The following is a 55,809-nucleotide window of genomic DNA, read 5'->3' as shown; positions in this document are numbered from 1 at the left end:
GGCGTCCTCGGCGGTGCCGATCACCTCGAGCGGCGGCCGGAGCGCCGACGGGTAGTGGTGGGTCAGCCCCGTCAGCAGCGCGTCGGCGTCGCCGGTCTCGACCATCGCGCTCCCGAGGTAGTTGGTGTCACGTCGGACGAGTTCGGTCGCCTCGCTCCGGGTGACGCCCTTGCGCTGGCGGAGCTCGTACAGTCGCTCGGCGTACGCCTCGGTGTCGTCGACGCGCGGGTCGACGATCTCCGGGGTGAAGTCGAGGCCGAGGTCGGCGGCGATCCCCTCGATCTCGTCGCTGTTACCCAGCAGCACGGGGTCGCCGATCCCCTGCTCCTGGATCTGGGCGGCGGCGCGGACCATCTTCTCGTCGGTCCCCTCCGCCAGTGCGATGCGCTGGTCGGTGTTCTTCGCCTTGTTGAGCACGACCCGCATCATCTCGCGGGACTTGCCCAGCCGCGCCTCGAGCTTCTCGGAGTAGGCGTCGATGTCGATCTCGGTGCGGGCGACGCCCTCCTCCATCGCCGCCTCGGCGACGGCCGGCGCGACCTCGAACAGCACGCGCGGGTCGACCGGCTTCGGGATGACGTACTCCGGCCCGTACTGGAGCGGCTGGTCGCCGTAGGCTTTCACGACGGCGTCGGGCACGTCCTTCCGGGCGAGCTCCGCCAGCGCCTCCGCGGCGGCCATCTTCATGTTCTCGGTGATGCTCGTCGCGCGCACGTCGAGCGCGCCGCGGAACAGGAACGGGAACCCGAGCACGTTGTTCACCTGGTTCGGGTAGTCCGAGCGCCCGGTGGCCATGATCACCGTGTCGTCGCGGGCCGCGCGGGCCGCCTCGTAGCCGATCTCGGGCTCGGGGTTGGCCATCGCGAAGACGATGGGGTCCTCGGCCATCGACGCCACCATGTCGGGGGAGACGATGCCGCCGACGGAGAGCCCGACGAACATGTCGGCGCCGTCCATCGCGTCCGCCAGGTCGCCCTCCGGCAGGTCGCGGGCGAACTCCTTCTTGTACTCGTTCACGTCGCCGTTCGCGGCACGCTGCTCGGTGATGATCCCCGAGGAGTCACACATCGTGATGTTGTCGGGGTCGGCGCCGAGCTCGACGTAGAACTTCGCGGTCGCGATCGCCGACGCGCCGGCGCCGGAGAACGTGATCTCCATCTCGGAGATGTCCTTGTCGAGCACGTCGACCGCGTTGAGCAGGCCCGCGCCGCTGATGATCGCGGTGCCGTGCTGGTCGTCGTGGAACACGGGGATGTCCATCGACTCCCGGAGGCGCTGCTCGATCTCGAAGCACTCGGGGCCGGCGATGTCCTCGAGGTTGATCCCGCCGAACGTCGGCTCCATCGCCTCGACCGACTGGCAGAACGCGTCCACGTCGGTCTCGTCGAGCTCGATGTCGAACACGTCGATGTCGGCGAAGCGCTTGAACAGCACCCCCTTCCCCTCCATCACTGGTTTCGAGGCCTGGGCGCCGATGTCGCCGAGGCCGAGCACGGCCGTCCCGTTGGAGACGACGCCCACCATGTTCCCCTTCGCGGTGTACTCGTAGGCGCGCTCCTCGTCGGCGTCGATGTCGCGACACGGCGCCGCGACGCCGGGCGAGTACGCCAGCGAGAGGTCGCGCTGGGTGTTCGTCGGCTTCGTCGTCGATATCTCGATCTTGCCGGGCGGATCGGACCGGTGATACTCCCGGGCGTCGTCGTCGAGTCCCATACGCTCGGGGTCAATCGGGGGCGCCAAAAATCTATCCACCCGCGTCGTAACCTCGTTCGACACCTGTCGAACAACTCGCAGGTTCCTCGCAGACGGCGTCGGTGCGGTCGTCGCCGACTCGCGCGCCGGATCGCCGCGGCGACGAGCCCCCGACTCAGGGTGCGTACGGCGCGTGTCGCTCCAGCGTCAGGTCGTACCCCACGGCGTCCGCGTCGAACGTCGGCCAGTTCGGCGTCGCGGTCAGACACTCGAACCCCGCCCCGTCGGCCTCGAGGAGGTACGTGTCCTCGCTGCGCGCGCCGCCGACGACGGGGTTGTACGCGTACCCCATCGGCGCCGGCACGTCCGCGGTCGCGTCCGGCGCCGCCAGCCACTCCCGCCGGGCGAACCCCGCGGCGCCGCCCTGCTCGCCAGCCTCGGCCGCGTCCGGGAAGCCGACCTCCTCGTACGCCGTCCGGATCGCCTCGAACACGTCGCTCGCGTCGCCGCCGGCGTCGGCGGCCTCGCGGGTCGCCGCCAGCGCGGTGGCTTCGACCCGGGCCGCGGCGCGGAACTCGGCCTCGAAGCGCTCGGGCGGGTCGAACGCGACGGTCCGGGTGAGCGAGGCGTGCAGCCCGCGGCGCTCCGTGGTGACGGTGATCACCGCGTACTCGCCGAGCTCGTCGGCGCCCGCCGGGGGCGAGCGGTACGCCTCGGCGCGCTCGCTGCCGGCGACGCGGACGACCGGCGCCGACATTTCGCCGGAGGAGAGTGCGATGCGCAGCGCCGACGCAGCCTCGTACTCGGCGTCGTCGGCCTCGAGCTCGCGGCAGACGCGCTCGACGGCCGCGGCCGTCTCCTCGGCCAGCGCGCGGTAGCGTTCCACGTCGTCCCCGGCGAGCGGCTGCCGGAGCGGGCCGGCGTCGACGCGCTCCAGCCCGGGCGCGTCGAAGTCCGCGAGCCCGGCGCCGTCCGTCTCGGCGGCGACGGCCCCGCCCAGCGACTCGTGCCACGGGATCGTCTCGACGGCGAACGCGTCGGGGAGCTCCTCGGCGGCGATGCGGTCGGCCTCGCCCGCGAGCGCGACGGCGCGGAACGAGGGCGAGCGGTCGGGGGCGTAGCCCGCGGCGGCGACGCCGGGGTCGTCGGTCGCGCTCCCGGCGTTGTCGCCGCCGGTGAGCCACGCGAACGCGTTCGGGCGAGCGAACCAGACGGCGTCGGCGTCAGTCCCCGCCAGATACGCGTCGAGGCGATCGGCGCGGGCGTCGAGATCGACCATACCCGCGCTGGCGTCGCCGCCGACTTCAACGCGCCGCTCCGTGCCTCGCGCGCGAGCGCGCCTGTAACGGAACGTCCAAGTGGACTCGTGCCCGAGTTCCGGCCAATGAAGCGCCCCAGCTACCGACGGTTCGCCCTGTTCACCACGGCCCTGACCGGGGTCCTCGTCGCGCTCGGCGTGTACACCGCGGCGACGGGCGCGGGGCTCGCCTGCTCCCAGCAGTGGCCGCTGTGTGACGGCGGCGTGCTGCCGCAGACGATCCCGAGCTTCATCGAGTGGTTCCACCGCCTCGTGGCGATGATCACCGGGTTCGTGATCGTCGGCGTCGTCGCCGCCGCCTGGCGCGGCGATCAGGACCGGCAGACCGCGCTGTTCGCGACGGCGGCGCTCGTCCTGCTGCCGTTCCAGATCTCCATCGGCGCGATCACGGTGACGCTCAACGGCGCGATCCCGTGGGGGTACTCGGTGCCGACCCACGCCGCCCACCTGCTGTTCGCGCTGTCGATCTTCACCGCGCTGACGCTGACGACGATCTCGGCGATGCGCGGCCACTACCGTCGCTCGGCCCACGAGCGGAGCCGCCTCGCCGTCGGCGCGGCGCTCACCCTGATCGTCGCGAACTTCCTCGTCAGCCGCGTGAGCCCGGTGTTCGACTACGGCCCGGCCGCCCAGGGCGCGTTCGCGCTGACCGCGCTCGCGGCGTTCGCCGCGCTGGTCGCCGCCGCGGTGTGGCTGCCCGGCACCGACCTGGCGCGCTACCGCCCCGGCGTCGTCGTCGCCGGCGCCGCCGTGTTCCTCGTGACGCTGCTCGGCCGGGATCTGGTGGTGTACACCGACGAGGCCCGGCTCGTCAACGGGCTGCTCTACCTCGTCGGCTTCGCCGCCGCGGCCGTCGTCGCCTACGCGGCCCGCGGCGGGGCGAACGAGGAGCGCCCCTCCCCGGCGTAGCGAGCTGTCAATCGGTCCAAACGTTCTTCCCCCCGCCCCCGTAGCTACCGGCCATGCGCCGGTCCCGCCGCGCCGTGCTCGCCAGCCTCCCGGTCGCCCTGGCCGGCTGTGGGCAGGCGTTCCGCGAGAACAGCGTCCCGGGCGGACTCTCGCTCCGGAACCGTCGGGGCGACGCCGTCACCGTCTCGGTCCGGGCAGCGAAGGTGCCCGATCCGGACGCCGAGGGCCCGATCGCCACGCCCGCGACGCCGACGGACGAGTCGCTTACCGATCCGGACGTGACCGGGGAGTACCGCGTTTCGCCCGGCGACGACCGCGCCGTCGCGAAGTTCTTCCCCTCGCCCGGCCGGTGGGCGTTCGAGGCGGTCGTCGACGCCGACGGCGACCGGAGCCGGATCGAACTCCACGCCGCGTTCCCGGGCCCGACGGGTGCGGACACGATGCTGGTCACCGTCCGTGATTGGGGCGTGACCGCGCGGGCGACGACCGTCGACGACTGAGAAGGGTTAGACGAAGTCCGAGAGCCCGGCCTGGGAGTCGTCCGCCTCCTCCTCCTCCTCGGGCGCTGCCCCTTCGGCGGCCTCAGCGTCGGCGCCCGCTTCCGCGTCCGTCGCGTCGGCGTCGGCGTCGCCCGCCGGCGCGTCGTCGTCGCGCTCGGGGAGGTCGCCGGCGAAGGCGCCGCCGGCGTGCTCCTCGAGTTCCGCCTCCCGGAGCTCCTGAGCGTCCTCGACGATCCCCTGCACCTTGTTGGTCGACTCGCCGCTGCCCGAGACGGCCGCGAGCTCCTCCTCGTCGAACTCGAAGTACGCCGTCACGGCGACGGTGAGCTCGCGGGGCTTGCAGTGGTGGATCATCGCCGAGAGGAACGGGAGCACCTCCCGGCGGGCGGTCTCGATGCTCAGCCCGCCCGAGACGGCGATCTTCCGGCAGATCTCGTCGATCGTGGCGTCCGAGGATGGCCACATCTGCGGGCGGCCGCCGTACTGGGTCCAGCCGCCGGAGGTGCCGTCGCGGGAGGCGGCGACGCCAGCGGCGACGTTGTCGGTGACGTAGCGCCAGTAGGAGTACTCCTGTGTCGCCTGCACGCGGCCGAGCCAGCGGTCGGCGTTGGCGATGAACTCGTAGGCCCGGACGGTCTCCTGGGGGTCGTACACCTTCATCACCTTGTCCTCGACCCACGCCGTGAGGTCGTCCGGCGTCTCGTCGGCGTCGTAGGCGACGTGCAGCGCGTCCTGCGCGCTCTCCTCCTCCTTCAGGATCGCGTCGAGGACGGTGAAGATGTCCGCCGTCGTGTCGCGGTCGCCGGTGACCACGTCCTCGACGGTGAGGTGCTCCTTCCCCTCGGCGGTCGCCTGCAGGTCCTTCACCGCGCCCCGGAGGTCGCCGGAGTTGGCGTCGGCGATGCGCTGGAGCGCGTCGGAATCGAACTCGATCTCCTCCTTCCGGCAGATGTCCCTGAGGACGGGGACGATCGAGCGCGCGGACACGTCCCGGAACTCGATCTCCTGGCAGGCGTTCCGGAGCCCGCGGCTCATCTCGTAGAACTCGTTGGCGATGAGGACGATCGGCTGGTTCGCCTCCTTCACCAGCTCCGTGATCGCTCCCGCGCCGCCGCGGTCGTAGTTGCCGTGGATGTTGTCGGCCTCGTCGACGATGACGAGCTGGCGCCCGCCCTCGTCGGTCGCGTCGCCGCCGAGGGTCTCGTTGCGCGCCGCGCGACCGGCGAAGCGCTCGATCTTGTCGGCGGTGCGCTGGTCGGACGCGTTGAGCTCGACCGTCTCCCAGCCCATGTCGGCGGCGAGCGCGTGGGCCGCCGAGGTCTTGCCGACGCCGGGGCTGCCGTGGAGGATCACCGCCTCCCGGTGGTCGCCCCACGTCCGCCCCCACTCCTCGAAGGCGTCGCGGGCCTTGTCGTTCCCCCGGACCGCCGAGAGCGTGTCGGGCCGGTAGGACTCGGTCCAGTCAGCCATTACCGACACCAGGGCGCTGTGGCGTTTAGTGGTTCCGGAGCGTGGGTGTTCGGAGTCGGTCGGAGTGGGTGATAGCTTCCGCGACGACCACTGCCTGCACGGCGGTAACAGCGGCGGCATCTCGTTCGTAGACCACTTGCGACCGCACCGCCACGCACAGCCCACACCCTCCCCAGCCGATTCGCTCCTTCACTCCGTTCAGTCGCTCATCCCTCGCGCTGCGCGGCGTCACGAGGACGCCACGGATTCGCGCCGCTACCAACCAGGGTTACGGCTCGTCCACGTTCCGCGTCAGCGCGTACAGCACGAACGAGGAGAGCCAGTGCGATCCGGCATAGTCGTCGGTGAACGCACCGTCGAGGCCGGCGTCGAGGTGGCGTTCGGCGCTCGCGTTGAGCAGGTCCGCAGTCTCCCCGTCGACGGCCGCTGCTACCTCGTCCAGCCCCCACGCCTTCGCCAGGTTCAGCCCGACGAGGTGGAGCGCGACGCCGCCGTCGCCGTCGGCGCCCGCGTCGACGGGATCGAGGAACGCCTCGTTCCGCGAGTCGGTCAGGTCCGGGAGGAATCCGTCGAGCCACTCCGCGTACTCTCCCTCGGCCAGCACGCGCTGCATCAGGTTCGCCTCGGCCAGCGTCGGCGAGAGGAAGTCCCAGCCCAGCGGCTCGTACGCGACCGGCGCGTCAACGTCGTCCACGTAGAACCGCCTCGCAGTCCCGGCGGCCTCCTCGCGGAGGTCCTCGTCGCCGACCGTACTCGCGTACTCCAGCACCGCCGAGAGCGCGAACGCGCTGTTGCCGTGGGTGCCGACCCGGAACGGACGAGACTGAGTGAGGAACGCCTCGCTCGTGCGGTCGCGGATCCACTGCTCCAGCGGCGCGAGCACCTCGGCCCAGCGGTCGGCGCGCGGGTCGTCCCAGCGGTGGAGTTCGGCGGCGAGGCGCAGCAGCCACGCCCAGCCGTAGGGCTGCTCGAAGCCCGGGTTGTCCACGAAGTACGTCACCTCCCCGTCGACGTTCTCCGGCGTCAGTCGGGCGTCGACGCTGTCGACGATCGCTGCCTCGTCGGGGTGGTCGTCGAACAGTCGGAGCTGGCGGATCAGCGCCCAGTGGCTGTGGACCGCGGAGTGCCAGTCGTAGCAGCCGAAGAAGACTGGATGGTTCTCCCGGGGTCGGACGGTGTCGTCGGGGCCGTCCACGGCGCCGCCGTGGTGGGGGTACGCCTGCTCGATGGCCTCGAGTGGGTGGTGGGCGAGCCTGCGGAGGGCGTCGTCGTCGAGGCTGGTGACCGTGCCGGCCAGGGCCCGGTCGGCGTCGATCGCGAGTGCGTCGGGCGTCTCCATCGTCGGCCGGTTCGGCGGCTGGCGGATGAATCGTTCGGTGGTCCGGCGTGTGCGAGCGCCCACCACAGCCGAGGTAAGCTTTTTCAGATCGCTCACATCCGTTCGGGTATGTTCCCCGCGATCATCGAGACCGACCGGCTCCGACTCGAGCCCCGGACGCCCGAGTACGTCGACGCCCTCGAGGTGTACGAGCACTGCAGGCAGGGCGCGCCCCACATCGACGAGGTAACCGAGTACCTGCCCTGGGAGCCCCACGCGACGCCGGACGAGACCGCCGAGTTCCTCGAACGCGGTGCCGAGGGCCGCGAGGAACGCGAGGGTATCGACTACGTGATCCGCCCGCGCGAGGGCGAGGAAGGAGCGGGCGAGATCGCCGGCTTCGGCGGCCTCACCCTGGACTGGGACACCGACAGCGCTGAGCTCGGCACGTGGCTGCGCAAGCCGTTCTGGGGGCGCGGCTACTCCGGCGAGCGCGCGCTGGCGCTGGCCGAACTCGCGTTCGAACACCTCGATCTCGAGGTGGTGACGGTGACCCACGACGCCGGTAACGAGAACTCCGAACGCGCCATCGAGAGGTACATCGAGCGCATGGGCGGTCGCCGCGAGGGCACGCTGCGGAACTTTCACGCTGGCGATCCGCCCGTCGACGCCGTCCGCTACAGCGTCACGCAGTCTGAGTACCGCGACGCCGACCCCGACCACGAGGTGGCGTTCCGGGGCGAGGACGGAGAGGCGTGGCCGTGAGCGCGAGCCTGTTCCCGGACGCCATCGAGACCGATCGCCTGCAGTTCTCGCGAGTCGGCGCCGAGGGCGTCGACGCCGGCCCACTCGACCTCTACGAGCACTGGGGCGAGCGAGCCCCGGACATCGAAGCGACGACCGAACACGTCTCGTGGGACCCTCACCCGCATCCGGCGAGCGTCGCCGAGACGCTGGATCGAGGGGTCGAGCGCGCCGAGGACGGTGGCGGCGCGATGTTCCTGATACGGCCACGCGAGGGGGAGCCGAAGGCCGGTGAGATCGCCGGGACGACCGGCCTGTTCCTCGACTGGGACCGACGGATCGCCGTATTCGGGATGTGGCTCCGCAAGCCGTTCTGGGGGCGGGGCTACTCCGGCGAACGGGCGGACGCGATGTTCGAACTAGCGTTCAGGCGGCTGGACCTCGACGCCGTCCGGGTCTCACACGTCCCCGAGAACGGGAACTCCGAGCGCGCGATCACGAAGTACGTCGAGCGACACGGCGGCCGCCGGGAGGGGCTGTTCCGAAACCGGATCGCCTTCGAGGACGGCTCGGTCCACGACACCGTCGAGTACTCGTTGGGCCAGTCGGAGTGGCGCGACGCCGACGCCGCCGGAACCGCGGTGCAGCTCCGGGACTGACTCAGACCTCCCGGGCGACCATCTCGCCCCAGTGGTCGAACCCGTGGCGGTCGTAGAACGCCTTCGCGCGGTCGTTCTCGCGGTCCACGTCGAGCACGAGCCGGTCGAGCGGCAGGTCCTGGTCGCGCGCGAGCTCGACGGCCGCGGCCATCAGGTCGTCGGCGACGCCCGTTCCGCGGTGTTCGGGCGCGAGGTAGAGCTCGTTCAGGACGGCCGCGTCCCAGATGAATCGGTGGCTCTCGGGGAGGACGAACACGTAGCCGACGACCTCGCCCCCTGCGTCGGCGTCGTCCGGATCGGCGTCGGCGCCGCCGTCGTCGCCCGCGTCGTCGACGGCGACGGTCACGCAGCGCGGGTCGGCGTCGACGCAGCGCTCGACCCACTCGAACCACGCCTCGCGGTAGTCGCGGTCGAGTTTCCCCTCGTACTTGTCCCGCTTCTCGTCGCCGCCGGTGCCGCTGCCGAGGCCGAGCTCGAACGCGCGCTTGCAGTGCCACAGCCCCTCCTCGTCGCCGGGTTCGTACGGACGGATCTCCATGGGTCGAGTGAACCCCGGGCGGTGTTGAGACTGTCGCTGGGGGCGGCGGCTCAGTGCTCCCAGCTCTGCCAGGAGCGCACGCTCACCGTCGCCGCCGAGAGGCCGACGAGCATGAGCTGCCAGCCCGCGGTCACGACCGGGAACACGCGCTCGACAGGGGCGTCGTCCTCCTTCCAGGGGGTCGGGTTCGCGCCGGTGCTGTACCGCGTGTTGTCGGTCGTCGACGCCCGCGAGGTCGCCTCCGGCGAGAGATCGACGAACGTCTGGACGAGCCCCTCCGTCGTCGAGAGTTTGAGCTCGCCGTCGACGGTGTAGAACTGGTCGTGCAGCGGCCAGAGCGCGTTCACGCCGTTGGTGACCATGTCCGGGAGCACCCCGCCCGCGAGCAGCGCCGCGACCGCGACGCCCGCGACGTACGGCGCGCCCGGGCCCCAGCGCTCGCGGAGCCGCGAGCGGTCGAGCACGCGCGCGTCCACGTACACCAGCGCGCCGAGCAGCGCCGGCAGGAGCAGCGTGTGCAGCGCCGAGCGGTGCGCGCCGGCGATCGCCGGCGCGAGGAAGGAGTCCAGATCCGGGATGGCGGCGACGACGAGCACGACCGCGATCGCTCTGGGCGTGAATCGATCGCCCAGCAGCGCGGCGCCGACGAGGCCGCCGACCGCGACGTGGACCAGCGTCGAGGGCACGCGTGGGGGTGAGACACACACGGCTATAGCGCTTGTGCCGGCCGTCGCGGACGCCGCGGTCGAGAGCGGAGGGCAGCGTTGAAGGGTCGCTCGCTCCCCACGCCCGGTATGGACGAACTCGACACGCCGGTGCTGGACAACCACCTCCACCTCGACCCCGAACACGGGCGCGGGATGGACGCCGTCAGGGACTTCGTGCGGCTCGGCGGCACCCACCTGCTCGTCGTGAACAAGCCGTCGTGGCACCTCGGCCCGGTGCCGAGCGAGCGGGCCGACTTCCGGACCGCGTTCGAGGCGACCGTCGACGCCGTCGCCGACGCGAACGAGATCTTGCCGGGGGAGGCGTGGCCCGTGCTGGGCGTGCATCCGGGGCTGATCAGCCACCTCGTCGACGAGGGGCACGAGCCAGAGGCGGCGCGGGAGCTGATGCAGTCCGGGCTGGATCTCGCCGCCGAGTACCTCGCGGACGGGCGCGCGCTGGCGCTCAAAACCGGGCGCCCGCACTACGAGGTGAGCGACGCGGTCTGGGACGCCTCGAACGCCGTGCTCAAACATGGGCTCGCGCTCGGTGCCGAGCACGACTGCGCGGTCCAGCTCCACACGGAGGGCACCGACGATCTGACCGAGGTCGCAGAGTGGGCGGAGGACCGCGGGCTGGCGGCCGAGAAGGTGGTCAAGCACTACGCCGGCGGCGAGCTCGCGGGGCCGACGCCGAGCGTGATGAGCGAGAAGGACCGCCTGCGCGTCGCGGCCGACGCGGGCGAGCCGTTCCTGATGGAGACGGACTTCGTCGACGACCCCGACCGGCCGGGCGCGGTGCTGGGGCCGAAAACCGTCCCGCGGCGCGTGCGGTGGCTCCTGGACGCCGGCCACGACGACGCCGTGGCGAACGCCCACGTCGAGACGCCCGAGCGCGTGTACGGGATCGACACCGTGGGAACCCTCGATTCCGGCGAATAGCCCGCCTGCACGCGTTCTCGCCGGAATCGCCCGCGGGGACGGATAGGAAAACCCTTTGCGTCGTCGGGGTGGACATGGGGACATGACCGACGACGACGAGCCCGTGGAGACGTTCTACACCGAGGAGCGCTGGCAGAACTGGATCGACCGACTCCGCGAGGAGGATCTCGACCTGGAGGACGAGGACTCGGCGCGGCTGCTGATGAACCTCCAGGAGGACACCGCCATCGCGGTGGCGAAGGTGCTCGAGTCCTACGACGACGGCAGCGTCGACGAGGAGCGCGCCCACGAGGAGCTCACGGAGATGCAGGAGATCGTGCTCGCGGAGGCGCCCCTCGAGGACGAGGAGAAGGCGATGCTGATCGAGAGCGTCCAGATGAGCCTCGAGGTCGTGTTCTACGCGGCCCAGGAGTACGTCGCCGCCGGCGCGGCCGAGGAGGCGAGCGTCGAGGAGTACATCGACGCCGCCGCCGACGCCGAGGCCGACGATGACATCGACACGGCGGTCGGCTACATCGTCCAGGCCGGCACGCTCGTGATCGACGGCGAGGAGATCGACCCCGCGCTGGTCGAGGAGATGGAGTACGGGCTCGTCGCGGAGTGGGTCAACGGGCTGGAGTCGCTGCAGAACGCGCTGGCCTCCCCCGAGACGGTCGAGGAAGAGGACTGATCACCGCGCACCTTTTTGCGGCCGCGGGGGTTGGGTGGGTGTATGACGTTCCGGGACGCGGACCGAGCGCAGTCGCTGCAGGTGGGCGCGATACTGCTGTTCGGCATCCTCATCATCGGGCTGGCGACGGTGCAGGCGACCGTCGTCCCGGACGGGAACGCCGCCGTCGAGTTCGACCACAGCCGCGCCGTGCAGTCTGACCTCCAGGACCTCCGGAACGCGCTGCTCGGCGCCGCCGACGGCGACGCGACGCCGACGCGCGTGACGCTCGGCACCACGTACACGAACCGCGTGTTCTTCGTCAACCCGCCGCCAGCCGACGGCCGGCTCCGCACCGTCGGCGCCGACGACCCGGCGATGAACGTCACGATCGCCGGCGCCGGCGGGAGCGTCAGCGTCGACAGCGAGTACGAGAACGCCCGCGAGTACTGGGCGAGCGCGCCCGACGCCGGCGAGTACGACACCGCCGGGATCGCCTACACGCCCGACTACAGCCAGTACGACGGCGCGCCGACGACGCGGTACGGCAACAGCGTGCTGTTCAACACGTTCGACAACGGCGCCAACAGGACCCTCACCGGCCAGCGGCTGGTGCAGGGGAACACGATCAACCTGCTCGCGCTCCGGGGCGACCTCGACGCGTCCGGCACCGACGCCGAGACGGTGGACGTGGAGACACTCAGCGAGCAGGCGCGGACGGTGACCGTCGAGAGCGACGCCGACGACCCGCTGTACGTCAACGTCACCTCGCGGCTCTCGGCGTCAGTGTGGAACGACGACCTGCTGGGGAGCAACGCGCAGGCGTCGACCGTCGGGACGCCGACGATCAACGGCGAGACCTACTACCGGATCGCGATCGAGCTCGATCCCGGCAAGTACCGGCTCCGGGGCGCCTCCGTCGGCGTCGGCGCTGTCAGCGACCCGGAGCGAGAGAGCGCGACCGAGCCGGCGTACCTGGTGGTGACCGAGGAGTACGAACCGGTCGCGAACGAGACGAACGGGACGATGACTGTCGAGGTCCGGGACCGGTTCAACAACCCCGTGACCGGGGCCGATGTCGGCGTCCGGGTCGACGACGATCACCTGGAAACATTCAACGACACCACCGCAGGGAGCGAGGTGACGTTCCGAACCGATGCCGACGGACAGGCGACGATCAACTACCGGGGGATCAACAACACGAGCGGGAGCGAGACCGCGTGGCTGAACGCGAGCCTGTCGGGTGCGAGTGCTGGCTACGAGTACCGGAACGTGACCGGGATCGAGGTCCCCGAAGTCGACCTCGGCGGCGGTGACGGCGACGGCGGGGAGCTCAATCCGGGGACGACCGGGGACCTGATTCAGCGGGATGCAACACTCTACAGTAACGACGAAGTAGACGTTACCTTCGAGAACACGCTCGGTGAACAGGTGAACGTCACCGGCGTCCGACTGAACTTCTACTTCTACCCAGGGTCGGGTGGCGGTGGTCCGGATAACCCACCGACTGAGGCACAAGAGGTTCGAGTGGGTAGTGAGGTCAAGGCGACCAACGTGGAGATTGGAGGGGACTACCAGTTCTTCGATGACGACCCGATAGAGATCGCAGCTGATTCCGAGTCGACGATTACGTTCGCCTTCGATGGCAACCCCAAACAGGAGGACTTCTTCGTCCTCAGCCTCGTGTTCGAGTACGACGGCCAGACGTACCGGGAGACGTACTTCGTCGCACCGAGATGACTGCCCGCGCCCAGTCCGAGACGGTCGGCGTCATCCTCCTCACCGCAGTCGTCGTCCTCACCGTTGGGACGGTCGGCGCCGTCGTATTCACGGAAGTCAACACGGCCGAGACCACCCGCGCGGATCTCGCGGTGAGCGTCGCCGACGACGGCGTCGCCGTGACCCACAACGGCGGCGAGCCGATCGCGTTCGCCGATCTCGAGGTCGTCGTCCGGAGCGGCGACGAGACGTGGCGGCCGCCGATGAACGAGAGCGGGGTGGTCAGGGGTGATGGCGACGACCGGTTCCAACCCAGCGAGCGGTGGGTGTGGCGACAGTCACTCGACACGGGCGAGGTCACGACTGTCCGAGTGTTCGACCAGCGGACGGGGGAGCTGCTGGCTGAAGCGCGGCGCTACCCGACAGCGGAGGTGGGGCTGACCCCGACAGCAACGAGCACTGCCGCAACCCCGTCGACAGAGACATCGACGCCGGTCGAAACCGCGACGCCGACCGCGACAGCAACCGCGACGCCGACCGGAACTGCGACCGCGACTGCCACCGCGACCAGTACTTCCACTTCGACGCCGACGCCCACACCCGGACCGGACACCACGCCGCCGAGCGTGACCGTCGACGCGCCGAACGGCGGCGAAAGCTTCCGGGGAGGGAGTACGACCACGATCCAGTGGTCCGCAACGGATGCCGAGTCCGGCGTGGACAGCGTCGACATCGCCTACTCCAGCGACGGCGGGGCCAACTGGAGTACGGTCGTCACGAGTACGGCGAACGACGGGCGCTACGACTGGACCGTGCCGACGGACAACACGACCGACGCGGTGATTCGGGTCAGCGCGACCGACAGCGCGGGGAACACCGCGAACGACACCAGCAACGCTACGTTCACTGTCGACAGCGCGCCGCCGACAGTAGAGTCGGTGACGACGACGACCACGAGCGGGAGCAAAGGGAAAACAAAGAATCTCACCGTCGACTGGTCGGTTTCAGACGAGATCCGACTCAGTAACGTCACTGTTGAACTACGCCAGAACGGGTTGTCCCAAAGAACCGTGAATCAGACGCTCTCGGGGACGGCCGCCTCGGGCGAGACGACGTTCAGTGATGTACCGAAGAACGAAGAGTACACAGTTGTCGTTATCGTCAACGACAGCGTTGGTTTGTCGGACAGGAGTCAAAAAGAAGTCTCCCTTCAGGAAGGCAAAGGGAATGGGAACAATTGAGTACCGGGGGCGAAACTCCGACTCACTATTCAGAAGTAGGTTTTCGACACACGACGTAACCCTCATCGACAAACCCAAATAGCGACCCACCTCATTCAGAGCCATGACCACGGTGGGCATCGACGCCGTCGAGATCTGGGCGGGGAAGTGTAAACTCGACCTCCCGGGCACGTTCGCCCCGGAGAAGGACGAAGACCCGGACAAGTACCGGAAGGGGCTGGGGCTGGTGAACTCCTCGTTCCCGGACGCGTACGAGGACATCGTCACCATGGGCGCCAACGCGGCCAAGCGCCTGATGGACCGCGAGGGGCTGGAGCCCGACGACATCGGGCGCATCGACGTGGCCACCGAGTCCGCGTTCGACAACTCCAAACCCGTCTCGACGTACATCGCGGGCTGTCTCGAGGACGTGTACGACGGCGACTTCCACCACGCCAACAAGGGCGAGCGGAAGTTCGCGTGCATCTCCGGCACGCAGTCGATCGACGACGCGTACAACTGGATCAAGGCCGGGCGCAACCGCGGGCGGTCCGCGCTCGTGATCGCCACCGACACCGCGCTGTACGCGCGGGGCTCCAGCGGCGAGGCGACCCAGGGCGCCGGCGCGGTCGCGATGCTGATCACCGAGGAGCCGAGCCTCGTCGAGCTCTCGACGGAGCAGGGGTACGGCAGCGCCGACGAGACCGACTTCCTCAAGCCGAACCAGCAGTTCCCGAGCGTCGACGGCAAGCGCTCGATGCAGGTGTACCTCGCGCGGATGCGCGAGGCCGTCGAGGACTTCGAGTCCGTCGCGTGGGACATGCACCCCGACGACTTCGCGTACATCCCGTTCCACACCCCGTTCCCGGGGATGGTCCGGAAGGCCGGCCTGCTGGGCTACCGGCACATGATTCGCGACACCGAGATCGAGGACGAGCTCGCCGACGAGATCGGGCGCCAGCCCCGCGAGGGCGAGTACGAGGACTGGGACGCCTACGAGGAGGCGATCCAGGAGTACATGGACGAGCTCAAGCGCACCGAGAAGTACCAGTCGTGGTACGCCGACACGATCGAGCCGACGCTGTCGATCGCCCGCGAGGTCGGGAACTGGTACACCGGCTCGGTCCACGTCGCCCGCGCGAGCGCCCTGAAGGCCGCCGCCGAGGAGGGCCGGGACCTCGCCGGCGAGAAGCTGCTCGTCGGCTCCTACGGCTCGGGCGCGCAGGCGGAGATCCACGCCGAGACCGTCGCCGACGGCTGGCTCGAGGAGATCGAGAACCTGAACATCGACGCCCAGCTCGAGGACCGCTACGACCTCGAGTTCGAGGAGTACGAGCAGATCCACGACGCCCACAACCACGACATGACCGTCGACGTGGAGGAGTTCACGACGCCGGAGAACGAGTTCGTGTTCGCCGGGCGCGGCCGGATGAACGAGCGGCTGTACGAGTACGTAGAGTAACACCAGTCACGGCGCGCGAACTGCTGCGACCTCCGTGTCGCAGCACCGGAGCCCATGCCGTGACTGTGTAGAACCAACCACGACGCGCGACCGACGACGATCTCCGTGTCGCAGCAACGGAGCTTATGCCGTGACTGTGTCGAACCCAAAACGGCCAGCGACCGCTCCGTGCTCACTCGGGCAGACTGATCTCGTCGCCGTCCGCGTACACCGTCGGCGATCGGAGGATCCCGTCGAGGTGGATCGGCGCCTCGGTGTCGCCGCCGATCGAGGCGTTGTCGCCGATCGCGATGTGGACCGTCCCCGCCGCCTTCTCGTCGAGCAGCACCGAGCCGACGAGTTCGGTGACGCCGACGTTGGTCCCGATACCGAGCTCCGCGAGGTTGCTCGCCGCGTCGCCGACCGACTCGCGGGCCGCCTCCACGTCCTCACTGATCTCCTCGTCCGAGATGTCGGTGACGTGGCCGTCTTCGACCTCGAAGCTGAGGTGCTGATCCTCCTCCAGCAGCCCGTGGGGCATCATCGTCCCGTCGACGACGAACGTCCCGTTCGCGTCCGCGGGTGCCAGAAACACCTCGCCCGCCGGGAGGTTCGAGAAGCTCCCCGGCTCGCGGATCATCCCCGTGTCCTCGTGCCACTCGCGGTCGCCGACTGCGAAGGTGATGTCGGTGCCGGCGGGGCTGGTGACCCGAATCTCGTCGGCGTCCGCCACCTGGTCGAGCACGTCGGAGCAGTGGCTCGCGATCGCCTCGTAGTCGGCGTCGAGACCGGCGGTCATCACCTCCTCGGTGATGCCCGGCAGCGTCGCGCCGCGGGCGCCCGCCTCGCAGGCGGCCGAGCGGGCGCGGGTGTGTGAGAGGCTGCGCGTCGTCGGCGCGAGGAAGGCGTCGGCGGCTTGCATCGCCGCCGCGACCGGCTCGGGCGGCTCCTCGCCGTGCTGGTCGCCCGGCGGGTACTGGACGAACGTCGCGTCGTCGGTGACCTCGCTGGCCACCTCGTACAGCGCCGCCGCGATCGCGCGCCGCTCGTCGTCGGTGACGATCGCGATCGACTCCTCGGCGCCGAGATCGAGACACTGGTGGATCGCCGTCTCCGCGGCAGTTCTGAGATCGGTCATGGATCGGGGTTCAGCGGAGATCCGAATAGGTCTTGCGACGACGGCTCACGGGTTCTCGGTCCGTGGTAGCCCGTTCCACGATGGATTCATAACCCGTGAGTTACTGGTATTGGACATAATGAGCAATACCGTGATCGACGCGGAATCCGTTCGCGACCGCGCCGGCGACGACCTGTACGTCCTCGACATCCGGCCGACCTACAGCTACGAGGAGGCCCACATCGAGGGGAGCCACAGCCTCCCGATCTACGACCAGCTGAAGGGAGAGAACTTCATCGGCCTCGAAGTCTCGGCGGACGAACTCCCCGAGGACGAGGAGATCGCCGTGGTCTGTTTCAGCGGTTCGACCGCCGACGTGGCCGCCGAGCGCCTCCGCGAACTCGGGTTCGACGCGAAGGCGATGCGCGGCGGGATCGACAACTGGGACGCCGCGACGGCGGGGACGGTCGCGACGGCGTAAGTTGGCTCCGCCGTCACAGGGTGTTTCTGCGAGGAGAGTATTGGGCGATAGCTACAAAACGCCTATATCGGTCGAGCCCGAACCGGTGGGTATGGCGGACGACATCGAGGAGATCCGCGAGCAGAAACTCGAACAGCTGCAGGAACGAGCCCGGGAGGAAGCGGCCGGGAGCCCCGAAGAACCCATCCCGGTCGCCGGCGCCGACGAGCTCGGATCGACGACCGACGAGCACGACGTCGTGCTGGTCGACTTCTACGCCGACTGGTGCGGGCCGTGTCAGATGCTCGAACCGGTCGTCGAGACGATCGCCGCCGAGACCGAGGCGGCGGTCGCGAAGGTCGACGTCGACGCCAACCAGCAGTTAGCCGCCGAGTACGGCGTCCGCGGCGTGCCGACGATGGTGCTGTTCGCCGACGGCGAGCCCGTCGAACGGCTGGTCGGGATGCAGGACGAGTCGCAGCTCCGGCAGCTTATCGACTCCCACACGGGCGCCTAACCCCGGACGGGAGCGCGTCGCGAGTGAACCGCCGCCTACTTATCAGTCAGCGCCCCCATCTACGGGCATGATCCAGGTCGGAGTTGTCGGCTACGGCACGATCGGGAAACGCGTCGCCGACGCGGTCGTCGCACAGCGGGACATGGAGGTCGTCGGGGTCGCCAAGACCTCGCCCAACTTCGAGGCCGAGACCGCCGTCTCGAAGGGGTTCGAACTGTACGCCGCCGTCGAGGAGCGCCGCGAGCTGTTCGACGAGGCGGGCATCCCCGTCGCCGGCGACCTCGACGCCCTCGTCGACGCCGCCGACGTGATCGTCGACGCTACCCCCAGCGGGATCGGCGCCCAGAACAAGGAAACGTACGAGGCACACGACACGCCCGCGATCTACCAGGGCGGCGAGGACGCCGACGTGGCGGACACGTCGTTCAACGCCCGCGCGAACTTCGAGGACGCCGTCGGCGCCGACCACGTGCGCGTCGTCTCCTGTAACACGACCGGGCTCTCCCGCCTGCTCGCGCCGCTCCGCGAGGAGTACGGCGTCGAGAAGGCCCGCGTGACGCTGGTCCGCCGCGGCGGCGACCCCGGCCAGACCGGCCGCGGCCCCATCGACGACATCCTCCCCGACCCCGTCTCGCTGCCGAGCCACCACGGCCCGGACGTGAAGACGATCTTCCCCGACGTCGACATCGACACGCTCGGGCTGAAGGTGCCGGCGACGCTGATGCACATGCACTCGGTGAACGTCACCCTCGAGGACGACGCCGACGCCGAGGCGGTCCGCGACCTGCTCGCCGAGGAGTCCCGCACGTTCCTCGTCCCGGGCTCGGCGGGCATCGACGGCTCGGGCAAACTCAAGGAGTTCGCGCTCGACTCCGGGCGCTCCCGGGGCGACGTGTGGGAGAACTGCATCTGGGAGGAGTCCATCGCGGTCCGGGGCGACGACCTCTACCTGTTCCAGGCGATTCACCAGGAGTCCGACGTGGTGCCGGAGAACGTCGACGCGATCCGCGCGATCACGGACTCCGCCGGGAAGGCCGAGAGCATCGCGACCACCAACGAGACCCTCGGGATGGGGCTCGGCCGCGACCTGTAAGCCGGCGCTACGCCTCCGTTTTCGGCCGACAGCGCTCCAGCGTCTCGACGGCGACCAGCGGCTCGCCCGTGAGCGCGCGGATGTACGCGCCGCCGGCGATCGAGACGTGCGAGAAGTCGGCCTCGTCCAGCCCGTACATCCCGATCGCGCGGGAGGTGTCGCCGCCGCCGACGACCGAGAAGCAGTCGGTCTCCGCGATCGCTTCGAGCAGCCCCACCGTGCCGTCGGCGAAGCGCTCGTCCTCGAACACGCCCAGCGCGCCCTTCACGAACACGGCCTCGCTGTCGCCGACGATCTCGCGGTAGCTGTCGATCGACGCCGACCCCACGTCGAGGAACGACGTTGTCTTCTCGTCGATCTGCCAGAGCGCGATCTCGGCGCGCTGGTCGTACTCGTCCTCGTAGGCGAGATCCAGCGGCAGGTGGATCTGGTCGCCGCGCTCGTCGAGCACGGCGCGGATCGTCTCCTCGTTGCGCTCCCACTGCTCGTCGAAGCGGTCCGAGCCGCCCACGTCGTGGCCGACGGGGTGGCCCGCGGCGCGGAGGAACAGTTCGCCCGCAACCCCGCCCAGGCAGAACGCGTCGACCTTGTCGCCGATGGCGTCCATCACCTGGATCACGTCGGTCGCCTTCGTGCCGCCGACGACCATCGTCACCTGGCCGTCGAACTCCCGGGTGGCGATCGCGGAGTTGGCCTCGTACTCGGTCTCCATCACCCGGCCGGCGTAGGCGGGCAGGACGTACGGGAAGCCGACCAGCGACGCGTGACCGCGGTGGGCCGCGGAGTAGGCGTCGTTGACGTACGCGTCCGCGGCGTCGGCGAGCGAGGTGACGAGCTCCGACTCGCCGTGGGCTTCGGGCTCGCGGTCGGCGAGCTCGTCGTCGTGCATCCGGACGTTGTCGAGCAGCAGCACCTCGCCGGGGTCGGCGTCGCCGATCGCGTCGATCGCCGTCGCGCCGCAGATGTCGTCGACGTACTGGACCTCGCGGTCGAGGTGGTCGCTCAGGATCCCGGCGTGCTGGTCGAGGTGGGTGAAGTCGTCGCGGCCGGGGCGACCCTGGTGGGCCAGACAGATCACCCGGTGGCCGGCGTCGGCCAGCTCCGAGACGGTGCGGGCGTGGCGCTCGAACCGGCGGTTGTCCCGGACGGTTCCGCCCTCGATCGGGGAGTTGAGGTCGAGGCGGACGAGCACCCGCGCCCCGGAGAACCGCTCGGCGAGCGCGTCGAGCGTCGCGAAAGAAGCCATCGTCGCGCGGTTTGTGCCAGTCGCACTTCAAACCGACCGGTTCCGTCGGCGCCGACCGACGAGATGCCGGGAGGGGACCGAGATAGCCGTCGACAGAAGGCTTTTGAGCGGTGCTGGTCTACGCCCACCCATGCGTAGGGATGACCGCGAAGACCCGTTCGGCGACATCTTCGACGAGATCGAGCGGATGATGGGGGGTAGTCGGGAGGGGGCCGACGGCGACGCCCACGTCGACGCCTTCGACGAGGGCGACCGGCTCCGCCTCGTCGCGGACCTTCCCGGCGCGAGCAAGGAGGAGATCTCGCTGCAGTGCGACGGCGAGACGCTGACCATCGAGGCCGGCGAGTACCGCGAGCGGGTGCGCCTCCCGACCCGCGTCGACGAGCACAGCGCCGAGGCGACGTTCAACAACGGCGTGCTCGAGGTCGGCTTCGAGAAGCTCGACGACGCCGCGGACATCGACCTCTCCTAGCGGCTCTCGGCCGTCTTCCGGATCAGTCCGGCGAGTCGGTCGTAAAAGTCCGGCTCGTACTTCGTCGCGTCGTCCACCGTCGGCCGCGCGTTGGTCTCGTTCACCACGAGTCGGTCGTCGGTCTCCAGCAGGTCGACGCCGAGGTAGTCGATCCCCAGCACGTCGGCCGCCTGTTCGGCGAGTTCCCGAGCCTCCGGCGGGAGCGAGACGCCCTCGGCGACCGCGCCGCGGTGGACGTTGTGTTTCCACTTCCCGGCCTCGGTCTCCTCGGCGGGCAACCGGCGCTCGACGGCGCCGGCGTACTCGCCGTCGACGATCATCGCCCGGTAGTCCCGCGCGTCTGGGAGGTACTCCTGCAGCAGGTAGGAGCGGTCCCCCGTCGCGCGGAAGTCGTGGACGAGGTCGAGGTAGTCGGTGACGCCCAGCAGCGAGTCCGGGTCGCCGACGCGGGCGACGCCGACGCCGCGGGTGGTGGAGTTGGGCTTGATCACGAGCGAGTCGGTGTCCGTGCGGCGCCGGAGGTCGTCGGCCGCCGCGGCGACGGCGTCGTCGTCGACGGGGTTGGAGACGAGCGTCGTCTCGGGGACGGGGAGATCGGCCGCCGAGAGGGCGGCGAGCACCTCCGCTTTGTTGCGGGAGGTGAGGATCGCCTCGCGGTCGTTCACCCAGGGAACGTCGAGCGCGGCCGAGACGGCGCCGCCCTCCATGGGGCGGGAGGGGAACACGAGGCCGGCGTCGACGCTCGGGAGGTCGGGCGCCGAGAGCGACAGCGTGCGCTCGCTGGCTCTGACGGCGACGACCTCGATCCCGCGGTCGGCGAGCGGCTCGCGGACGCGCTCGAACGTCTCCTGTTGGGTGGCGACGGCGAGACGGAGCATACTCGTGGGTACGGGCGGGCGGAGTTATAGCCGGGCGGTTCCGGAAAACGGGGGGCGCTCAGTTGGCGTAGTAGTACTCGCCGTCGCGCTTCTGCTCGCGGTCCTTCTGGCTGCCGGGCTTGTTGATCCGCGGGCGGCCGGTCCGCTCGTCGCGGCGGAACGTGATGTCCAGGTCCGCGAGGAAGTCGTTCATCCCGGCGCGCATCTCTTGGGCCGGCCGGGCGGTCCCGTGGTCGGCGGGCTCGCCGTCGAACACCATCAGGCGGTCCGACAGCAGGTCGATCATGTAGATGTCGTGGTCGATCACCATCGCCGTCGCGTCGTGGTTCTCGGTGTACCGCCGGATGGCGGAGGTGGCCTGCACGCGCTGCTCCACGTCGAGGTGGGCGGAGGGCTCGTCGAGCAGGTAGAGGTCGGCGTCCTCCGAGAGGCAGGCGGCGATGGCGACGCGCTGGCGCTCCCCGCCCGAGAGGTCGTCGAGGTTCTGCTCCATGATCCGCTCCAGCTGGAGCGGCTGGGCGATCTCGGTGTTCCAGTAGGAGGAGCCGAACTGGTCGGTGATCGACGAGAGGAACGCGTCGACGCGCATCGGCTGGTCGATCTCGATGTACTGGGGCTTGTAGGCGATGTCGAGCTGCGTGTCGAGTTCGCCCTCGTCGGGCTCCAGCGCGCCGGTGAACAGCTTCGCGAGCGTCGACTTCCCGATCCCGTTCGGGCCGACGACGCCCAGCACTTCCGACTCGTAGATGGTGCCGGCCTCCACGTCCAGCGAGAACTCGCCCTCGCCGTAGGACTTCTGCAGGTCGGGGTACTCCACGAGCGGCTGCCCCTTCGTGGCGGCACGCGGCGCGTGCTCCTCGAACGTGATCGCCTCCGGCCGGATCCGCATGTTCTCGTTGTCGAGGTAGCCCGAGAGGTACTCGTTGATCCCGTTACGGACCGATTTGGGGTCGGTGACGACACCGTAGGCCCCCGGCTCCCCGTAGGTGATGTGGAGCGTGTCCGCCAGCAGGTCGAGGATCGCGAGGTCGTGTTCGACGACCAGCATCGAGCGGTCGCCGTCCTCGGAGAGCTCCTGGATCAGCTGAGCGGCGGTCATCCGCTGGCTGATGTCGAGGTACGGCGTGATCTCGTCGAGGAAGTAGAAGTCGACGTCGCGGGCCAGCGTCGCCGCGAGCGCGACGCGCTGGAGCTCCCCGCCGGAGATGGAGTCGATCGCCTGATCCATCACCGGCCGGATCGACAGCTCGTCGACGAGGTAGTCGAGGTCGCCGCGCTCGTCGGTCTGTTCGAGCAGCTGGCGCACCTTCCCGTCGAACTGCTTGGGGATCTGGTCGACGTACTGGGGCTTGCGTGCGACCTCGATCTCGCCGTCGATGAGCTGTTCGAGGTAGTTCTGGAGCTCGGTGCCGCGGTAGCGGTCGAGCACCGCCTCCCAGTCGGATCGCCCTCGTACTCGCCGAGGTTGGGCGTCGTCTCGCCGGCCAGCGCGTGGACGGCGGTCGACTTCCCGATCCCGTTCGGGCCGAGGATACCGGTCACCTTCCCCGGTTCGGGGGTGGGGAGCCCGTAGAGGGCGAACGCGTTGTCGCCGTAGCGGTGGACGGGCTCCTCGTCGAGCTCCGAGGGGAGGTTGATGATCTCGATCGCGTCGAAGGGGCACTTCTCGACGCAGATCCCGCAGGACTCGCCCAGACAGATCTCCTCGGAGATGTGGATCTGGTCGGGGTCGCCCTCCATCGCGTCCTCGCCGCGGAGCGTGATACACTCCTTGCCCGTCCGGTTCGGCGGGCAGAAGTTCTGACACTCGTAGTTGCATCGGTCGGGCTGGCAGCGATCCAGGTCCACGACCGCGATACTGTCGCTCGACATCAGAAACTCACTCCGGTCGAGAGCACGACGGTGTAGCTCAGGAACCAGAGCGCGAACGTCATGAACGCGACGTAGAGGTTGTCCTTGATGCCGAACTCCGACACGTCGACGCGGAGGGCGTAGAGGATCGGGTACTGGGCGATGACGAACCCCGCGACCACCGCCAGCGGCGTCGTCGTCGACACCGTCGACGGGTCGGTGCCGAACACGATCGCGCTCACGACGGCCGCGCTAACGCCGGCCAGACAGGCGAGGGTCGTGACGGTCACCCCGCGGACGTGGTCCGAAAGCCCGCGAGAACTCTCCGTAGCCATGCGGAGGACTCCGTGACGCGCCGACAAAAGGAGTTCGCTTGGCCGGCGGACGTGTTGGGCCACGACACCAGTCCACGAAGATTTATGGCAGTGGAGGGTTTCGATCCGAAATGATGACCGAGACTGACGAGGAGGCCCTCGACGACCTCCCACCAAGCGCCAAGCTCGTGTTCAAAGTGCTCGAGTACGACGGTCCGCTGACCCAGAAGGGGATCGTCGAGGAGTCGATGCTCTCCGCGCGGACGGTTCGCTACGCGCTCGAACGACTGGAAGGGATCGGCGTCGTCGACGAGGACGTCTACTTCGCCGACGCGCGACAGAACCTCTACCAGCTCAACCCGCCGGAGCCGGTGCAGGCCGACGGCGGCGCCGAAGCCTGCTCCGGGCAGGCCGACTGATCGAGACGCCGACTCAGCGGTAGCCGTCCGTCATCCGCTCGACGTACTTCGCCATCACGTCGACCTCCAGGTGGATCGGGTCGCCGACGGCTTTCTCCGACAGCGTCGTGATCTCGCGGGTGGCGGGGATGATCGCCACCTCGAAGCGCTCCTCGTCGCGCGCGGCGACGGTGAGGCTGATGCCGTCGACGGCGATCGAGCCCTTCTCGACCACGTACTGGCTCAGTTCGGCGGGCAGCGAGAACGTGTAGCGCCAGTCCTCGCCGACCTGTTCGATCGACTCCACGGTCGCGGTGGTGTCGACGTGGCCCTGCACGACGTGGCCGTCGAAGCGCCCGTCCGCCGGGAGCGCGCGCTCGACGTTGACGGGATCCCCGACCGACAGCTCGCCCAGATACGTCTTCGCGACCGTCTCGCTCGCGAGGAACACCTCGAACCAGTCCTCCCCGAACGCCTCGACCGTGAGACAGACGCCGCTGACGCTGATCGACTGCCCGTGGTGGAGATCGTCCAGCCCCGACGCCGCGACGGTGAGGCGGCGCCCGTCCTCGGTCTCGCTCACGTCGGTGATCTCGCCCGTCCGCTCGACGATGCCGGTGAACACGTCCGGGGCTCGGCGGTCGCGTCTCAAGAGCGTTTCCACTCTCGATTCCGTTACGGGAAGGTTTTGCCGGTCGGGCGCCTACCCCGCGGTGATGCGACTCGGCCTGCTGGAGACCGTCGGCGTCGCGGGCAGCCTCGTGTTCGCGATCCCGCTGGGGATCTACGCCGTCGAGCGAATGCTCGGCGGGGAGACCGTCGTCGGCGGCGCCTTCCTCGCGGTCGCGGTGCTGATGGTACTGCTCCCGAAGTACCTGACCACGCCCGGCGACCTGCCGGGGATGGCCGCCGAGCGGGCGGTCGAGGGCGCCGTCGCCGACACCGAGGAGTCCGAGGAGGAGTAGGCCGGCGAGCCGGCGGCGCCGCCGCCCGTGGCGAACAGACGGCGCGCCGTCGCCGCCGCGGGGGGTGCGCCGTGCTCCCGCCTCGACCGCCCCGCGGCCCGGTTCAGACCACGGGGTGGCTGGCCGCGTTCTCCTTCAAAAAGTCGGGGGCGAGCTACTCGGGTGCGACCGGCGAGAACCGGACGGGATAGCTCGCCAATCGCTCGTAGCCCTTCTCGGTGACGGCGACGAGGTCCTCGATCCGGACGCCGCCGGTATCGGGGTCGTAGACGCCCGGTTCGATCGTGACCACGTTGCCGGGTTCGAGCGGCGCGTCGGCCCGGAGTGAGGGTCCCTCGTGCAGGCTGACGCCGACGCCGTGGCCGACGCCGTGGGTGAAGCCGACCTCGGAGGAGTCGATCCGGAACCCGTGGGCCGTGAGCTCGGCCGCGGCCTCCTCGTGGACGCTGCCGGCGGTGACGCCCGCCTCGACGTGTTCCAGCGCGGTCTCGTGGGCCTGTTCGACCGCGACGAACGCGCGGCGCTCCCAGCCGCCGTCGCTGTCGACGGCGAACGTCCTGGTGAGGTCGCCGTAGTAGCCGTGGGGCCCGCGCGGCGAGACGTCGAGCAGCACCGTCTCACCCGGGGCGATCTGGTCGATCCCGGTGTAGTGGAGGTCCGCGGCCGTCGGCCCGGCGCCGACGACGGTGTTGCCCGCGCTGCGGACCCCGTGGCTGGCCATCTCGGCGTCGACCTCCCGGCGCAGGCGCTCGGTCGTGAGCGGTTCGCCCTCGTACAGCAGGTCGTCGTCGGCCGGCTCAGCGGTCGCGAGCACTGCCTCGGCGCGGGCCATCCCGCGGCAGGTGACGGCCTGTACTCGGCGGAGGCAGGCGAGTTCGGCCTCCGTCTTCCGCTCCCGGGCGTCGGCGACGGCGGTCGTCGACGCGAGCTCGTAGCCGGCCGCTTCGAGGTAGAGCGCGGCGTCGTGGGGGACGCTGGCCGGCGTGAGCACGGTCGACGCGTCGTCGTCGCTATCGCCGAGGTCGTCGAGCACTGTCGCCGCGCGGACGCCCGCCGGATCGCTCTGGTTCTCGGTCCGGGCCTCGCGGGCGATCCCGTCGTCGGGCGCGCCGTCCACGAACTCCCGGTGGGCCTGCTCGTCGAACAGCCCCGGCGCCGTCAGCGCGGCGCGGTCGGGCGTGACGACGACGGCGTAGTCGCGGTCGGGGCCGCCGAACCGCGAGAGGTAGCGCAGGTCGTCGGCGAACCGATCGCCGACGGCGACGAAGCCGGCGGCGCCCGCGTTCTCGACGGCGTCGGCGATCGGCCGCAGGTCGGTCGCGGGGGCGTCGGGGTGGTCCGAGTCGACCTCGGGCGCCCCGGGGGCGAGTTCCCGGCTCACGGCTCCGGTTCGGGCGCCTCCAGCGACTCCTGCACCTCGTCGATCAGCTCCGCGGGTGGGTCGTCACGGAGTTCGTTGAACAGCACGACGCTGATCGGCAGCGTCGGCGCGCCGGTGACGAGGTTCTCCATCAGCACCAGCCGCTCCCGGGCGCGGGACATCCCGACGTAGAACACGCGGCGCTCGTTGTCGGTGAGCACCGGCACGGGGTCGGTGGTCTTGGTGAACTCCTCGTCGCCGGGCGTCTCGAGCCCCTGCTGGGCGGCCTGGGCCGCCATCTGCTCGACGACCTTCTCGGTCAGGTCGGTCGCGACGAACACGTGGTCGGCCTCGCGACCCTTCGCAGAGTGGATCGTGCCGACGCGGATGCGGTCGGGATCCATCCCGCGGTAGTCGCCCTCGAAGTACGCCTTCATCGACTTGCGCTGGAACGAGGTGATCTTCCGGGCCATGTCGCCGGCGCTCCGCGGGCCGGGCATGAACGGCACCACGTCCTCGACGGCGTCGGGCGCGACCGGGATCTCCGCGAGATCCTCCTTCGCGGACTGCTCCTCGACCTCGTCGATCAGGTCGTACAGGTCGTCGCGCTCGCTGCTGCCGAACGCCGACTCCTGCAGGATGTCGGCCAGCCGCCGGGCCTGCAGCGCGGTGAGGCGCTCGCCGGCGTCGACGGCCTCGATCGCGCGGACGTAGTCAGTGAGTCGGTCGGTCCAGAGCCGCTGGTCCGTGAGCGAGGAGAACGGCATCCCCTCGTCGATGAACTCGTCGACGAAGTCGAACATCTGGTAGCGCGCCCGGAACAGCAGCATGATCGTGCCGTCGCCGTCCTCGCTTCTGTCCTCCTGTTCGACGGTGTGGCGGACGTTCCGGACGAGTTCGAGCATCGACGGCGACTCGGCGGCCTCGACGCGGCCGCCCTCCTTCCGCGGTCGGAGATCCTTCTCCTGGCGCTTGTCGATGTGGCGGATCTCCTTGTTCACCACGTTGAGCACGCGGGAGGGGAGCCGGTAGGAGTTCGGCAGCACCACGTCCTCGTCCACGTCCTCGTCCAGCAGCAGGTCGGGGTCGGCGCCCTGCCAGGCGTAGACGACCTGGTCGTCGTCGCCGGCGATGAGCGCCTTCTCCAGGTGGGGTTTCCACTCCTCGTACACCTTCGACTGCAGCGTCGTGATGTCCTGGAACTCGTCGATGATGAGGTAGTCGACGTTGGGCTGGAGGGACCGCTGGGCGACGCGCTCGAGCATGTCGGCGAAGCCGACGATCCCGTTCTCGCCCTTGTAGCTGCGCCACGCGCGGATCGCCTCGGGCACGTCGAGGCGGTCGTCGTCGGACGGCCACGTCGGGGTGTACTTGTTCCCCTCCTGGGCGTTGGGGTCGATCTCGGGCGGGAGCCGGACCTCCTCCACGTTCCACTGGAACGGCACGTCGTACCAGTCGGCGACCTCGCGGTCGGTCCGCTGGAGCCACTGGGAGGTGGCGATCACCTTGTTCCCGAGCGTCGTCGATCGGGCGGTCCGCCGGCCGGCGCCGGACTTCTCGTCCTCGTACTCGACGCCGTACTCCTCGCAGAACTCCTCCTTGTCGCTCTCGCCGACCACGTCGCCCCGCGAGAGGTCGAGCAGCTCGTACGCCTTCGCGTGCATCGTACACACGTTACCCTGCAGCGCCCGCGGCGTCGTGTCGAGCCGCTCGGCGAGGCGTTCGCGGATCTCGGCGGCGGCGGCGCGGGTGTAGGACACCACCAGCACGTCCCGGACAGTCACGTCCGGGTCCTCGAGCAGCTCCTCCACCCGGTCGAGGAGCGCGGTCGTCTTCCCGCTCCCGGGCCCACCGAACAGGCGCGTGACGTGAACGTCCGACTCGGTCATTACCGGTTACAGGGGCCGGTGCCCAATAAGGAAGTGGGTTCGCGAGACGGCGATACGCGGGTGTCCGTGGCTCAGGGCCGCCAGCCACAGACCGAACACTCCACCGCAGACGCTTCGTGAAGGCCGCCGCAGTCCGGACACTGTTTCTTGTTATAGGACTCCTCCCATCCCCGTGTCTCGTGCCCACGGTCTTCGAGGAACTCGTCGAACAGTTCGTCGGCGGAGTGCTGCTCTGACGTCGCCATGCATGTCACAGTATGCCACACACCTAAGTAAGTCTTGTGCCCCCGTGCCACACCCCCCTGCCGACGGCCGACGAGCTCGCGCCGTCGACGCCTCGCCGGCGCCGATGGTCCCGGCCGACCGGGAGCGAGTCGGGATGAATCAGACGACGGCCAGCGGTCGCGGGATCGCTCCGTAGAGGGAAGGTTCTTAAGGTGTTCGACGGTACGGCAACCCATGGGACTGTTCGACCGACTCCGGGGCGAGAGCGACCCCCGAGTCGTCTTCCTCGGTATCGACGGCGTGCCGTTTAGCTTGCTCGACGAGCACCCTGACGAGTTCCCCAACTTCGCCGCGCTCGCCGACGAGGGCAGCGCCGGCCCGATCGACAGCATCGTCCCCCCCGAGTCGAGCGCCTGCTGGCCGTCGCTGACGACCGGCGTCAACCCCGGCGAGACCGGCGTCTACGGCTTCCAGGACCGCGAGATCGGCACGTACGACACGTACGTCCCGATGGGGCGTGACGTGCAGGCCACGCGGCTCTGGGACCGCGTCGCCAACGACGGCCGCGACGCGACGGTGATGAACGTCCCCGTGACGTTCCCGCCCCAGCGCAACGTCCAGCGCATGGTGTCGGGCTTCCTCTCGCCCAGCGTCGAGAAGGCCGCCTACCCCGACGAGCTCCGGGAGTATCTGGAGTCGATCGACTACAAGATCGACGCCGACGTGAAGCAGGGCCACGACGACGACAAGGGGCCGTTCATGGAGGACGCCCACGAGACGCTCGACCGGCGCTACGAGGCGTTCACCCACTACCTCGAGCAGGACGACTGGGACCTCTTCTTCGGCGTGTTCATGACGACCGACCGCGTCAACCACTTCCTGTTCGAGGATTACGAGCGCGACGGGCCGAACAAGGAGGCGTTCATGGCGTTCTACCGCCAGCTCGACGAGTACATCGGCGAGATCCGCGAGATGCTGGCCGACGACACGACGCTCGTGGTCGCCTCCGACCACGGGTTCACCAGCCTCGACTACGAGGTCCACCTGAACGAGTGGCTCGAGCAGGCGGGCTGGCTCTCCTACGAGGACGACGACCACGAGGAGCTCGGCGACATCGCCGACGACACCCGCGCGTACTCGCTGATCCCCGGCCGGTTCTACGTCAACCTCGAGGGGCGCGAGCCCCGCGGGAGCGTTCCCGAGGAGGAGTACGACGAGGTCCGCGACGAGCTCAAGGCCGAACTCGAGGCGCTCGAGGGGCCCGACGGCCGGAAAGTCTGTGAGCGCGTCGTCGAGAAGGAGCAGGCGTTCCGTGGCGACCACGACGACATCGCGCCGGATCTGGTCGCGATCCCGAACCACGGGTTCGACCTCAAGGCCGGCTTCACCGGCGGCAGCGACGTGTTCGCCGACGGCCCCCGGAACGGGATGCACAGCTTCGACAACGCCTCGCTGTTCGTCGACACGCCCGACGCCGACATCGAGGACAGCGACCTGCTGGACATCGCGCCGACGATCCTGGACCTGATGGAGCTGGAGTTCTCCCGGACGGAGTTCGACGGCGCCAGTCTGGTCCGGAGCTAACCCCCCGAAGGGTCCCGAAAGCGGCATACCCCTGCCGCCACACGCTCCCCCATGGAGTACGAGGAGCCCAAGTTCTTCGAAGTGATGGGCTACGTCGGCGACGCCGACGGCGACGTGATCGACATGGTCAGCGGCAACCCTGACTGGGAGCCCCCCCAGGCCCTGCGGGACGGGTTGACGGAGTACGCGGAGTTCCCGGCGGATCGCTTCCAGTACCCGCCCAGCGACGGCACCGCGGCGCTCAAAGCCGAGATCGCCGAGCGCCGCGGCGTCGCCCCCGCGCGGGTCGTCGTCACCAACGGCACCGGCGAGGCGAACTACCTCGGGATGGCCGCGGCGCTGGAGCGCGACATGGGCGAGGAGGTGCTGCTGACCGACCCCGTCTACCCGTACTACCCCGGGAAGACGAAGATGCTCGGCGGCGACCCCACCTTCGTCCCCGCCAACCGCGACGGCAGCCTCGACGTCGACGCCTACCGCGACGCCATCAGCGACGACACCGCGCTGGTGGTGCTCAACACGCCGAACAACCCCACCGGCGCCGTCTACGACCACGCGAACGTCGAGGAGATCGTCCGCCTCTGTGAGGCCCACGACGCGCTCGCGGTCGTCGACGAGGTGTACGACCACTTCGACCTCTCCGGGGGGTTCGAGTCGGCGCTCACGATCGACTCCGACCGCCGGATCGTCACCTCGGGGTTCTCGAAGTCGCTCGCGATCACGGGGTTCCGAGTGGGGTACGCGATCTTCCCGGAGTGGCTCGTCGAGAACGCGAAGGCCCGGCACATGCTGGTCAACGTCGCCACGACCCGCCCGGGCCAGCACGCGGTCCTCCGGGGGCTCGAGGGCGCCGACGCCGCCTACTACGAGGCCGCCCGCGAGCTGATCCGCGAGCGCGTCGACACGTTCACCGACGCCCTCGACGCCGCCGGCGCGGAGTACACCCGCCCCGACGGCGCGTTCTACGTGATGGCGCGCTTCGACGGCTACCCCGGGACGATGGCGAACGTGAAACGGCTCGTCGACGAGGCCGGCGTCGCCGGGATGCCCGGCGAGGGGTTCGGCGACGCGTACAGCGACTGGCTCCGCTTCGCGCTGGTGACGCCGCGGGTCGAGGAGGCGGCCGACCGGCTGGCCGAGTTCTTCGCGTAGAAGCTCTCTTTCGCCGTTTCTCTTCCAGTCCCGTGAGCGCAGCATCGACGCCGCTCAGCACCAATAAACCGTATTCCGGGATAGCGAACTGCGGTCGGCGCCGCCACACAACGCTCAAGCGCCCCCGGCGAGAACGCCCGCCCGTGTCGACCCGCGAGGAGAAGCGCGAGCTCGGCCTCGAACTGCTCGCCCACCTGGAGGACGAGGAGCTGTCGCTGGCCGAGACGATCGACCGACTGGAGGCGGTCACCACCAGCCCCTCGCTGACGCGGGAGATCCTCGACGACGCCGAGAAGCGCGGGCTGATCGAGCGCGAGGACGGCCGCCTGCGCACGCAGACGGGCGGGACGTTCGTGCGCTTCGAGAGCGAGGTCGTCGAACGTGAGGGCGAGTACGAATGCCGGCGCTGCGGGGCGAGCATCTCGACGGGGCACTTCGTGCAGTTCGAGGCCGGGGAGCTGGGGCCGTTCGGGCCCTCCTGCGTCAGAAAGGTGCTCGGCCGGGAGTAGCCGAACGACTCACTGCTGGCCGACGACGACCTCGACCGTGGCGTCCTCCTCGAACGGTGCCTCGAACCCCTCCAACCGGTCCCGGACCGCCTCCTCGAAGCGCTCGCGGTCGTCGCCGAGCACCGCGGGCGAGCAGAACGAGAGCGAGAGCAGGTAGCCGACGACGCCGTCGGCGTCCCACTCGCGATCGACCGCGAAGGCGCGCCGTGCGGTGTCGAACCCGTGGTCGGCGAGCGTCTCGGCCCACGGGTCGTCGTACTCGATCGGCCCGGTCCGCTCGGGCGGGTCCTCGAGGAACTCGGCGACGACCTCGTACACCGCGTCCTGCCAGTCCGCGGTGCCGCGAGCCAGCCACTCGGTGTCGCTCAGGAGGGCGACGCCGCCCCCGGGTTCGGTGATTTCCTGAAGGGTGTCGAGCGTTCGCTCCTGAGCCATCCAGTGGAACGATCGACCCATCACGGTCAGGCGGAGCGGGTCGAGCTCGTCGGCCAGGTCGGGGAGGTCGGCGTCGCTCCCGACCAGCCACTCGGTGTTCGACGCGTCGGCGACGCGGGCGCGCTCGCGGGCGTGGTCGATCATCGCTCCGTTCGGGTCGACGCCGACGACCGCGTCGACGTGGGGCGCCAGCGCGACGCCGAGTCGGCCGGTGCCGCAGCCGAGATCGAGCAGCCGGCCCGTGCCGTCGAGGTCGAACCGCTCGCGGAGATAGTCGAGGGCGGCGTCGTCGTACTCCGGGCGGTAGACGGCGTACTGCTCGGCGGTCGACGCGAAGCGCGTCGCTGGGTCGTCCTCGGTCACGGGTCGACGAACCGGCCGGGGCGAGAAAAGCCGTTCCGTTACCAGGCCGACCAGGCGCTCGTCTTCTCGTCGCGGCCGAACACGCGCTTGACGTCCTTCGCGAACGCCAGGTCGCCCTCGTGGTCGAGCTTCTTGTGGCGGTAGTCGTCGGCGACGGCGTCGCGGAGCTGGATGCTGTCGACCGCGAACTCGTCGTCGCCGAACTCGTAGGTGTCGCCGACGACGAACTCGAAGTCGCCCGGCAGGAACGCCTTGGTGCTGCGGGACTGCTCGTTGCGGCCGTCGCCCTCCTTGGGGTGGATCGTGATGTTCACGCCGACGTTGTCGACGACGCGGGTCCACACCGTCTCGACCTCGTCCATGTCGGCGTGCTCCGTGCGGCGCTCGGGACCGATCTCGATGCTCGTGACCTCGACCTGCTGGATCGCCTGCTCGGTCTCGACGACGAACTCGTCGCCGGCCTCGATCTCCTCGTCGGCGACCGCGTTCAGCGTCGCCTTGTAGGAGTCGCCGTCCTGGGAGACCACCACGTCGACGGTGACCTCGTCGGGCGTCTCGATCTTCTCCTTGTGGACGTGGCCACACTCCGTACACCGAACCGTCGTCTGCCCGCCGGGACTCAGCACCTCGTGGACCGTCTCCTCGCGGGGCGAACAGGAGGGACAGGGTAGCGGCAGGCGATCTGCGGACTCGCTCATACGGTCGATTGCCGGTCGAGCGGGTTAAAAGCGCCTGTTCGGGGGGCGCCGTGAGAGGGAGGCGCGCGGTTCGTCGCGGTCGGTCAGGGGAGCGCCCGCAGGTCGGCGAGCATCTCGTCGAGATCCTTCGTCGACGCCGCGAGCGAGAACCCGTCCCGCTTCGCGAGGGCGGGCGCGTGGTCCCACACGTCCTCGGGTTCGATCCCGTGGAGCACGACGGCGTTCGGCGTTGGCGTCAGCACCCGGAGGGCGACCAGCGGCGACTCGCCGCGCGTCACCTCGGTGAACACGAGCGCGCGGTCGGTGCTCTCGCCGTACAGCCGGTAGAACTCCTCGCTCGAGAGGCGAGTGATCGCCTCGATGCTGTCGATCACGGTGTGGCCGTTGACGTGCGTGGAGTCGCTGCCGGCGAGTTCGGTCGCGCCCGTGGCCTCGTAGAACTCCGCGAGCGGCACCGCCCGGGAGTACTCCCGGAGGTCGTGGACGATGTCGCTCTCGAACCCCGCGGTCACCACCCGGGCGTACTGGCGGACGTGGGCGCCGCCGCGGGCGGTGTCGATCGCGAGCAGCCCCTCGACCAGCCGCCGGACGACGCCGATCCCGGGGCTCTCGCGGCGGCCGCTCTCGTAGTCCGAGATCACCGACGAGGAGACGTCGATCTCCTCGGCCAGCGCCGTCTGGGACACCTCGAAGTCGGTGCGCCACTTCCGCAGCGTCGCGCCGGGGTCGTCCGAGAGCACCACTTCGCCGGCGATCCGGCGGGCGAGTCGGCGCTCAGCGTTCTCGGTCACGCGTCGGCGTCGGCGCCCCCGCGAGATAGGCGTGTCGGTGCGGTTCCCCCTACTCGCCGAGGGTGACGCTGTCGTCGGCCGCCGACCGCAGCGCGTCCGAGCGCCCGTAGCTCCCGGGCGCGATCGCGAGCGTCCGGACGCCCTCCCGCCCCGCGAGCTCGAAGGCGGGCTTGAAGTCCGTGTCCCGGGAGGCCACCGCGATCGTGGCGACGCGGTTCCGGAGCACGAACTCGGCGGCGTCGACGGCGAGTTTCACGTCCACGTCGCCGCTGGTGGTGATCACCTCGAACCCGTGGGCCTCCGCCGCCCGGATCAGGCTCCCGGGCGCGTCCTCGTTGAGGTAGAGCCGCGCGGCGACGACCCGGCCGGAGGCGGCCGCGGCCGCACGCACGTCGTCCAGATCCACGTCGAACTCCTCGCGCAACACGTTCGGCCCGTCGACGAACAGCGCGACCCCCTCGCGCCGGTCGCCCAGCAGCCGCCGCACCAGGTCCATACCCACCCCTGCGGTCGCCCCGGGTTATCGCTTCCGGGAAGCGTCGAGGATCGGCACGCAAACTAGTAAACGAACTTTCGTAGCGAGTTAGTTGAAAGTTCTACAGAGAATATTTAGGCTAAATCAGTACAAATATATGTCCGCTTCCTCGTTGTGCTCCTGGCTATGCCAGAGGATACCGAACACGGTTGGCAGCGACGTGGCGTTCTGCAAGGGATCGGCGCGCTGGGCGCGGCGGCGGCCTTCGCGGGCGTCGGCGCCGCGACGCCGGGCCGGGACCCGGGCGCGAAGGAGAACGAGGTGCTCGTCGGCGTCTCGGCGACGGCAGACGGCGTCGCCACGACCGTCGAACAGTACGTGCCGGGCGACGCCGAGCTCGTCCACGAGAACGAGACGCTGCGCTACGTCGCGGTGCGGTTCCCGGCGACGGCCAGCGACGCCGCCCGGGAGAACTTCGTCGAGGCGGTCACGAAGAAGGAGCACGTCAAGTACGCCGAGGCGAACGCGACCCACGAGGCGCTGGCGACGCCGAACGACCCGCAGTTCGGCGACCAGTACGCGCCCCAGCAGGTCGACGCGCCGGGCGCGTGGGACACGACGTTCGGCGACTCGTCGGTCACCATCGCCGTCGTCGACACCGGCGCGCAGTACGACCACCCCGACCTCGCGGGCAACTACGCGTCGAACCCCGGCTACGACTTCGTGGACAGCGACTCCGACCCGTACCCGGACGCCCCGCAGGACGAGTACCACGCGACCCACGTCTCGGGCTGTGCCGCCGCGGTCGTCGACAACGACACCGGCGTCGCCGGCCAGGGGAACTCCACGCTGATCAACGGCCGCGCGCTGGACGAGAACGGCAGCGGCTCCACCTCGGACATCGCCGACGCGATCGAGTGGGCCGCCGACCAGGGCGCCGACGTGATCAACCTCAGCCTCGGCGGCGGCGGGTACACGGACACGATGAAGAACGCGGTGAGCTACGCCACGAACAACGGCGCGCTCGTGATCGCGGCGGCCGGGAACGACGGCTCCTCGTCGGTCTCCTACCCTGCGGCGTACTCCGAGTGCGTCGCCGTCTCAGCCGTCGACGACAACGAGGAGCTCGCCTCCTTCTCCCAGTACGGCGACTCGGTCGAGCTCGCCGCGCCGGGCGTCGACGTGCTCTCGACGACGACCGAGACCCGCGGGGGGTACGAACGGCTCTCGGGCACCTCCATGGCCTGCCCGGTGGTCTCCGGCGTCGCCGGGCTCGCGCTCGCGCAGTGGGATCTCTCGAACAGCGACCTGCGGAACCACCTCAAGAACACGGCCGAGGACATCGGCCTCCCCGACAGCCAGCAGGGCAGCGGGCAGGTCGACGCCGGGGCGGCGGTGGGCACCGAACCCGGCAGCGGCGGTGGCGACGACGGCGGCGACGACGGCGGGTCGGGCGACTCCACCACCTCCTCGGTCGACGGGAGCCTCGAGGGGTACTGGGACTACGACGACTACAGCTACGGCTGGAACTACGACAGCCCCTCGCAGGTCGTGGTGGAGCTCGACGGCCCCAGCGACGCCGACTTCGACCTCTACGTCAACACGGGCACCACCGAGGACGCGACGCCCAGCGACTACGACTACGGCTCCTACTCCACCGACAGCCAGGAGTCGATCACCATCGACAGCCCCGACGACTCCACGGCGATGCAGATCGACGTGGACTCCTACAGCGGGTCGGGGAGCTACACGCTGACGGTCACGGAGTACCAGTAAGCCACTGATCCGGCCGTAGAACGCACAGAACGCGAGAAACGGCGGCGTACGGGTCAGACATCCGGGCCGCCGTCCGTCACTCGATGCCTTTTTTCCTACCTCTCGTGGAGTGTCCGGGTATGTCTGTGACACCACGCCACGTGGGTCATGCCGCCGCCCGCGCCACGGCGACGGGTGGTCTAACGTGGTAGAGCGCACACGCACCCTCGGCTTCCGCGTCGCGTTCGCGCTGGGGCTGGGGACGATGATCGCGGCGGGGATCTTCTCGCTGTCCGGCACCGCGGTGTACCGGATCGGCTCGAGCGCCGTCATCTCGTTCGTCATCGCGGCGCTGGTCGCGAGCATCACCGCCGCGGCGTACTCGGAGTTCGCCTCGATCTACTCCGAGAACGGCGGGGGGTACCTGTTCACCTCCCGCACGTTCGAGGAGCAGGACCTGCTGACGTACGCCATCGGCGCCTCGCTGTTCCTGGGGTACACGGGGACGACGGCGTTCTACCTCGCGACGATGGACGAGTGGTTCTTCCTGTTCATCCTGCCCGAGTCCGTCGGCGGCGTGCTCCCGCGGGGCACCGTCGGCATCGCCGCCGCGGTGCTGCTCGGGACGCTGAACGCCCGCGGGACCGAGGAGTCGGGCGCGTTCCAGGTGATCGTCACCGCGGCGAAGGTGGCGGTGCTGCTCGTGTTCATCGCCGGCGCGATCAGGTTCGCGGGCGCCGGCCAGGCGACGACGACGTTCACCGGCAGCTTCGGGAGCGTCGTCGGCCAGTCGACGGATATCCTCTCCGTCGCCGCGCTCGCGTTCATCACCTTCTTCGGCTTCTCGGCGATCGCGGCCTCCGCGGGCGAGATCATCGACCCGAAGAACACGGTGCCGAAGGCGATCGCCGCCTCGATCGTCACGGTCACCGTGCTGTACACGTTCGTCATCGTCGCGATGGTCAACACGCCGGAGACGATCGCGGGCCAGCCGCGCGGCGAGATCCTGCAGGCCGGCGAGACCGCCATGGGGAAAGTCGCCGCCGCCTTCCTGGGCCCGGTCGGCCAGCTGCTGATCGTCGCCGGCGCGGTGTTCTCGATGGTGTCGGCGTCGAACGCGTCGATCCTCGCGGCCTCCGGGATCGGCTCGCTGATGGGTCGGCAGGGCGACGCCCCCCGGAAGTTCTCCCGCATCCACCCCGACTACGGCACGCCGTTCTACTCGGTGAGCGCCGCGACCGCCGTCATCGCCGGCCTCATCTTCGTGTTCATCACCCTGTTCGGCCACCACGGCGTGCTCGGCGCGCTGGCGGCGGCGCCGTCGCTCGGGCTCGAGCCGCTGACCGGGTTCGCGACGTTCAACCTGCTCGTGCCGCTCTCGGTGGTGAACGTCACGCTGATCTACTCCCGGCGCAACAAGCCCGAGCTCACCCGCGGCTTCGAGATGCCGCTCGTGCCGTACCTCCCGATCCTCGGCGTGATCGCCAACCTCGCGCTGGTGTACAAGCTGCCGACGGTCGGCGTGGTCATCGGCGTCGGGCTGACGCTGCTCGTCGTCGGCGCCTACCTCCTCTGGGGCGGCGCGCTCGAGGCCGACGAGCTGGTCCGGGAGGCCGCCGGCGAACGCCAGGTGGTCAGCCTGGTCGGCGGGGGCGGCGACCACGCGCTGCCGAGCGTCGACGACCGGTTCACCGTGCTGGTGCCGGTGAACCGGCTGGAGCGGGCGGTCGACCACGCGCGGCTCGCCTCCCGGATCGGCGAGCTCCACGACGGCGCCCCGGTCGTGAAGGTTCTCAACACGGTGAACGTCCCCGACCAGGCCGACTCGGCGGCGTTTCTCGACACGGCCGAGGAGCGCATGAGCCGGCTGGAGAGCGACCTCGCGGAGATCGAGGGCGAGGTGACCGCCGACCTGCTCGCGGAGGGGCACGTCTCCCGGGACGTGGCGTTCGACATCCTCCAGACCGCCCGCGAGGACGACGTCGACCGGATCCTGATGGGGATCCCCGAGGAGCACCCCCACATCACCGAGAAAGTGGAGTACGAGGCGCCGTGTGACACGCTGTTCGTCGGCGGCGGCGACCGGCCCCGCGACCTCTCGCGGGTCACTATCGGCGCCGGCGGCGGCCCCCACCACACCGCGCTGCTCGACCTCGCGGAGCGGCTGGGCGACGTGGGGAGCCGGATCGACGTGGTCAGCGTCGACCCCGAGGGCGAGAGCGGGATCGCCGAGGACGTGGAGCCGACGCTGGCGGTGTTCGACGACGACGAGGACGTGCACGTCCACAGCCTCACCGGCGAGAACATCGCGGCGACGCTGGTCGATCAGGCCGCCGAACACGAGGCGACGCTGATCATCGGCGCGACCCGGACGCGGTTCCTGCGGCAGTGGGTGTTCGGTTCGACGACCGACCGCGCGGTGTCGCTGGCGGAGAACCGCGGCGTGCCGGTGATCGTCTACGCGACCGCGGCGGCCGGCGGCTACCGGGGGCGGCTGAGCGAGGCGCTGTTCGCGCCGTACCGGTATCTCCGGAAACACCTGTAGCGACCGAGAGCCCCAGACCTATTAGCCGGCGCCGCCAACCCCGGCGTAATGGCGACCTGCGACGAGTGTGGCAAGCAAGAGAACATGCCGTACGAGTGCCGCCGCTGCGGCGGCACGTTCTGTGCGGACCACCGGCTCCCGGAGAACCACGACTGCCCGGGGCTGGAGTGGGACGACCCAGTCGGCGTGTTCAACCAGGCCGAGGAGCGTGACGCCGGGACGAGTCGGGGCGGCCGTGCCGGCCTCCGACGCCGTGCCCGGTCGATCTGGCGGAGCTACGTCCGGAACAACGCGACGTTCGTGTTCCTGCTGTTGATGTGGGTGACCTGGGTGAGCCAGCTGGCGATCCGGATCCTGGTCTCCCCCGAGCTCGAGGCGACGCTGTTCGTCCTGCGCTCGGAGCACCCCGAGTACGTCTGGACGTGGATCACCTCGGTGTTCGCCCACGGCGGGATCTTCCACATCGCGGCCAACAGCATCGGGATCTTCTTCTTCGGCCAGGTGGTCGAGCGCCGGATCGGCACGAAGCGCTACGTCGGGCTGTTCCTGCTCTCGGGCGCCGCCGCCGGGCTCGCCCAGATCGGCGCGAGCATCCTTCTCACGCCGGGGATCGCGACGGGCGTCGTCGGCGCCTCCGGCGCGCTGCTGGCGATCATGGGCGTGCTGACCATCCTGAACCCGGGGCTCACGGTGTACCTCTACTTCTTCCTGCCCGTCCCCATCTGGGCGCTCACTATCGGCTTCGCCGCGCTGAGCCTGCTGCAGGGGTTCGGCCAGGTCGGCGGCGGCGCCGGCATCGCCCACTGGGCCCACCTCGCCGGGCTGGCGATCGGGCTGGCGTACGGGCTGTACGTGCAGGACCAGATCGAGCCGCCCCGCCAGCTCCAGTTCGGGGGCGGCGGCCCCGGCGGCCCGGGTGGTCCCGGGCGCCGCGGCGGCGGGTTCTGAGCCGTGTTGCTCGCCCGCCCCGAGTTCCGGCCCGACCCCGCGCTCTCCCGCGCGGAGATGGAGTCGCTGCAGCGCGAGATCGCCGACGCCGCCACGTTCGCGGACGACCTGCCGTTCGATCCGGACGCGGTGGGCGTCGACGACCCGGTCGAGGCGGACGCGAGCGGGACCGAACGCCTCGGCGCGAACAGCGACGCGCCGGTGATCGTCGGCGTCGATCAGGCGTTCCTCGACGAGCGCGCGGTGTCGGCGATCGTCGCGGTACAGGACGGCGCGGTGATCGAGCGAACCCACGCGGTGACGCCGCTCTCGATCCCGTACGTCCCGGGGCTGCTCGCGTTCCGCGAGGGCGGGCCGATCCTCGCCGCGTTCGAGGAACTGTCGGTCGAGCCAGACCTCGCCGTCTTCGACGGCTCCGGCCGGATCCACTTCCGGCAGGCCGGGATCGCGACCCACGTCGGCGTCGCGCTGGACCTGCCGAGCGTCGGCGTCGCGAAGCGGCTGCTCTGCGGGGAGCCGGTCGAGCCGGTCGACGACCGCCCCGCGGGCTGGTCGACGCCGATCGAGGCCGGGCCGGACGTGGAAGCCCCCGAGTGGACCACGATCGGCCACGCCTACCAGTCCCGGCAGTGGGACCGCGACCAGTCGATCAACCCGCTGTACGTCTCGCCGGGCCACCGCGTCTCGGCGGCGACGACGCGCGATCTCGTCGACGCGCTGTCAGCGGGGTACAAGCTCCCCGAACCCACGCGGCTCGCGGATCGCTACGCCGACGACGCGAAAGCCGAGTACGAGTGAGTCGGCGCCGCGCGGTCGCTCGACCCGCGGCCGCGTTTGCTCACACTTAACCCGCGGCCGGTCCAGCACGTAGCTATGCGACCGGAGACGGTGCTGATCACTGGCTGTTCGTCCGGCATCGGCCGCGCCACCGCCGCGGCGTTCCTCGACGACGGGTGGACGGTGTACGCGACGGCACGCGACACCGACGATCTGGGCGCCCTCGAGGACCACGAGCACTGCGTCGTCGACGAGCTCGACGTGACCGACGACAGCGACGTGCGGAACGTCGTCAACCGGATACTCCGCAACGAGGACCGGATCGACTGCCTGGTCAACAACGCCGGCTACGCCCAGTTCGGGCCGACCGAGGAGCTCCCCGTCGACGCCGTCGAGGACCAGTTCGAGGTGAACGTGTACGGCCCCCACCGGCTCACGCGCGCGGTGCTCCCGCACATGCGCGAGGCGGGCGAGGGGACCGTCGTGAACGTCTCCTCCGTCGCCGGCCGGCTGTCGATGCCCGGCGGCGGCGCCTACGCGGGCTCGAAGTTCGCGCTCGAGGCGATGACCGACGCGCTGCGCTGGGAGGTCGAGGAGCACGGGATCGACGCCGTGCTCGTCGAGCCCGGCCCGGTCGAGACCCAGTTCACCGAGCGCGCCGAGGAGGAGTCCGACCGGACGGAGCGCACCGGCGCCTACGACTGGTTCTGGTCGATGTTCGAGGACACCGAGGCCGTGGGCGGCGGCGGCACCGGCGCCGTCGAACCCGAGCGCGTCGCGACCGCGATCGTCGACGCCGCCAACCTGACGGACCCGCCCGCGCGGATGCCCGTGGGCACGCTCGCGGACCTGCTGCTCAAGAGTCGGTTCCTCCCGGACTCGGTCCGGGATCTGGCGATCCGGTTCGCCCGCAAGCGGTTCGCGTAGGCCGTCGACGCCCTCAGTCCAGACAGGCCGCCACGACTCGCAGCGCCGCCTCCCCGCGCACGTCGTCGGCCAGTAGCGGCACCCGTTTCACGTCGCGACCGCGGTAGAGGTCGCTCGCCCGACCCAGCGCGTCCTGCTGGACGTTCCACCGGCGCTGACAGAACTCACAGTCCTCGAGGTTCGGCGTGACGATCCAGTCGTCGTCGACGCCCTCTAGATCGGCCACGTCGGCCGGGTCCTCCATCACGCGGTTGACCACCAGCGTCTCGACGGGGATGTCGAACTCGTCCAGCCGGCCGACGAGCCGCTCGGACTCGGTGACGCTCATCGTCTCCGGCACCATCACGACCCGGAAGTCCGTTCGCTCGGGGTCCCGGAGGACGGTTCGCAGGCGCTCGATGCGCTCCTTGAGCTCGTCGAGGTCCTGCTGGCCGGCGGCGTCCTCCCCCTCGCCGCCGCCGAACATCCCCTTCAGCCCGTCCATCATCCCGGAGAACTGCTGGCGGAGCTTCACCATCCGGCCGACCATCGTGTCCAGCATCTCCGGCAGCTGGAGCAGGCGCAGCGTGTGGCCCGTCGGCGCCGTGTCGACGACGACGCGGTCGAACCGCGGGTCGTCCATGTGCTCGATCAGCTTCTGCATCGCCGCCGCCTCGTCGGCGCCGGGCATCGTGCCGCCGAGCAGCGACTCCATCCCCGCCCCCTCGCCGAGCATCCCCGCGAGGTCGCCGACGGGGCCCTCCTCCTGCTGAGCCGCGAAGAACCCCTCCTCCATCGCGGCGTCGGGGTCGATCTCGACGCCCCACAGCGGCACGTCCTCGCGGAGGCGACTGGGGTGGGCGGGGATCTCCACGTCCAGCGTGTCCGACAGCGAGTGGGCCGGGTCGGTGGAGACGACGAGCGTCTTCGTGCCGGCCGCGGCGGAGGCGAGCGCCGTCGCCGCCGCGCAGGTGGTCTTGCCGACGCCGCCTTTCCCGCCGTAGAGCACGTACTCCGGCGCGTCGACGCGCTCCGGGAGGGTCGTGGCTACGTCGAGCGTTTCGGGCGAGTCGTGGGCGCCGGACTCCACCTCGACCGACTCGTCGTCCTCGTCCTCGACCGAGTCGACCGGCTCCACGTCGATTTCGCTCATTGGCGGCTCTGGGCGCCGCGGGCTTGTGTGTCTCTCGGTCCGGGGACGACTCAGCCCTCCCAGTCACGCGGGACGTACTGCGAGAAGTCGGGCTCCGGGCTCGCGCCCAGCGGCCGGAACGCGCGCTCGCCGTCGACGCGGAACTCCTCGATCGCCGCGCGCCCGGGCCCGGTCAGGTAGCCCAGGTACGCCATCGCCAGCGCGTAGGCGACATTGTACCGGGCCGGGTTGGTCGGGATCACCGCGTACTCGTTGCGCAGCAGCGCCGGCGGGTCGTCGATCCCGCGGTCGACGTGGGGCGTCAGCGACCCCTCCCGCACCGTGAGGAACGTGCCGCGGTCGGTCAGCGTGTACGCGCCCATCTGCTCTGCAGTCGTGAGCGTGTTGCCCATCCCCTGGCCCGTCTCGCGGTACCAGTCGCCCCCGGGCTCGACGCCGGCCTGCGCCCAGAGCGCCTGTTCGCGGATGTGGGTGCCCGAGCGGTCGCCGCGGGAGACGAACGGCGCCTCGCTGTCGGCGATAGCGCGGAACGCCGGCAGGGGGTCGCGGCCGGCGACGCCGGCGGGGTCGTCCGGCGGTCCGACCACGAGGAAGTCGTTGACCATCAGCGCCCGGCGGTTGACGCCGTGGCCGGCGCGGAGGAACGCGTCCTCCAGCGGGCGGGCGTGGACCAGCACGGCGTCGCAGTCGCCGTTGCGGGCGGTCTCCAGCGAGCCGCCGGTCCCCCGCGGCAGCGTCCGCACTGTGGCGCCGAAGGCGTCCTCGAACCCGGGGGTGACAGCGTCCAGCAGGCCGCTGTCGTACGCCGTCGTCGCCGTCGCGAGGGTGAGCGTCCCCGCGCCGTCGAACCCCTGCGCGTTCACGGCGTCGGGGTCGCCGCCACAGCCCGCGAGCGCCAGCGTCCCGCCGACGCCGACCGCGCGGAGGAGGGCCCGCCTGTCCATGGTGGAACAACCGTCTGAAGTTGCAAATATCTACTGGTGAGCCCGAAACCGGTTTCGTCGCGCCGGCAGCCGACCACAAGCTCCATCGCCCTGCGACGGCGACGACCGCTGTGCAGCGACGGACTCGTGCGGCGCTCGGGCTCGCGATCCTGCTGATCGTCGGCCTCGGCGCCGCCCTCACCTCGCCCCGGTGGGTGCTCTCGCGGCTGGACTGGCTGGCCGCCGAGCCCCTGCGGTTCGGCGCCGCGCTGGTCGCGCTGGCGCTGCTCCGGCCGGCGCTCGCGTGGCCGACGACGCTGATCGCCGTCGTCGTCGGCTACGGCTGGGGGCTCCCCGGGCTGCCGGTCGCGCTCGCGCTGATCGCGCTCACCAGCGTCCCGCCGTACCTGCTCGCCCGGCGCTCGGCCGACGGCGGCCCCGTGGCGAGCGCCGGCGCGCGGGCCGTCGACGCCACGGGCGACCTCCGGGGCGTGATCGTCAGCCGCCTGTTCCCGGCGCCCTCGGACGTGGTCTCGGTCGGTATCGGGCTCTCGGGCGTCCCGCTCCGGCCCTTCCTCCTCGGCACGGCGATCGGCGAGCTCCCGTGGGCGCTGGCGGGCGTCGTCGCCGGGGGCTCGGTCCAGCGTCTGCGCCGGGAGGGGCTCGGCGCGGTGATCGAGCCGGAGCTACTCCTCGCCGCGGCGGTCGCCGCCCTCCTCCTGCTCGCCGGCCCCGCCTACCGCCAGTTCCGGGGGCCGGAGGCGAGCTAGCTCACTCGAACAGCGACTCGCCGGTCATCACGTCGGGCTGGGCCATCCCGAGCAGCGAGAGGATCGTCGGCGCCACGTCGGGCAGCGAGCCGCCCTCGCGGATCGTCCGCCCGTCGGCGTCGCCGTCGGGCGAGACGTAGATCACGGGCACGGGGTTGAACGTGTGCGCGGTGTGGGGCGACTCGGGCGTCCCCATGTCGTCGGCGTTGCCGTGGTCGGCGGTCACGAGCAGGTGTGCGCCCGCGTCCGCGAGCACGGCCGCGAGCCGGCCCAGCTCGCGATCGACGGCCTCGACCGCGGCGACGGCGGCGTCGTAGTCGCCGGTGTGGCCCACCATGTCCGGGTTGGCGTAGTTGAGCACGAGCGCGTCCGGCTCCGGGTCGCCCTCGTCGACGGCCGCCACGGCGGCGTCGGTCACCTCCGCCGCCGACATCTCGGGCTGGAGTTCGTACGTCGGCACGTCCGGCGAGGCGAGGATCCGGCGCTGCTCGCCCTCGAACGGGCGGTCCCGGCCGCCGTTGAAGAAGTAGGTGACGTGGGGCTCCTTCTCGCTCTCGGCGACCCGGAGCTGGCTCATCCCGGCGTCGGCCCACAGTTCCCCCAGCGTCCGCTCGGGCTCGTTCGGCGGGAAGGCGACCGGGAACGGGTACGTCTCCTCGTAACGGGTCATCGTCGTCAGCCGGATCTCGGGTCGGTCGAGGCTGAACGGCCACTCGTCCGTGTCGATCCCGCCGAGAAGCCGGCAGAGCTGGCGAGTCCGGTCGGCACGGAAGTTGAACGTGATCAGCGAATCGCCGTCCTCGAGCGCCGGCGCGCCCGAAACCAGCGTCGGCTCGACGAACTCGTCGGTCTCCCCGCGCTCGTAGCTCTCCCGGACCGCGGCCACCGCGGAGTCGGTTTCGTATCGCGCGTCGCGGTTTACGATGGCGTCGTACGCCGCCCGTGTTCGCTCCCAGTTGCGGTCCCGATCCATGGCGTAGTACCGCCCCGTGACGGTGGCAACGCGGCCGGTTCCGTGGTCTCGGACGACCTGCTGGAGCTCCTCGAGGTAGTCGACGCCGCTTTTCGGCGGCGTGTCGCGGCCGTCGGTGAACGCGTGGGTGACGGCGTCGACGCCGCGCTCGGCCGCGAGTTCGATCAGCGCGTGGAGGTGTGACTGGTCGGCGTGGACGCCGCCGTCGCTGACCAGGCCGGCGAAGTGGACCCGCCCGCCGGTGTCGGCGGCGTGTGCGAACGCGTCGCCGATCGCGTCGATCTCGCCCAGTTCGCCGGCGGCGATGGCGTCGTTGATCCGCGTGAACGGCTGTTTGACGACCCGGCCCGCGCCGAGGTGCATGTGGCCGACCTCGCTGTTGCCCATCTGTCCCTCCGGCAGGCCGACCCGGCGGCCGTGGGCGGTCATCGTCCCGAACGCCCCGGCCTCGCGGAGCGCGTCGAAGTTCGGCGTCGCCGCCGCGCCGACCGCGTCCCGGCCGGGCTGATCGTCGGGCGCGAGCCCCCAGCCGTCGAGAATCACGAGTGCAGCGTCCATGCGGGAGGGGATGGGTGGCCGGCGTATCACGCCTTCGGTGCAGCCAAAGACCCATACCGTTTCGCGCGAAACGTGAGGCAGACCTGATGGACTGGGACGGGATCGAGAGACGCCACATGCTCGCGCTGTTGGCCGGGGGCGGCGCCACCGCCAGCGGCGCCTACGTCCTCTCCGACAGCCCCGACCCGGCCACGACCGACGAACTCGGCGACGAGGAGTCCCGGCGGCTGGCCGAGGCCCACGCGCCGACGCTGTACTACGGCGCCCGCGAGCAGTGGCCCGCCACCGACCCCCGGGAGTACGAGTCAGAGCGGGACGGCGACACCGTCGTCGACGGGTTCGACGCGCTCGACGGCTACAGCGCCGACGCCCGCGACACCGACTACCCGCACCCGACGGTGTTCTACAACGCCGTCGACTACCCGGACTCGCCGCTTTGCTGCGTGCAGTTCTGGATCTACTCGGCGTTCGACCAGTTCTCGACCAACTTCCACTGGCACGACTGGGAGGTGCTGCACGTGTTCGTCGATCGCTCGGCGGACGGCGGGGGGACCGATTCGGCCACGGAGTCCGCGACGACCGCCGAGGCGTCGACGCCGGCCGGGACGGGCGAGCCGGTGCTGTTCGTCGCCTCCGCCCACTCCCGCAAAGTACCGAACAACGAGCATCTCGACCCGGAGGTGACGCGGGCGTCGATCATCAGCGAGGTGGGCTCACACTCCAGTACGCTCGGGGTGAACGCGCGGCCGACGACGTTCCAGCGCACCGCCGTCGACGGACTGGCGCCCGACATCAGCAACGACCCCGTGGAGGTGATCTCCGGCGAGGCGTCGCTCCCGCTGGCGTACGGGCTCCCCCGGGACGAGGGGCTGACGCTGCCGTACGCGATCCCCGAGTACGAGGGCGAGCGCCTGCCGGAGCACGACCGCCTGCCGAACGTCCGGCCCGGGGACCTGACGCCCGACGAGCTCACCGTCGACACGTACGAGGCGCTGGCGAACCCCCCGGAGGGGATCCCCCAGCGCGAGGGCGACGTGGCGTTCGTCCCCGACGCGACCGCCGAAGCGTCGGTCGACGCCGAGGCGCGCTACGAGCTGGTCGAGATGGAGGCGATCCGGCACATCGACGACTTCACCGGGCCGCAGCTGAGCTTCAGCTTCACGGTGCCGCAGTTCGTCGAGGACGCGGTCTCGGGCCACATCACGACCGTCGGGGTGCCGTGGGACCAGCCACGGTTCACCAACCCCGAGACCGACATCAGCGACCCCCAGCACCGCGCGGCGCTGGCCGACCGCTACGAGCCGATCGACGCCGGCGGCGACGTGAGCCGCATCCTCGGCGCCGTCCGGGAGGCAACCGGCGCCGACGAGGCGCCGGGGAGCAACGGCGTCTCGCTGCTCGCACCCTCGATCGAGACGGTCGCGCTGCTCGAGAGCGACCCCGAGGGCGTCCCGACGTTCTCCGGCGTGGTGACGCTGGAGAACCCCGGCGAGGGCGACCACCGGCTCACCGTCAACGGCGCCGGGATGGCCCCCTACAGCGAGAAACTGACCCACGAGGGCGGGACGACCCGCGCCGGCGTCGAGGGCGCGATCCCGATGAGCGCCAACGAGGACGCCGTGAAAGTTCGCGGCGAGACTGGCGATGGAACCGGGCTGGCGTCGGTCGCGCTCGACGACGACTTCGCCGGCACGGTGTACGACGGCCGCCCGCCGGGCGAGGACGGGCAGTTCGGGATCTACGCCCACCGCGAGGGCGCCTACACCGCCGAGATTCGCGACGAGTCCGGCGGGACGGGCGCGCTCCGGGTCAACCCGAACGCGGACGACGAGACGGTCGAGCTCTCGGGGATCGAGACGGGGAAGGTCGCGCTGACGGAGTTCCTGCTCCGGTTCCTGGTGGAGACGCGCCTGCAGGTGGCGGCGATCCGGGACGACGAGGACGTCGACGGCGTGCCGACGGGCCAGAACATCGGCGACGAGACCCTACGGGAGGTCGTCGCCGCGGCGGACGAGAACGCGGGCGACCTCGTGGACGGCGTCGACGACGCGGTCGGCGAACTCCTCGGTGAGGACAGCGACGACGGCGACAACGGCGGCGGCAACGGCAGCATCGGCGGCGGCGTCGCGGGCGTCGTCCGGGCCGTCGACGCCGCAGTGCTGGTCGCCGTCGCCGCCCGGGCGGCCGCCCGCGACGGGCGGGGCGACGACGCCAACCGCCGGCTCGAGGGGCTCAGGACCCGGCTCTCGAACGTCGACGACAGCGTCGACGGGGAGGGGCTCCCCGGCGAACTCGCGGGGTTCGTCACCGGCCGGACGGGCCGGATCCGGCCGCGGATCGACGCCGCCGTCGACGCCGAACTCGACGCGGACTCGTAGCCGTCCGCCCCCGGTCGCCGACTACTCCTCGGGGCGGTGGGGGCGGCTGCTCCCGTCGTCTGGATCGAGGCGGAGGTACTTCGCGAACAGGTCCGCCACCCGGGTGTACGCGTCGACGACGTTCTCGCGCCGGCTGAACCCGTGGGGCTCCTCCTCGTAGGTCTGGAGCTCGTGGCGCTTGCCGTGTTTCTCGAGTTCGTCACAGAGCTGTTCGGACTGGCTGAGCGGGACCCGTGTGTCCTCCTCGCCGTGGAGCACCAGCACTGGGTCCTCGATGTCGGGCACGTCCCGGATCGGGCTGGCCTCGCGGTAGTTCGCGAGGTCGGTCGCGAGGTCGCCCAGTTCGCGCTTCATCAGCTGCCAGCCCACGTCGTCGGTGTCGTCGACGAACGTCTCGTAGTCGTACACGCCGTAGAACGCCGCGCCGGCGTCGTACGCGTCGGTGTTGCCCAGCGCGTTCACCGTCATCAGGCCGCCGCCGGAGCCGCCGAAGATCCCCGCGCGGTCGCCGTCGACGGCGGGGAACGCCTCGGCGGTCGCCGCGGCGGCGTCGATCACGTCGTCGAGGTCGCCGCCGCCCCAGTCGTCGTCGTTGGCCATGCGGTGGGCCCGGCCGTAGCCGTCCGAGCCGCGGTAGTTCGGCATCGCGACCGCGTACCCCAGCGCCGCGAAGTACTGCGAGCGGTAGTCCCAGCCGAAGTCGTCGAACGCGGTCGGGCCGCCGTGGGGGTGGACCAGCACCGGCACCGAGTCGGGCTCCTCCGGGAAGCCACCGACCGGCGGGTAGACGAGCGTGTGGATCTCGGTGCCGCCCGACCGGAACGTGAACTCGGTCGGCTCGGCGAGGCGTTCCGCGAAGCCGACAGCGCCGGTCTCGATCGCCGGCTCGCCCGCGCTGGCGTTCCAGAGCTGCGGCGGCGTCGTCGGGTCGCCGCGGACCGTGTACACCTCGCCGTCGATCCAGACCGGGCCGGTGTGGAACGCGTCGCCCTCGCTCAGCAGGTCGGCGTCGGCGCCGTCCAGCGCCGCGACGCCGACGTGGGCGCGCCCCTCGCGGGTCGCGGTGAACGCGAGTCGGTCGCCGTCGGGGTGCCACGCGGGCGCGCCGACCTCGGTGTCCTCGACGGCGTGGACGGCCGTCGTCTCGGCCGACTCGTCGCGCCCGGCCGCCGCGGCGACCGCCTCGCCGTCGGCGTAGTGGATCGCGTCGAACCCGCCGGCGTCGTGGACGAACGCCACGCCGTCGCCGTCGGGGTGGGGGCGCGGCGTCTGGACGCGCACGGCGTCCGCGGCGAACACGACCTCGGGCTCGGCGGCGACGCCGCCGTCCTCGATCGGGAACCGCACCAGTTCGGCCTCGTAGTCGAACAGGCTCCGGTGGGGTGCCCGGACCGCGTAGAGCCCGTCGTCGCCCCAGCGCGGATCGTTGTAGAGGTGGTCGTCGTCAGCGAGCACCCGCTGACTCCCGGTGTCGGGGTCGACGAGGACGAGGGCCGCGCGGGAGACCGCGTTCGTGACGGCGGCGACGCCGTGGTCGCCCCACGCGAGGCCGATCTCCGGGCCGTCGTGGTGAGTCAGTTGCTCGACCTCGCCGGTGTCGGCGTCGACCGTGGAGAGCGTCCCCTCGGCGTCGACGAAGGCGATCCGGTCGCCGTCGGGCCCCCAGGCGAGCCACTGGGTGTCGCCGCGGCCCCGGCGCATCGCGGAGACGCCCTCGCTGGTGAGCCGGGCGTCGGCGCCGTCCTCGCGGAGCCAGAGGTCGGTCTGGTCCTCGCGGTTCAGGGCGTAGGCGATGCGGCCGTCGTCGGGGGCCGTGGCCGCCTGCACGGCGGCGTCGGCGCTCGCCATGTCGGCGAGCAGGCCGTCGTGGGACGTGTCCCGGAGATCGCGTCGGTACATGGGGCCGAGATGGCGGGCCCGCAGGGATAGCCCTTTGGCCCCCGGAAACGCCCGCCGGCGCGGGAGCGACCGGGGTCGCGGAGTGAGACAGCCTTTTTGCTCCCTGCCGCCAAGCCCGAGTATGGACTCGGCGGTACTGTTGAACCTCCTGGGCAACGAGAACCGCCGGCGCATCCTGCGGCTGCTCTCGCACAAGTCCTGTTACGTCACGGAGATCAGCGAGTACCTCGGCGTGAGCCCGAAGGCGGTGATCGACCACCTGCGCAAACTGGAGGAGGCCGGGCTGGTCGAGAGCCACACCGACGACCAGCGACGGAAGTACTTCCACATCGCCCGCGCGGTCAGGCTGGAGGTCAGCGTCTCGCCGCACAGCTTCGGCGCCAAGAGCGCCTACCCCGCGAGCCGCGGCCTCGACATGACCGGCTGCTGTACGTACCTCGACATCGACATCGACGACCAGCCCAGCGACGACGGGCTGGCGGGGCTGGCGAAGGAGTTCGACCGGCTGCAGAGCCTCGAACGCGAGCTCTCGCTGGCCCAGCGCTGGGTCGACGGCCGGCTGAACGAGGTGCTCGACCGACTCAACGGCCACATCGGCGCCGAGGCCGACTCGCGGTTCTACGCCGCGGTGCTGTCGGCGGTCGTCACCACCGACGGCTCGCGTCGCGAGATCGTCGAGGAAGTGGACGCCGACGAAAGCGCCGTCGCGGACGCGCTGGAGCAGCTCACCGAGCACGGGCTGCTCCGGCGCGCCGAGGACGCCGACGCCTGGGAGCTGGCCTAGATCGACTTCGTCAGCCCGGCTCGGAGATCCCGCCCGAAGTAGTAGCCCAGCAGCGACGCCACCGCGCCGCTCCCGGCGCCGATGGCGCCCAGCGCCAGCCCGTACTGCTGGAGCCACTCGACGCCGATCGGGAGGAACACGCCGCTGAACACCTGCGTCACCGCCAGCACCGCCGCCACCGCCGCGCCCGCGACGCCGACCTCGAGATACTGCCGGCGCGAGCGACCCAGCCCGAGGAGGAACGTCGCCGCGAACACGCCGACGACCCGGCCGACGGTCCCCATGAACGGGACGAGTCCGCCGATCGCGCCGCCGGCGACGACGCCCGCGACGACGACGCCGAGCGCCAGCAGGAACGCTCGGGGGGAGAACAGCCGGCCCACGCGGCGACGGACGCCCGAGAGGCGACCACCGCTCGATCCAGCCTCCTCGTCGGCGTCGGCGGCGAGCTCCGCCTCGGTTTCCGTCTCCCGCTCGCGCGATCGCTGCATGCCCGTAGCTGGGGGAGCCGGCAGTATGGGTCTTGCGCCGACAGCCCCCGGAGGGCGCTTCGAGAAGGCAGTTTCAAGTCCGGGCGACCGGAAGCTGCGGGTATGAACCCCGGGGACCGCGTCCGCGTCGACCACGACGGCGCGACCGACGAAGGCGTCCTGATGCCGACGACCGACGAGGACCACCTCGTGCTCAAGCTCGACGGCGGCTACAACGTCGGGATCGCCCGCGACGGCGCCGACGTGGAGCTGCTGGAGTCGGACGTGTACGACATCGAGGAGGGCGAGGCCGGCGGCGGCGAGGCCTCCGAGATCGAGTTCGACGAGGCGCTGCCGACGGTCGCGCTGGTCTCGACCGGCGGCACCATCGCCTCGACCGTCGACTACCGCACCGGCGCGGTCACCGCCCGCTTCGACGCCGAGGACGTGCTGCGGGCCGTGCCGGAACTCGCCGGCCGGGCGAACTACCGCGGCCGCGTCGTCGCCGACATCCTGAGCGAGAACATGGAGCCGTCGATCTGGCAGGAGCTCGCTCGCGCCGTGAAGGAGGAGATCGAGGCCGGCGCCGACGGCGTCGTCGTGATGCACGGCACCGACACGATGCAGTACTCCGCGGCCGCGCTGTCGTACATGCTCGACACGCCGGTCCCGATCGTGTTCACCGGGAGCCAGCGCTCGGCCGACCGACCCTCCTCGGACAACGTGATGAACGCGGTCTGTGCCGTCGAGGCGGCGACGGCCGACGCCGCCGAGGTGATGGTCTGCATGCACGCCACCCCCTCCGACGACGACTGCGCGCTCCACCGCGGCACGCGCGTCCGGAAGAACCACACCTCCCGGCGCGACGCCTTCGAGACCGTCGGCGGCGAGCCGCTCGGGACGGTCGACTACGACGCCGCGAAGGAGGGGCAGGGCGACGCCGCGGGCGTCGAGTTCGCCGGCGAGTACGCCGAGCGCGGCGCGGCGGAGCTCGCGATCCACCCCGACCTCGCGACCGACGTGGAGCTGGTGAAGCCGACGCCCGGGATGGACCCGGCGGCCTGGGAGTACCTCGACGGGAAGTCCGGCGTGATCGTCGAGGGGACGGGGCTCGGCCACGTCCACACCGACCTGATCCCGCGACTCGAGGAGCTGGTCGAGGACGGCACGACCGTCGCGATGACCTCGCAGTGTATCGAAGGGCGGGTCTGTGATCGCGTCTACGACACCGGACGGGACCTGCTCGACGCCGGCGTCGTGGAGTGCGGCGACACGCTGCCCGGGACGGCGAAGGTGAAGCTGATGTGGGCGCTCGAGAACACGAAATCGCCCGCGGACGCGATGGGTCGGGAGCTCGCGGGTGAGCTCACCGAGGAGTCCCAGCCATGGCGCTGACGCGGGAGACCGAGTACGCCGACGACGACGAGATCGAGGTCCGGGAGGCGGTCCCCGGCGACTACCCCGCGGTCGCGGCGTTCACCGCCGACACGTGGGAGAGCGGCGACTACATCCCCGACGCGTTCCCGCGGTGGATGGCCGACGACGACCCCGACACCCGGACGTTCGTCGCCGTCGACACCACGGAGTCGCCGCCAGACCCCGAGCGCGTCGACGCCGTCGACGCCGACGAGGTCGACGGGGTCGCCGCGGACCGCGCGGTCGGGATCTGTCAGGCCGTCGGGCTCAGCGAGCACGAGGGGTGGATGCAGGCGATGCGCGTCGACCCCGACTACCGCGGCCGGCGCCTCTCGCGGGCGCTGAACGACGCCGGCTTCCACTGGCTCCACGAGACGGGCCGGCGCGTCGCGCGGAACATGGTGTTCTCGTGGAACACCGAAGGGCTCGGCGCCTCCCGGGTCAACGGGTTCGAGCCCGGCACCGAGTTCCGGTGGGTCCAGCCGGAGCCGGACGCCGAGGCGGCCGCGCGGACCGACGACGCCGCAGTGATCGACGCCGACCCGGACGCTGCGTGGGGGTTCTGGAGCGACTCGGCGGCGCGTGACGCGCTCGACGGGCTGGGCCTCGACTCGGGGGAGTCGTGGGCGCTGTCGGAGCTGACACGCGACCGACTCCGGCGGGCCGCAGAGGAGGACCGACTGCTCGTGGTCTCGGCGCCCGACGGCGGCCTCGGCGGGTTCGCCTACCGCGTCCGGACGAGCGAGCGGGAGGGTGACGACGGCGAGTCACAGGTTCGGGCGGAGTACGGCGTCGCGGCCTGGGCAGGCGCCCAGTCCTGTGACGCGCTGCTGGCGGCGATCAGTCGCGACGCGGCCGCGGCCGGCGCCGCCACGACGCGGGTGCTGATCCCTGAGTCGGCGACGTGGGTGAGCGACGCGGCGCTGGCGGGCGCGGAGATCGGCGAGGACCCCGACTTCGTGATGCGGGCGGACCTGACGAAGCGCCACTGGGCGTAGCGCCCCGGCTCAGACGGCGACGACCCAGGCCCGGTAGCTCTCCTCGCGCTCGTACACCTCCCGGAACACGCGGTCCGCGAAGTCGGCGAGCCGGTTGGCGTCCGATCGGGCGGTGATCCGGACGTTGGTCCCCTCGGCCTCGTCGGGCGACTCGAGCTCGTCGATGCGGAACTCGGGGAACTCGTCGACCAGCGCCTTGACGCGGTCGAGCTCCTCGTCGGTGACGTCCAGGTTGAACGTCTTCTCGGCGAACTGGAGCCAGGGCTGGGGCTCCTCCTCCTCGTCCTCGCCGTCGTCGCCATCGGGGTCGAACGCCGGCTCCTCGGGCGGCGCGGCCTCGATGGTGAGGAAGGCGCTGCCCCGGGTGCGGTGGGCGGTGACGGCGTCGGCGAACAGCTTCCGGCGGTCGGTGGGCGTGTCGGCGTCGAAGCGGGTCATACGGGCTCTGTGAGGGCCGGCGACTAATCAGTCCCGGACGCCGACCGCTTTCTTCAAGCCTTTATGCACGGCCCGAGTCTCTTCCGATATGGCCGACCACCACATCCTACTGCTGGGTCCGCCCGGCGCCGGCAAAGGCACGCAGGCGAAAGAGCTGTGTGAGACGTACGATCTCGACCACGTCTCCACGGGAGACGCGCTGCGAGCGAACAAGGACATGGAGACGGAGTACGGCACCCCGCGGAGCTTCATGGAGGCCGGCGAGCTCGTCCCGGACGAGGTCGTCAACGAGGTGCTCGCGGCCGCGCTCGAGGACGCCGACGGCTACGTGCTGGACGGCTATCCGCGCAACCTGGATCAGGTCGAGTACCTCGACGACGCGACGGAGCTGGACTACGTGTTCTTCCTCGACGTGGACCGCGACGTGCTCGTCGAGCGCCTGACCGGCCGCCGCGTCGACCCCGAGACCGGCGAGAACTACCACGTCGAGTTCGACATGCCCGAGGACGAGGAAGTGCGCGAACGGCTCGTCCAGCGCGACGACGACGAGGAGGACGTGGTCCGCGAGCGGCTCGAGGTGTACGAGGAGAACACCGAGCCCGTGATCGAACACTACCGGGAGACCGGCGAGCTGGTCGAGATCGACGGCGAGGGGACGCCCGAGGACGTGTTCGAGCGTCTCACCGACGCTATCGACGGCTGAGCGGCCACCTCGCTTCTCCGAGCCTCGCCGCCGACGAGAGCGGCAAGTAAAAGGTTCTTTACGCCCGGTAGCGAAGGGAGTCTCAATGGTACGGACCGAGAAGCGCGTCCGCGAACTCGTCTCGGAGGACCCCGCGATGCGGGAGGTCGTCGAGACGGTGCTCGACCGCGCCGACGACGGCGAGGTCGGCTGGACGGACGTGAAAGGCGAGATCGAGAGCGGCCAGTGGGGCCGACTGATCGAGAAGGAGGTGCTCGTCGAGGGCGAAACGGGGTTCCGGATCGAGGACCCAGAGGCCGCCCGCGAGGCGCTCGAGTCCGACGACGACCTCACCAGCTCGTCGGTCGACCTCGACGACGTCGAGAGCACGTCGTGGTCGAAGTGGGACAAGATGGCCGGCGGCGGCACGGTGCTGTTCATGGTCGGCTACGCCTACGCCCCGGTCCGGAACGTCGTCGGCGGCGCCATCGACGTGGTGCTCGGGCCGCTGCTCGAGGTGCTGCCGTTCTACGCGGTCGTGCTGCTGCTGGCGATGACGACCGGGCTCTACTCGACGGTGCTGCGCGCGCTGCTGATGGACATGGACAAGATGAGCATGTACCAGGACCGGATGAAGGACATCCAGGAGCGCCGGAAGGAGGCGAAGGAGCGCGGCGACGACGCCGCGATGCAGAAGATCCAGGAGGAGCAGATGGAGGCGATGGGCGACCAGCTCGGCATGTTCAAAGAGCAGTTCCGCCCGATGGCGTGGATCATGTTCCTCACCATCCCGGTGTTCCTGTGGATGTACTGGGCCATCG

Annotated in this window: 54 protein-coding genes and 1 pseudogene (1 of these 55 only partly in view); 30 read left to right on the top strand and 25 right to left on the bottom strand. The window is 70.5% G+C overall.

All coding sequences use genetic code 11. From position 1 onward, the window contains the following. A protein-coding gene (locus tag ACP95_RS04500) for an NADP-dependent malic enzyme (RefSeq protein WP_049980060.1) crosses the window boundary here: on the bottom strand, positions 1-1,713 show its 5' portion. 543 nt of this gene lie to the left of the window's left edge; 1,713 of the gene's 2,256 nt are visible here — the first part of the coding sequence; the start codon lies at positions 1,711-1,713; its stop codon lies beyond the left edge, outside the window. Between the two features lie 154 nt (positions 1,714-1,867). Continuing rightward, positions 1,868-2,971: a M24 family metallopeptidase gene (locus tag ACP95_RS04495; protein WP_049980059.1), complete on the bottom strand. Its 1,104-nt coding sequence runs from the start codon at positions 2,969-2,971 to the stop codon at positions 1,868-1,870. A 105-nt stretch (positions 2,972-3,076) separates the two neighbouring features. Here ACP95_RS04495 and ACP95_RS04490 point away from each other — a divergent pair, with 105 nt between their 5' ends. Both ACP95_RS04490 and ACP95_RS04485 read left to right on the top strand, forming a co-directional pair. After that, positions 3,077-3,919, top strand: a complete 843-nt coding sequence (locus tag ACP95_RS04490; RefSeq protein WP_049980058.1) for a COX15/CtaA family protein — start codon at positions 3,077-3,079, stop codon at positions 3,917-3,919. Positions 3,920-3,972: 53 nt separating this feature from the next. Continuing rightward, the gene (locus ACP95_RS04485) at positions 3,973-4,419 is read left to right on the top strand and encodes a hypothetical protein (protein ID WP_049980057.1); all 447 of its coding nucleotides are present in this window, start codon (positions 3,973-3,975) and stop codon (positions 4,417-4,419) included. A 6-nt stretch (positions 4,420-4,425) separates the two neighbouring features. Here ACP95_RS04485 and ACP95_RS04480 read toward each other — a convergent pair whose 3' ends face one another. Both ACP95_RS04480 and ACP95_RS04475 read right to left on the bottom strand, forming a co-directional pair. Further along, on the bottom strand, positions 4,426-5,889 hold the full coding sequence (locus tag ACP95_RS04480; protein ID WP_049980056.1) for a replication factor C large subunit: 1,464 nt from the start codon (positions 5,887-5,889) through the stop codon (positions 4,426-4,428). A 268-nt stretch (positions 5,890-6,157) separates the two neighbouring features. Next, positions 6,158-7,228 (bottom strand): DUF2891 domain-containing protein, encoded by a 1,071-nt coding sequence (locus ACP95_RS04475; RefSeq protein WP_049980055.1) that lies wholly within the window; start codon positions 7,226-7,228, stop codon positions 6,158-6,160. Positions 7,229-7,336: 108 nt separating this feature from the next. Here ACP95_RS04475 and ACP95_RS04470 point away from each other — a divergent pair, with 108 nt between their 5' ends. After that, positions 7,337-7,972, top strand: coding sequence for a GNAT family N-acetyltransferase (locus tag ACP95_RS04470; RefSeq protein ID WP_049980054.1), 636 nt, complete (start codon positions 7,337-7,339; stop codon positions 7,970-7,972). Next, a complete protein-coding gene (locus tag ACP95_RS04465) occupies positions 7,969-8,610 on the top strand; it encodes a GNAT family N-acetyltransferase (RefSeq protein WP_237560400.1) in 642 nt (213 codons plus the stop codon). Before ACP95_RS04470 ends, ACP95_RS04465 begins: the two co-directional genes overlap by 4 nt. A gap of 1 nt (position 8,611) precedes the next feature. On the opposite strand, the gene ACP95_RS04460 is transcribed toward ACP95_RS04465, so the two are convergent. Further along, positions 8,612-9,148 carry a GNAT family N-acetyltransferase gene (locus ACP95_RS04460; RefSeq protein WP_049980053.1) on the bottom strand — a complete coding sequence of 179 codons (537 nt, stop codon included), beginning with the start codon at positions 9,146-9,148 and terminating at the stop codon, positions 8,612-8,614. A 50-nt stretch (positions 9,149-9,198) separates the two neighbouring features. After that, positions 9,199-9,834 carry a metal-dependent hydrolase gene (locus tag ACP95_RS04455; protein ID WP_049980052.1) on the bottom strand — a complete coding sequence of 212 codons (636 nt, stop codon included), beginning with the start codon at positions 9,832-9,834 and terminating at the stop codon, positions 9,199-9,201. A 108-nt stretch (positions 9,835-9,942) separates the two neighbouring features. On the opposite strand from ACP95_RS04455, the gene ACP95_RS04450 reads away from it, so the two are divergent. The 5 genes from ACP95_RS04450 to hmgB all read left to right on the top strand — a co-directional run bounded on the left by ACP95_RS04450 (position 9,943) and on the right by hmgB (position 15,844). Further along, on the top strand, positions 9,943-10,794 hold the full coding sequence (locus ACP95_RS04450; protein ID WP_049980051.1) for a TatD family hydrolase: 852 nt from the start codon (positions 9,943-9,945) through the stop codon (positions 10,792-10,794). Between the two features lie 82 nt (positions 10,795-10,876). Beyond that, positions 10,877-11,464, top strand: coding sequence for a DUF2150 family protein (locus tag ACP95_RS04445; protein WP_049980050.1), 588 nt, complete (start codon positions 10,877-10,879; stop codon positions 11,462-11,464). A 42-nt stretch (positions 11,465-11,506) separates the two neighbouring features. Beyond that, entirely contained in the window at positions 11,507-13,183 is a 1,677-nt protein-coding gene (locus ACP95_RS04440; protein WP_049980049.1) for a hypothetical protein, read from the top strand. Next, positions 13,180-14,403, top strand: coding sequence for a type IV pilin N-terminal domain-containing protein (locus ACP95_RS04435; protein ID WP_049980048.1), 1,224 nt, complete (start codon positions 13,180-13,182; stop codon positions 14,401-14,403). Before ACP95_RS04440 ends, ACP95_RS04435 begins: the two co-directional genes overlap by 4 nt. A 103-nt stretch (positions 14,404-14,506) precedes the next feature. Next, on the top strand, positions 14,507-15,844 hold the full coding sequence (gene hmgB, locus ACP95_RS04430) for a hydroxymethylglutaryl-CoA synthase (RefSeq protein ID WP_049980047.1): 1,338 nt from the start codon (positions 14,507-14,509) through the stop codon (positions 15,842-15,844). Positions 15,845-16,016: 172 nt separating this feature from the next. Here the strand turns inward: hmgB and ACP95_RS04425 are convergent, their stop codons facing one another. Then, on the bottom strand, positions 16,017-16,961 hold the full coding sequence (locus tag ACP95_RS04425) for an aminopeptidase (protein ID WP_049980046.1): 945 nt from the start codon (positions 16,959-16,961) through the stop codon (positions 16,017-16,019). A 118-nt stretch (positions 16,962-17,079) separates the two neighbouring features. On the opposite strand from ACP95_RS04425, the gene ACP95_RS04420 reads away from it, so the two are divergent. The 3 genes from ACP95_RS04420 (at position 17,080) to ACP95_RS04410 (ending at position 19,010) form a co-directional block, all read left to right on the top strand. Then, the gene (locus ACP95_RS04420) at positions 17,080-17,421 is read left to right on the top strand and encodes a rhodanese-like domain-containing protein (RefSeq protein WP_049980045.1); all 342 of its coding nucleotides are present in this window, start codon (positions 17,080-17,082) and stop codon (positions 17,419-17,421) included. Positions 17,422-17,512: 91 nt separating this feature from the next. Further along, on the top strand, positions 17,513-17,917 hold the full coding sequence (gene trxA, locus ACP95_RS04415) for a thioredoxin (RefSeq protein ID WP_049980044.1): 405 nt from the start codon (positions 17,513-17,515) through the stop codon (positions 17,915-17,917). Positions 17,918-17,984: 67 nt separating this feature from the next. Next, the gene (locus ACP95_RS04410; RefSeq protein WP_049980043.1) at positions 17,985-19,010 is read left to right on the top strand and encodes a type II glyceraldehyde-3-phosphate dehydrogenase; all 1,026 of its coding nucleotides are present in this window, start codon (positions 17,985-17,987) and stop codon (positions 19,008-19,010) included. A 7-nt stretch (positions 19,011-19,017) separates the two neighbouring features. Here the strand turns inward: ACP95_RS04410 and ACP95_RS04405 are convergent, their stop codons facing one another. Continuing rightward, entirely contained in the window at positions 19,018-20,256 is a 1,239-nt protein-coding gene (locus ACP95_RS04405; protein WP_049980042.1) for a phosphoglycerate kinase, read from the bottom strand. A 130-nt stretch (positions 20,257-20,386) separates the two neighbouring features. Here ACP95_RS04405 and ACP95_RS04400 point away from each other — a divergent pair, with 130 nt between their 5' ends. Then, a complete protein-coding gene (locus ACP95_RS04400; protein WP_049980041.1) occupies positions 20,387-20,728 on the top strand; it encodes an Hsp20/alpha crystallin family protein in 342 nt (113 codons plus the stop codon). Here ACP95_RS04400 and ACP95_RS04395 read toward each other — a convergent pair. From ACP95_RS04395 to ACP95_RS04385, 3 genes and pseudogenes are all read right to left on the bottom strand, one after another. Beyond that, complete coding sequence (locus tag ACP95_RS04395) at positions 20,725-21,606, bottom strand: ATP-grasp domain-containing protein (RefSeq protein ID WP_049980040.1); 882 nt, start codon at positions 21,604-21,606, stop codon at positions 20,725-20,727. The genes ACP95_RS04400 and ACP95_RS04395 overlap by 4 nt on opposite strands. Positions 21,607-21,664: 58 nt before the next feature. After that, positions 21,665-23,478: pseudogene (locus ACP95_RS04390) on the bottom strand (ribosome biogenesis/translation initiation ATPase RLI). After that, the gene (locus ACP95_RS04385) at positions 23,478-23,792 is read right to left on the bottom strand and encodes an EMC6-like membrane protein (RefSeq protein WP_049980039.1); all 315 of its coding nucleotides are present in this window, start codon (positions 23,790-23,792) and stop codon (positions 23,478-23,480) included. The pseudogene ACP95_RS04390 and the gene ACP95_RS04385 overlap by 1 nt, the downstream one beginning before the upstream one ends. A gap of 113 nt (positions 23,793-23,905) precedes the next feature. On the opposite strand from ACP95_RS04385, the gene ACP95_RS04380 reads away from it, so the two are divergent. Beyond that, positions 23,906-24,190, top strand: a complete 285-nt coding sequence (locus ACP95_RS04380; RefSeq protein ID WP_049980064.1) for an ArsR family transcriptional regulator — start codon at positions 23,906-23,908, stop codon at positions 24,188-24,190. A 13-nt stretch (positions 24,191-24,203) separates the two neighbouring features. On the opposite strand, the gene ACP95_RS04375 is transcribed toward ACP95_RS04380, so the two are convergent. Further along, positions 24,204-24,794: a riboflavin synthase gene (locus ACP95_RS04375; RefSeq protein WP_049980038.1), complete on the bottom strand. Its 591-nt coding sequence runs from the start codon at positions 24,792-24,794 to the stop codon at positions 24,204-24,206. 91 nt (positions 24,795-24,885) lie between these two features. On the opposite strand from ACP95_RS04375, the gene ACP95_RS04370 reads away from it, so the two are divergent. Further along, on the top strand, positions 24,886-25,134 hold the full coding sequence (locus ACP95_RS04370; RefSeq protein ID WP_049980037.1) for a DUF7533 family protein: 249 nt from the start codon (positions 24,886-24,888) through the stop codon (positions 25,132-25,134). 154 nt (positions 25,135-25,288) lie between these two features. Here ACP95_RS04370 and ACP95_RS04365 read toward each other — a convergent pair whose 3' ends face one another. The 3 genes from ACP95_RS04365 to ACP95_RS16040 form a co-directional block, all read right to left on the bottom strand. Continuing rightward, positions 25,289-26,515: a M24 family metallopeptidase gene (locus tag ACP95_RS04365; protein ID WP_049980036.1), complete on the bottom strand. Its 1,227-nt coding sequence runs from the start codon at positions 26,513-26,515 to the stop codon at positions 25,289-25,291. Next, positions 26,512-28,383 carry a UvrD-helicase domain-containing protein gene (locus tag ACP95_RS04360; RefSeq protein ID WP_049980035.1) on the bottom strand — a complete coding sequence of 624 codons (1,872 nt, stop codon included), beginning with the start codon at positions 28,381-28,383 and terminating at the stop codon, positions 26,512-26,514. The genes ACP95_RS04365 and ACP95_RS04360 overlap by 4 nt, the downstream gene beginning before the upstream one ends. Positions 28,384-28,454: 71 nt before the next feature. Further along, on the bottom strand, positions 28,455-28,628 hold the full coding sequence (locus tag ACP95_RS16040; protein WP_202593775.1) for an HVO_0416 family zinc finger protein: 174 nt from the start codon (positions 28,626-28,628) through the stop codon (positions 28,455-28,457). A 214-nt stretch (positions 28,629-28,842) separates the two neighbouring features. Between ACP95_RS16040 and ACP95_RS04355 the strand changes: the two genes are divergently transcribed. From ACP95_RS04355 to ACP95_RS04345, 3 genes are all read left to right on the top strand, one after another. Then, the gene (locus ACP95_RS04355; RefSeq protein ID WP_049980034.1) at positions 28,843-30,192 is read left to right on the top strand and encodes an alkaline phosphatase family protein; all 1,350 of its coding nucleotides are present in this window, start codon (positions 28,843-28,845) and stop codon (positions 30,190-30,192) included. Positions 30,193-30,243: 51 nt separating this feature from the next. Continuing rightward, a complete protein-coding gene (locus tag ACP95_RS04350; RefSeq protein WP_049980033.1) occupies positions 30,244-31,344 on the top strand; it encodes a pyridoxal phosphate-dependent aminotransferase in 1,101 nt (366 codons plus the stop codon). A 143-nt stretch (positions 31,345-31,487) separates the two neighbouring features. Continuing rightward, on the top strand, positions 31,488-31,853 hold the full coding sequence (locus ACP95_RS04345) for a DUF5830 family protein (protein WP_049980032.1): 366 nt from the start codon (positions 31,488-31,490) through the stop codon (positions 31,851-31,853). 9 nt (positions 31,854-31,862) lie between these two features. On the opposite strand, the gene ACP95_RS04340 is transcribed toward ACP95_RS04345, so the two are convergent. The 4 genes from ACP95_RS04340 to ACP95_RS04325 all read right to left on the bottom strand — a co-directional run bounded on the left by ACP95_RS04340 (position 31,863) and on the right by ACP95_RS04325 (position 34,636). Further along, positions 31,863-32,651, bottom strand: a complete 789-nt coding sequence (locus ACP95_RS04340) for a class I SAM-dependent methyltransferase (protein ID WP_154018433.1) — start codon at positions 32,649-32,651, stop codon at positions 31,863-31,865. 38 nt (positions 32,652-32,689) lie between these two features. Next, positions 32,690-33,349 (bottom strand): HVO_0476 family zinc finger protein, encoded by a 660-nt coding sequence (locus ACP95_RS04335; protein ID WP_049980031.1) that lies wholly within the window; start codon positions 33,347-33,349, stop codon positions 32,690-32,692. Positions 33,350-33,432: 83 nt separating this feature from the next. Beyond that, positions 33,433-34,140, bottom strand: a complete 708-nt coding sequence (locus ACP95_RS04330) for a helix-turn-helix domain-containing protein (protein WP_049980030.1) — start codon at positions 34,138-34,140, stop codon at positions 33,433-33,435. A gap of 49 nt (positions 34,141-34,189) precedes the next feature. After that, a complete protein-coding gene (locus ACP95_RS04325; protein ID WP_049980029.1) occupies positions 34,190-34,636 on the bottom strand; it encodes an NYN domain-containing protein in 447 nt (148 codons plus the stop codon). A 165-nt stretch (positions 34,637-34,801) separates the two neighbouring features. Here ACP95_RS04325 and ACP95_RS04320 point away from each other — a divergent pair, with 165 nt between their 5' ends. The 5 genes from ACP95_RS04320 (at position 34,802) to ACP95_RS04300 (ending at position 41,567) form a co-directional block, all read left to right on the top strand. Beyond that, complete coding sequence (locus ACP95_RS04320) at positions 34,802-36,391, top strand: S8 family serine peptidase (RefSeq protein ID WP_049980028.1); 1,590 nt, start codon at positions 34,802-34,804, stop codon at positions 36,389-36,391. Positions 36,392-36,575: 184 nt separating this feature from the next. Next, positions 36,576-38,915, top strand: coding sequence for an amino acid permease (locus ACP95_RS04315; RefSeq protein ID WP_049980027.1), 2,340 nt, complete (start codon positions 36,576-36,578; stop codon positions 38,913-38,915). A 48-nt stretch (positions 38,916-38,963) separates the two neighbouring features. Then, on the top strand, positions 38,964-39,863 hold the full coding sequence (locus tag ACP95_RS04310; RefSeq protein WP_049980026.1) for a rhomboid family intramembrane serine protease: 900 nt from the start codon (positions 38,964-38,966) through the stop codon (positions 39,861-39,863). 3 nt (positions 39,864-39,866) lie between these two features. Further along, positions 39,867-40,661, top strand: coding sequence for an endonuclease V (locus tag ACP95_RS04305; RefSeq protein WP_154018432.1), 795 nt, complete (start codon positions 39,867-39,869; stop codon positions 40,659-40,661). 75 nt (positions 40,662-40,736) lie between these two features. Further along, positions 40,737-41,567, top strand: a complete 831-nt coding sequence (locus ACP95_RS04300) for an SDR family oxidoreductase (protein WP_049980025.1) — start codon at positions 40,737-40,739, stop codon at positions 41,565-41,567. A 13-nt stretch (positions 41,568-41,580) separates the two neighbouring features. On the opposite strand, the gene ACP95_RS04295 is transcribed toward ACP95_RS04300, so the two are convergent. Together ACP95_RS04295 and ACP95_RS04290 are read right to left on the bottom strand one after the other, a co-directional pair. Next, positions 41,581-42,699 carry an ArsA family ATPase gene (locus ACP95_RS04295; protein ID WP_049980024.1) on the bottom strand — a complete coding sequence of 373 codons (1,119 nt, stop codon included), beginning with the start codon at positions 42,697-42,699 and terminating at the stop codon, positions 41,581-41,583. A 50-nt stretch (positions 42,700-42,749) separates the two neighbouring features. Further along, on the bottom strand, positions 42,750-43,643 hold the full coding sequence (locus tag ACP95_RS04290) for a substrate-binding domain-containing protein (RefSeq protein ID WP_049980023.1): 894 nt from the start codon (positions 43,641-43,643) through the stop codon (positions 42,750-42,752). Positions 43,644-43,753: 110 nt separating this feature from the next. Here ACP95_RS04290 and ACP95_RS04285 point away from each other — a divergent pair, with 110 nt between their 5' ends. Beyond that, complete coding sequence (locus ACP95_RS04285; RefSeq protein ID WP_049980022.1) at positions 43,754-44,392, top strand: TVP38/TMEM64 family protein; 639 nt, start codon at positions 43,754-43,756, stop codon at positions 44,390-44,392. Position 44,393: 1 nt separating this feature from the next. Here the strand turns inward: ACP95_RS04285 and gpmI are convergent, their stop codons facing one another. Then, positions 44,394-45,923: a 2,3-bisphosphoglycerate-independent phosphoglycerate mutase gene (gene gpmI / locus ACP95_RS04280; protein WP_049980021.1), complete on the bottom strand. Its 1,530-nt coding sequence runs from the start codon at positions 45,921-45,923 to the stop codon at positions 44,394-44,396. An 86-nt stretch (positions 45,924-46,009) separates the two neighbouring features. On the opposite strand from gpmI, the gene ACP95_RS04275 reads away from it, so the two are divergent. Next, on the top strand, positions 46,010-48,301 hold the full coding sequence (locus tag ACP95_RS04275; RefSeq protein WP_049980020.1) for a hypothetical protein: 2,292 nt from the start codon (positions 46,010-46,012) through the stop codon (positions 48,299-48,301). 21 nt (positions 48,302-48,322) lie between these two features. On the opposite strand, the gene ACP95_RS04270 is transcribed toward ACP95_RS04275, so the two are convergent. After that, the gene (locus tag ACP95_RS04270) at positions 48,323-50,200 is read right to left on the bottom strand and encodes a S9 family peptidase (protein WP_049980019.1); all 1,878 of its coding nucleotides are present in this window, start codon (positions 50,198-50,200) and stop codon (positions 48,323-48,325) included. A gap of 121 nt (positions 50,201-50,321) precedes the next feature. Here ACP95_RS04270 and ACP95_RS04265 point away from each other — a divergent pair, with 121 nt between their 5' ends. Next, entirely contained in the window at positions 50,322-50,984 is a 663-nt protein-coding gene (locus ACP95_RS04265; RefSeq protein WP_049980018.1) for an ArsR/SmtB family transcription factor, read from the top strand. Here the strand turns inward: ACP95_RS04265 and ACP95_RS04260 are convergent. After that, complete coding sequence (locus ACP95_RS04260) at positions 50,981-51,475, bottom strand: hypothetical protein (RefSeq protein WP_049980017.1); 495 nt, start codon at positions 51,473-51,475, stop codon at positions 50,981-50,983. The genes ACP95_RS04265 and ACP95_RS04260 overlap by 4 nt on opposite strands. 102 nt (positions 51,476-51,577) lie before the next feature. Here ACP95_RS04260 and gatD point away from each other — a divergent pair, with 102 nt between their 5' ends. Together gatD and ACP95_RS04250 are read left to right on the top strand one after the other, a co-directional pair. Next, on the top strand, positions 51,578-52,849 hold the full coding sequence (gene gatD, locus ACP95_RS04255) for a Glu-tRNA(Gln) amidotransferase subunit GatD (protein ID WP_049980016.1): 1,272 nt from the start codon (positions 51,578-51,580) through the stop codon (positions 52,847-52,849). Then, entirely contained in the window at positions 52,840-53,868 is a 1,029-nt protein-coding gene (locus ACP95_RS04250; protein WP_049980015.1) for a GNAT family N-acetyltransferase, read from the top strand. The genes gatD and ACP95_RS04250 overlap by 10 nt, the downstream gene beginning before the upstream one ends. Positions 53,869-53,877: 9 nt before the next feature. Here the strand turns inward: ACP95_RS04250 and ACP95_RS04245 are convergent, their stop codons facing one another. Beyond that, on the bottom strand, positions 53,878-54,306 hold the full coding sequence (locus tag ACP95_RS04245) for a hypothetical protein (protein ID WP_049980014.1): 429 nt from the start codon (positions 54,304-54,306) through the stop codon (positions 53,878-53,880). An 88-nt stretch (positions 54,307-54,394) separates the two neighbouring features. On the opposite strand from ACP95_RS04245, the gene ACP95_RS04240 reads away from it, so the two are divergent. Next, a complete protein-coding gene (locus ACP95_RS04240; RefSeq protein ID WP_049980013.1) occupies positions 54,395-55,009 on the top strand; it encodes an adenylate kinase in 615 nt (204 codons plus the stop codon). Positions 55,010-55,094: 85 nt separating this feature from the next. Further along, a partial coding sequence (locus ACP95_RS04235) for a DUF106 domain-containing protein (RefSeq protein ID WP_049980012.1) occupies positions 55,095-55,809 on the top strand: 715 nt, incomplete at its 3' end.

This window comes from Halolamina rubra (assembly GCF_000739555.1).
GTDB lineage: Archaea > Halobacteriota > Halobacteria > Halobacteriales > Haloferacaceae > Halolamina > Halolamina rubra.
This window is presented reverse-complemented; position numbering and strand designations above follow the sequence as displayed.

Bases quoted from the DNA above. Each gene is read 5' to 3' on its own strand.
- ACP95_RS04495 (WP_049980059.1), bottom strand. From the start codon at position 2,971: ATGGTCGATCTCGACGCCCGCGCCGATCGCCTCGACGCGTATCTGGCG.
- ACP95_RS04395 (WP_049980040.1), bottom strand. From the start codon at position 21,606: ATGCTCCGTCTCGCCGTCGCCACCCAACAGGAGACGTTCGAGCGCGTC.
- ACP95_RS04240 (WP_049980013.1), top strand. From the start codon at position 54,395: ATGGCCGACCACCACATCCTACTGCTGGGTCCGCCCGGCGCCGGCAAA.
- ACP95_RS04290 (WP_049980023.1), bottom strand. From the start codon at position 43,643: ATGGACAGGCGGGCCCTCCTCCGCGCGGTCGGCGTCGGCGGGACGCTG.
- ACP95_RS04310 (WP_049980026.1), top strand. From the start codon at position 38,964: ATGGCGACCTGCGACGAGTGTGGCAAGCAAGAGAACATGCCGTACGAG.
- ACP95_RS04250 (WP_049980015.1), top strand. From the start codon at position 52,840: ATGGCGCTGACGCGGGAGACCGAGTACGCCGACGACGACGAGATCGAG.
- hmgB (WP_049980047.1), top strand. From the start codon at position 14,507: ATGACCACGGTGGGCATCGACGCCGTCGAGATCTGGGCGGGGAAGTGT.
- ACP95_RS04400 (WP_049980041.1), top strand. From the start codon at position 20,387: ATGCGTAGGGATGACCGCGAAGACCCGTTCGGCGACATCTTCGACGAG.
- ACP95_RS04300 (WP_049980025.1), top strand. From the start codon at position 40,737: ATGCGACCGGAGACGGTGCTGATCACTGGCTGTTCGTCCGGCATCGGC.
- ACP95_RS04385 (WP_049980039.1), bottom strand. From the start codon at position 23,792: ATGGCTACGGAGAGTTCTCGCGGGCTTTCGGACCACGTCCGCGGGGTG.
- ACP95_RS04295 (WP_049980024.1), bottom strand. From the start codon at position 42,699: ATGAGCGAAATCGACGTGGAGCCGGTCGACTCGGTCGAGGACGAGGAC.
- ACP95_RS04435 (WP_049980048.1), top strand. From the start codon at position 13,180: ATGACTGCCCGCGCCCAGTCCGAGACGGTCGGCGTCATCCTCCTCACC.
- ACP95_RS04260 (WP_049980017.1), bottom strand. From the start codon at position 51,475: ATGCAGCGATCGCGCGAGCGGGAGACGGAAACCGAGGCGGAGCTCGCC.
- ACP95_RS04350 (WP_049980033.1), top strand. From the start codon at position 30,244: ATGGAGTACGAGGAGCCCAAGTTCTTCGAAGTGATGGGCTACGTCGGC.
- ACP95_RS04355 (WP_049980034.1), top strand. From the start codon at position 28,843: ATGGGACTGTTCGACCGACTCCGGGGCGAGAGCGACCCCCGAGTCGTC.
- ACP95_RS04380 (WP_049980064.1), top strand. From the start codon at position 23,906: ATGACCGAGACTGACGAGGAGGCCCTCGACGACCTCCCACCAAGCGCC.
- ACP95_RS04265 (WP_049980018.1), top strand. From the start codon at position 50,322: ATGGACTCGGCGGTACTGTTGAACCTCCTGGGCAACGAGAACCGCCGG.
- ACP95_RS04425 (WP_049980046.1), bottom strand. From the start codon at position 16,961: ATGACCGATCTCAGAACTGCCGCGGAGACGGCGATCCACCAGTGTCTC.
- ACP95_RS04335 (WP_049980031.1), bottom strand. From the start codon at position 33,349: ATGAGCGAGTCCGCAGATCGCCTGCCGCTACCCTGTCCCTCCTGTTCG.
- ACP95_RS04460 (WP_049980053.1), bottom strand. From the start codon at position 9,148: ATGGAGATCCGTCCGTACGAACCCGGCGACGAGGAGGGGCTGTGGCAC.
- ACP95_RS04480 (WP_049980056.1), bottom strand. From the start codon at position 5,889: ATGGCTGACTGGACCGAGTCCTACCGGCCCGACACGCTCTCGGCGGTC.
- gpmI (WP_049980021.1), bottom strand. From the start codon at position 45,923: ATGGACGCTGCACTCGTGATTCTCGACGGCTGGGGGCTCGCGCCCGAC.
- ACP95_RS04370 (WP_049980037.1), top strand. From the start codon at position 24,886: ATGCGACTCGGCCTGCTGGAGACCGTCGGCGTCGCGGGCAGCCTCGTG.
- ACP95_RS16040 (WP_202593775.1), bottom strand. From the start codon at position 28,628: ATGGCGACGTCAGAGCAGCACTCCGCCGACGAACTGTTCGACGAGTTC.
- ACP95_RS04270 (WP_049980019.1), bottom strand. From the start codon at position 50,200: ATGTACCGACGCGATCTCCGGGACACGTCCCACGACGGCCTGCTCGCC.
- ACP95_RS04445 (WP_049980050.1), top strand. From the start codon at position 10,877: ATGACCGACGACGACGAGCCCGTGGAGACGTTCTACACCGAGGAGCGC.
- ACP95_RS04485 (WP_049980057.1), top strand. From the start codon at position 3,973: ATGCGCCGGTCCCGCCGCGCCGTGCTCGCCAGCCTCCCGGTCGCCCTG.
- trxA (WP_049980044.1), top strand. From the start codon at position 17,513: ATGGCGGACGACATCGAGGAGATCCGCGAGCAGAAACTCGAACAGCTG.
- ACP95_RS04490 (WP_049980058.1), top strand. From the start codon at position 3,077: ATGAAGCGCCCCAGCTACCGACGGTTCGCCCTGTTCACCACGGCCCTG.
- ACP95_RS04420 (WP_049980045.1), top strand. From the start codon at position 17,080: ATGAGCAATACCGTGATCGACGCGGAATCCGTTCGCGACCGCGCCGGC.
- ACP95_RS04360 (WP_049980035.1), bottom strand. From the start codon at position 28,383: ATGACCGAGTCGGACGTTCACGTCACGCGCCTGTTCGGTGGGCCCGGG.
- ACP95_RS04440 (WP_049980049.1), top strand. From the start codon at position 11,507: ATGACGTTCCGGGACGCGGACCGAGCGCAGTCGCTGCAGGTGGGCGCG.
- ACP95_RS04405 (WP_049980042.1), bottom strand. From the start codon at position 20,256: ATGGCTTCTTTCGCGACGCTCGACGCGCTCGCCGAGCGGTTCTCCGGG.
- ACP95_RS04410 (WP_049980043.1), top strand. From the start codon at position 17,985: ATGATCCAGGTCGGAGTTGTCGGCTACGGCACGATCGGGAAACGCGTC.
- ACP95_RS04450 (WP_049980051.1), top strand. From the start codon at position 9,943: ATGGACGAACTCGACACGCCGGTGCTGGACAACCACCTCCACCTCGAC.
- ACP95_RS04320 (WP_049980028.1), top strand. From the start codon at position 34,802: ATGCCAGAGGATACCGAACACGGTTGGCAGCGACGTGGCGTTCTGCAA.
- ACP95_RS04275 (WP_049980020.1), top strand. From the start codon at position 46,010: ATGGACTGGGACGGGATCGAGAGACGCCACATGCTCGCGCTGTTGGCC.
- ACP95_RS04325 (WP_049980029.1), bottom strand. From the start codon at position 34,636: ATGGACCTGGTGCGGCGGCTGCTGGGCGACCGGCGCGAGGGGGTCGCG.
- ACP95_RS04475 (WP_049980055.1), bottom strand. From the start codon at position 7,228: ATGGAGACGCCCGACGCACTCGCGATCGACGCCGACCGGGCCCTGGCC.
- ACP95_RS04470 (WP_049980054.1), top strand. From the start codon at position 7,337: ATGTTCCCCGCGATCATCGAGACCGACCGGCTCCGACTCGAGCCCCGG.
- ACP95_RS04245 (WP_049980014.1), bottom strand. From the start codon at position 54,306: ATGACCCGCTTCGACGCCGACACGCCCACCGACCGCCGGAAGCTGTTC.
- gatD (WP_049980016.1), top strand. From the start codon at position 51,578: ATGAACCCCGGGGACCGCGTCCGCGTCGACCACGACGGCGCGACCGAC.